This is a genomic window from Cognataquiflexum nitidum (genome assembly GCF_022538055.1).
GTDB classification, from domain to species: Bacteria; Bacteroidota; Bacteroidia; order Cytophagales; family Cyclobacteriaceae; genus Cognataquiflexum; species Cognataquiflexum nitidum.
This window is the reverse complement of the sequence record NZ_JAKZAM010000018.1, coordinates 57,672-103,419: the sequence shown is the minus strand read 5'-3', so window position 1 is coordinate 103,419 and position 45,748 is coordinate 57,672. Positions and strand designations below refer to the sequence as shown.

Annotated in this window: 45 protein-coding genes and 3 tRNA genes (1 of these 48 running past the window's edge); 17 read left to right on the top strand and 31 right to left on the bottom strand. The window is 39.6% G+C overall.

The window, feature by feature from the left end; all coding sequences use genetic code 11:
* Positions 1 to 582: 582 nt before the first annotated feature.
* From MMU07_RS13380 to MMU07_RS13355, 6 genes are all read right to left on the bottom strand, one after another.
* Positions 583 to 1,602 (bottom strand): PorP/SprF family type IX secretion system membrane protein, encoded by a 1,020-nt coding sequence (locus MMU07_RS13380; RefSeq protein WP_255737418.1) that lies wholly within the window; start codon positions 1,600 to 1,602, stop codon positions 583 to 585.
* The gene (locus MMU07_RS13375; RefSeq protein WP_241126376.1) at positions 1,602 to 3,956 is read right to left on the bottom strand and encodes a PKD domain-containing protein; all 2,355 of its coding nucleotides are present in this window, start codon (positions 3,954 to 3,956) and stop codon (positions 1,602 to 1,604) included. Before MMU07_RS13375 ends, MMU07_RS13380 begins: the two co-directional genes overlap by 1 nt.
* Positions 3,957 to 4,058: 102 nt before the next feature.
* A complete protein-coding gene (locus tag MMU07_RS13370; protein ID WP_241126375.1) occupies positions 4,059 to 5,330 on the bottom strand; it encodes an adenylosuccinate synthase in 1,272 nt (423 codons plus the stop codon).
* Positions 5,331 to 5,441: 111 nt separating this feature from the next.
* Positions 5,442 to 5,786 carry an STAS domain-containing protein gene (locus MMU07_RS13365; RefSeq protein WP_241126374.1) on the bottom strand — a complete coding sequence of 115 codons (345 nt, stop codon included), beginning with the start codon at positions 5,784 to 5,786 and terminating at the stop codon, positions 5,442 to 5,444.
* Complete coding sequence (locus MMU07_RS13360; protein ID WP_241126373.1) at positions 5,783 to 6,250, bottom strand: Fur family transcriptional regulator; 468 nt, start codon at positions 6,248 to 6,250, stop codon at positions 5,783 to 5,785. The genes MMU07_RS13365 and MMU07_RS13360 overlap by 4 nt, the downstream gene beginning before the upstream one ends.
* Before the next feature lie 511 nt (positions 6,251 to 6,761).
* Positions 6,762 to 8,339, bottom strand: coding sequence for a high affinity choline transporter 1 (locus MMU07_RS13355; protein ID WP_241126372.1), 1,578 nt, complete (start codon positions 8,337 to 8,339; stop codon positions 6,762 to 6,764).
* A gap of 456 nt (positions 8,340 to 8,795) precedes the next feature.
* On the opposite strand from MMU07_RS13355, the gene MMU07_RS13350 reads away from it, so the two are divergent.
* The gene (locus tag MMU07_RS13350; protein ID WP_241126371.1) at positions 8,796 to 9,509 is read left to right on the top strand and encodes a CDP-alcohol phosphatidyltransferase family protein; all 714 of its coding nucleotides are present in this window, start codon (positions 8,796 to 8,798) and stop codon (positions 9,507 to 9,509) included.
* Positions 9,510 to 9,631: 122 nt separating this feature from the next.
* On the opposite strand, the gene MMU07_RS13345 is transcribed toward MMU07_RS13350, so the two are convergent.
* Complete coding sequence (locus tag MMU07_RS13345; RefSeq protein WP_241126370.1) at positions 9,632 to 11,851, bottom strand: RelA/SpoT family protein; 2,220 nt, start codon at positions 11,849 to 11,851, stop codon at positions 9,632 to 9,634.
* A gap of 129 nt (positions 11,852 to 11,980) precedes the next feature.
* Between MMU07_RS13345 and MMU07_RS13340 the strand changes: the two genes are divergently transcribed.
* The 4 genes from MMU07_RS13340 to clpX all read left to right on the top strand — a co-directional run bounded on the left by MMU07_RS13340 (position 11,981) and on the right by clpX (position 15,475).
* A tRNA-Leu gene (locus MMU07_RS13340) sits at positions 11,981 to 12,062 on the top strand.
* 109 nt (positions 12,063 to 12,171) lie between these two features.
* Positions 12,172 to 13,497: a trigger factor gene (tig, locus tag MMU07_RS13335; protein WP_241126369.1), complete on the top strand. Its 1,326-nt coding sequence runs from the start codon at positions 12,172 to 12,174 to the stop codon at positions 13,495 to 13,497.
* Positions 13,498 to 13,574: 77 nt separating this feature from the next.
* Entirely contained in the window at positions 13,575 to 14,249 is a 675-nt protein-coding gene (locus MMU07_RS13330) for a ClpP family protease (RefSeq protein ID WP_255737416.1), read from the top strand.
* Positions 14,249 to 15,475: an ATP-dependent Clp protease ATP-binding subunit ClpX gene (gene clpX, locus MMU07_RS13325; RefSeq protein WP_241126368.1), complete on the top strand. Its 1,227-nt coding sequence runs from the start codon at positions 14,249 to 14,251 to the stop codon at positions 15,473 to 15,475. Before MMU07_RS13330 ends, clpX begins: the two co-directional genes overlap by 1 nt.
* Positions 15,476 to 15,535: 60 nt before the next feature.
* On the opposite strand, the gene MMU07_RS13320 is transcribed toward clpX, so the two are convergent.
* The 14 genes from MMU07_RS13320 to mutS form a co-directional block, all read right to left on the bottom strand.
* Positions 15,536 to 15,946 (bottom strand): GxxExxY protein, encoded by a 411-nt coding sequence (locus tag MMU07_RS13320; RefSeq protein ID WP_241126367.1) that lies wholly within the window; start codon positions 15,944 to 15,946, stop codon positions 15,536 to 15,538.
* Between the two features lie 593 nt (positions 15,947 to 16,539).
* Positions 16,540 to 17,652, bottom strand: coding sequence for a lipid-A-disaccharide synthase (gene lpxB, locus MMU07_RS13315; RefSeq protein ID WP_241126366.1), 1,113 nt, complete (start codon positions 17,650 to 17,652; stop codon positions 16,540 to 16,542).
* Positions 17,653 to 17,723: 71 nt separating this feature from the next.
* Entirely contained in the window at positions 17,724 to 18,083 is a 360-nt protein-coding gene (locus MMU07_RS13310; RefSeq protein ID WP_336246195.1) for a GxxExxY protein, read from the bottom strand.
* A gap of 78 nt (positions 18,084 to 18,161) precedes the next feature.
* Positions 18,162 to 18,581, bottom strand: coding sequence for a 6-pyruvoyl trahydropterin synthase family protein (locus tag MMU07_RS13305; RefSeq protein WP_241126365.1), 420 nt, complete (start codon positions 18,579 to 18,581; stop codon positions 18,162 to 18,164).
* A gap of 154 nt (positions 18,582 to 18,735) precedes the next feature.
* Positions 18,736 to 20,655, bottom strand: a complete 1,920-nt coding sequence (locus MMU07_RS13300) for an OmpA family protein (protein ID WP_241126364.1) — start codon at positions 20,653 to 20,655, stop codon at positions 18,736 to 18,738.
* A 3-nt stretch (positions 20,656 to 20,658) separates the two neighbouring features.
* The gene (locus MMU07_RS13295) at positions 20,659 to 21,288 is read right to left on the bottom strand and encodes a 7-carboxy-7-deazaguanine synthase QueE (protein WP_241126363.1); all 630 of its coding nucleotides are present in this window, start codon (positions 21,286 to 21,288) and stop codon (positions 20,659 to 20,661) included.
* A 171-nt stretch (positions 21,289 to 21,459) separates the two neighbouring features.
* Entirely contained in the window at positions 21,460 to 21,897 is a 438-nt protein-coding gene (locus MMU07_RS13290; RefSeq protein ID WP_241126362.1) for a GNAT family N-acetyltransferase, read from the bottom strand.
* A complete protein-coding gene (locus MMU07_RS13285; protein WP_255737415.1) occupies positions 21,897 to 22,352 on the bottom strand; it encodes a GNAT family N-acetyltransferase in 456 nt (151 codons plus the stop codon). The genes MMU07_RS13290 and MMU07_RS13285 overlap by 1 nt, the downstream gene beginning before the upstream one ends.
* Positions 22,353 to 22,500: 148 nt before the next feature.
* Positions 22,501 to 22,986 (bottom strand): methylated-DNA--[protein]-cysteine S-methyltransferase, encoded by a 486-nt coding sequence (locus MMU07_RS13280; protein ID WP_241126360.1) that lies wholly within the window; start codon positions 22,984 to 22,986, stop codon positions 22,501 to 22,503.
* Positions 22,987 to 23,183: 197 nt separating this feature from the next.
* Positions 23,184 to 23,879: an XRE family transcriptional regulator gene (locus MMU07_RS13275; protein WP_241126359.1), complete on the bottom strand. Its 696-nt coding sequence runs from the start codon at positions 23,877 to 23,879 to the stop codon at positions 23,184 to 23,186.
* Positions 23,880 to 24,022: 143 nt separating this feature from the next.
* Positions 24,023 to 24,106, bottom strand: a tRNA-Leu gene (locus tag MMU07_RS13270).
* A 68-nt stretch (positions 24,107 to 24,174) separates the two neighbouring features.
* A tRNA-Gly gene (locus tag MMU07_RS13265) sits at positions 24,175 to 24,247 on the bottom strand.
* Between the two features lie 147 nt (positions 24,248 to 24,394).
* On the bottom strand, positions 24,395 to 25,195 hold the full coding sequence (locus MMU07_RS13260) for a helix-turn-helix transcriptional regulator (protein ID WP_241126358.1): 801 nt from the start codon (positions 25,193 to 25,195) through the stop codon (positions 24,395 to 24,397).
* A 64-nt stretch (positions 25,196 to 25,259) separates the two neighbouring features.
* Positions 25,260 to 27,872, bottom strand: a complete 2,613-nt coding sequence (gene mutS / locus MMU07_RS13255) for a DNA mismatch repair protein MutS (RefSeq protein WP_241126357.1) — start codon at positions 27,870 to 27,872, stop codon at positions 25,260 to 25,262.
* Between the two features lie 85 nt (positions 27,873 to 27,957).
* Here mutS and MMU07_RS13250 point away from each other — a divergent pair, with 85 nt between their 5' ends.
* The gene (locus MMU07_RS13250) at positions 27,958 to 28,497 is read left to right on the top strand and encodes an RNA methyltransferase (protein WP_241126356.1); all 540 of its coding nucleotides are present in this window, start codon (positions 27,958 to 27,960) and stop codon (positions 28,495 to 28,497) included.
* A gap of 55 nt (positions 28,498 to 28,552) precedes the next feature.
* On the opposite strand, the gene MMU07_RS13245 is transcribed toward MMU07_RS13250, so the two are convergent.
* On the bottom strand, positions 28,553 to 28,930 hold the full coding sequence (locus MMU07_RS13245) for a hypothetical protein (protein ID WP_241126355.1): 378 nt from the start codon (positions 28,928 to 28,930) through the stop codon (positions 28,553 to 28,555).
* Positions 28,931 to 29,007: 77 nt separating this feature from the next.
* On the opposite strand from MMU07_RS13245, the gene MMU07_RS13240 reads away from it, so the two are divergent.
* Positions 29,008 to 29,343: a tRNA-binding protein gene (locus MMU07_RS13240; protein ID WP_241126354.1), complete on the top strand. Its 336-nt coding sequence runs from the start codon at positions 29,008 to 29,010 to the stop codon at positions 29,341 to 29,343.
* A 9-nt stretch (positions 29,344 to 29,352) separates the two neighbouring features.
* On the opposite strand, the gene MMU07_RS13235 is transcribed toward MMU07_RS13240, so the two are convergent.
* Positions 29,353 to 29,670, bottom strand: a complete 318-nt coding sequence (locus MMU07_RS13235) for a Rieske (2Fe-2S) protein (protein ID WP_241126353.1) — start codon at positions 29,668 to 29,670, stop codon at positions 29,353 to 29,355.
* Between the two features lie 51 nt (positions 29,671 to 29,721).
* On the opposite strand from MMU07_RS13235, the gene MMU07_RS13230 reads away from it, so the two are divergent.
* Positions 29,722 to 30,465 carry a DUF4488 domain-containing protein gene (locus MMU07_RS13230; RefSeq protein ID WP_241126352.1) on the top strand — a complete coding sequence of 248 codons (744 nt, stop codon included), beginning with the start codon at positions 29,722 to 29,724 and terminating at the stop codon, positions 30,463 to 30,465.
* 122 nt (positions 30,466 to 30,587) lie between these two features.
* Here the strand turns inward: MMU07_RS13230 and MMU07_RS13225 are convergent, their stop codons facing one another.
* Genes MMU07_RS13225 through MMU07_RS13215 form a run of 3 tightly spaced genes read right to left on the bottom strand, consistent with a single transcriptional unit; the run spans position 30,588 to position 31,964 of the window.
* Positions 30,588 to 31,184, bottom strand: a complete 597-nt coding sequence (locus tag MMU07_RS13225) for a DNA-3-methyladenine glycosylase I (protein WP_241126351.1) — start codon at positions 31,182 to 31,184, stop codon at positions 30,588 to 30,590.
* Positions 31,185 to 31,190: 6 nt separating this feature from the next.
* Complete coding sequence (locus MMU07_RS13220) at positions 31,191 to 31,655, bottom strand: TspO/MBR family protein (RefSeq protein ID WP_241126350.1); 465 nt, start codon at positions 31,653 to 31,655, stop codon at positions 31,191 to 31,193.
* Between the two features lie 3 nt (positions 31,656 to 31,658).
* On the bottom strand, positions 31,659 to 31,964 hold the full coding sequence (locus MMU07_RS13215; RefSeq protein WP_241126349.1) for a DUF4286 family protein: 306 nt from the start codon (positions 31,962 to 31,964) through the stop codon (positions 31,659 to 31,661).
* Positions 31,965 to 32,053: 89 nt separating this feature from the next.
* Here MMU07_RS13215 and MMU07_RS13210 point away from each other — a divergent pair, with 89 nt between their 5' ends.
* The 9 genes from MMU07_RS13210 to MMU07_RS13170 all read left to right on the top strand — a co-directional run bounded on the left by MMU07_RS13210 (position 32,054) and on the right by MMU07_RS13170 (position 41,375).
* Positions 32,054 to 32,746: a carotenoid biosynthesis protein gene (locus MMU07_RS13210; protein WP_241126348.1), complete on the top strand. Its 693-nt coding sequence runs from the start codon at positions 32,054 to 32,056 to the stop codon at positions 32,744 to 32,746.
* Between the two features lie 40 nt (positions 32,747 to 32,786).
* On the top strand, positions 32,787 to 33,230 hold the full coding sequence (locus tag MMU07_RS13205; protein ID WP_418884515.1) for a sterol desaturase family protein: 444 nt from the start codon (positions 32,787 to 32,789) through the stop codon (positions 33,228 to 33,230).
* A gap of 6 nt (positions 33,231 to 33,236) precedes the next feature.
* Positions 33,237 to 34,133 carry a MerR family transcriptional regulator gene (locus MMU07_RS13200; RefSeq protein WP_241126347.1) on the top strand — a complete coding sequence of 299 codons (897 nt, stop codon included), beginning with the start codon at positions 33,237 to 33,239 and terminating at the stop codon, positions 34,131 to 34,133.
* Between the two features lie 213 nt (positions 34,134 to 34,346).
* Positions 34,347 to 34,859: an RNA polymerase sigma factor gene (locus MMU07_RS13195; RefSeq protein WP_241126346.1), complete on the top strand. Its 513-nt coding sequence runs from the start codon at positions 34,347 to 34,349 to the stop codon at positions 34,857 to 34,859.
* Positions 34,859 to 36,346, top strand: coding sequence for a phytoene desaturase family protein (locus MMU07_RS13190; RefSeq protein ID WP_241126345.1), 1,488 nt, complete (start codon positions 34,859 to 34,861; stop codon positions 36,344 to 36,346). Before MMU07_RS13195 ends, MMU07_RS13190 begins: the two co-directional genes overlap by 1 nt.
* A gap of 21 nt (positions 36,347 to 36,367) precedes the next feature.
* Positions 36,368 to 37,210 carry a phytoene/squalene synthase family protein gene (locus MMU07_RS13185; protein WP_241126344.1) on the top strand — a complete coding sequence of 281 codons (843 nt, stop codon included), beginning with the start codon at positions 36,368 to 36,370 and terminating at the stop codon, positions 37,208 to 37,210.
* Positions 37,211 to 37,304: 94 nt separating this feature from the next.
* Positions 37,305 to 38,150: a 4-hydroxy-3-methylbut-2-enyl diphosphate reductase gene (locus tag MMU07_RS13180; RefSeq protein ID WP_241126343.1), complete on the top strand. Its 846-nt coding sequence runs from the start codon at positions 37,305 to 37,307 to the stop codon at positions 38,148 to 38,150.
* Positions 38,151 to 38,170: 20 nt separating this feature from the next.
* Positions 38,171 to 38,887, top strand: coding sequence for a fatty acid desaturase (locus MMU07_RS13175; protein ID WP_241126380.1), 717 nt, complete (start codon positions 38,171 to 38,173; stop codon positions 38,885 to 38,887).
* Between the two features lie 82 nt (positions 38,888 to 38,969).
* On the top strand, positions 38,970 to 41,375 hold the full coding sequence (locus MMU07_RS13170; protein WP_241126342.1) for a TonB-dependent receptor: 2,406 nt from the start codon (positions 38,970 to 38,972) through the stop codon (positions 41,373 to 41,375).
* A 77-nt stretch (positions 41,376 to 41,452) separates the two neighbouring features.
* On the opposite strand, the gene MMU07_RS13165 is transcribed toward MMU07_RS13170, so the two are convergent.
* From MMU07_RS13165 to panD, 5 genes are all read right to left on the bottom strand, one after another.
* Positions 41,453 to 42,382: a helix-turn-helix domain-containing protein gene (locus MMU07_RS13165; RefSeq protein ID WP_241126341.1), complete on the bottom strand. Its 930-nt coding sequence runs from the start codon at positions 42,380 to 42,382 to the stop codon at positions 41,453 to 41,455.
* 139 nt (positions 42,383 to 42,521) lie between these two features.
* Entirely contained in the window at positions 42,522 to 43,661 is a 1,140-nt protein-coding gene (locus MMU07_RS13160) for an acyl-CoA dehydrogenase (protein ID WP_241126340.1), read from the bottom strand.
* 104 nt (positions 43,662 to 43,765) lie between these two features.
* A complete protein-coding gene (locus MMU07_RS13155) occupies positions 43,766 to 44,452 on the bottom strand; it encodes a zinc metallopeptidase (RefSeq protein WP_241126339.1) in 687 nt (228 codons plus the stop codon).
* A gap of 33 nt (positions 44,453 to 44,485) precedes the next feature.
* Complete coding sequence (locus tag MMU07_RS13150) at positions 44,486 to 45,487, bottom strand: lysylphosphatidylglycerol synthase transmembrane domain-containing protein (RefSeq protein ID WP_241126338.1); 1,002 nt, start codon at positions 45,485 to 45,487, stop codon at positions 44,486 to 44,488.
* Between the two features lie 2 nt (positions 45,488 to 45,489).
* Positions 45,490 to 45,748 carry the 3' portion of an aspartate 1-decarboxylase gene (gene panD, locus MMU07_RS13145; protein ID WP_241126337.1) on the bottom strand. Its footprint extends 89 nt past the window's final position, so 259 of the gene's 348 nt are visible here — the last part of the coding sequence; its start codon lies off the right edge, out of view — the gene reads right to left on this strand; the stop codon is at positions 45,490 to 45,492.

Below are 45,748 nucleotides of genomic sequence, written 5' to 3'. Positions count from 1 at the left end.
CCTATCAATCTTGTCCTCCGGTTAACACCGTCAGACTTTTTAATGTCGTTTCTCCAGTATTTCAATGAACTTTTACCCTATCTCCCTAGGGTATAGTAAGACTCTCGTCTCAAGATTTTTCAAATTACTTCTGATTCCTCCGAATGAGGGATGTAAAAGTAATCCAAAATTTTATTTTTTCAAAACCTGATTGGGGGAAATTTTTAATTAATTGATCCAATATTCCGGTGGAAAATCAGAAGATTTGTAATCTTCTTGAATCAATGTGCCCGCGTTTGGGATTGCAAAGGTGCAAATCTTTTTTTCAAATGCAAAAAGGCTATTTAAAATAATCGGGTATGATGATCAATAGCGCTGATTTTCAGGAAGAAAAAATATTTTAATTAGCCTAACATTTTGGCGAACTCTCCTCATTCTTGGTTTTGGATAAAAAAGTAGTCCAACTTTAGCTGAAATCATGTGGGATGAGTAAACCACTTTTTTCAAAAAAGCAAAAAATGAACATAAACCAAAAATCAACTCAAACTAGATTAATCCCGACAAAAATTGGTAAAGTAAAATAGCCAAGTTTTTTTTACGAACTCAATATCTAAACGTTGGCAGGCGCTTCCTCTTACCTTTACTCCAAAGTTGGTTGACAAATGAATAGCGCAAGGATACCTCATGAGCCCCACCCGAATTGCGCCATCCCAATTGTGACAGAGTAAAATCATAACTGTATCCCAAGTCAATCCCCGTCTGAAGAGAAAATCCAATCAAAGCAACCAAGGCTTCATTATTAGGCAATCCTATTCTCGTTGGGAATCCACGATACCATAATCCCAAGATTATCGGGTCCACAAACAATTCCATGCCAAAATCCAATTGGTCAAAAACCCCCTGCCTTTTATAATTGAAGGCCAAGGACAATGTCCGCTCCTGCCGGGTATTGTTAAAGTAATCATTAATAGCACCAGGCATTAAATCAAACTTGACTCCACCATGTGCAGAATAACGGATCGGCAGTATGTCCTTATCCAATTCCAGGTAAGAAATATTAGGCTGGGTAAGGTGGTGACCGGAAATTCCCAACCAAAACTTATCATTATAATAAAAGAATCCGGTATGCAGATCTGCGAAATTTCTTTGTCTTCCATCAGGAATTGCTCCCCCTGCACCAGGCAATACGACTCCTTTGCTGATGTCCAATTGTGTGCTTAATACCACTTCATCAAAACTTGCTGAACGGGTGGCATAACTTCCCTGGATCCCCATATGTAAGAAACTCGAGTGGCCAAGTCTCAGCCTGTAGGAATACAGCAACCCAACTTCAGTGTTTTGGAGATTGGCAAGACTCTCTCTACTGCCGTTGACAATCAGCCCAATTCCGCTGTTTTTGCTGTCAATAAAGTGGTCAGCATACGCTGAAAAGGCTACAAAAGACTGGTCCAATGCCGGCCATTGGTTTCTGAAGTTAAATCCTACCCGAGTAATTTCGGAACTACCGGCAAAGGCTGGATTGAGGAAAAGAGGAGCCGCGTAAAACTGTGAAAATTGGGTGTCCTGAGCTTTGGCAAATCCAAAAATCATTGCCATTAAAAGAAATAGAATTCGTCTGCCCATCACCTGATCAATAAAAATCTACCACTTTGCTCTACGGATTCCCCGTCGATTGAAACCATTTTGACCCTGTACACATAATTTCCTCCGGGCATCAATTCCCCATTGGCTTTCCCATCCCATCCTTCTGTCTTCAAATCATTTGTTCTAAATAGCATATTGCCCCAAAGATTGAAAATAAGAATTTCCATTTGTGCAATTCCTCTGACTTTGGGCCTAAAAAATCGGTTTTCTGCCAAGGTTGGAGTAAATCCTGTAGGGAACATAACCCTGTAGCTTTTAGTAATTGACAATTCCTTAGTCACCTCTGCACTGCAGCCCAGGTTGTCGGTGACTGTCAATACTATCTGAAAAACTCCTTTTTTACCATAAACATGGACAGGATTTTGCTCTGATGAGCTTGTACCATCACCAAAATCCCATGACCAACTGACCACATCTTCGGATGAAATGTCGGTAAACTGAATGCTATCATCCGGGAAAATCCCACCATCTTCATCACCCCGAACGCCTGTTCCTGCCACCTCAAAATCAAAATTTGTCTGAAGGGCTTCTGAAACAATGATGACTTCAAATGAAACCGCTTCAGACCAACAGGTCAAATCCTTATGTTTTATCCTGATAAGGTAACTGCCCGACTGGGATATTTCATCCATTTCCTCATTTTCCAAAAATTCTCCCAAGGCTGTTTCCAATTGGTAATCATATAGAGTATTGTCAAAACCTGAGATAAAATCCCGGATATCAAGTGACATTCCCGGTACACATCCTACGACAGGGTTGGCAATCGCCAATGCAGGAAAAGGAGGGTTTGCCAGGGTAAAGGTCGCTGATTCTGTGGGGCAGCTTTTGGAATTGAATGCGATGACATGATATGCGCCAGGAAGCACTGCCTGAATTTGCGATACGTCGGAATCAGGAATCAAAATATTATCCCTGTACCATTCAAACTTTACATAGTTTTCCTCCCCGATGGCTTTAAGGGCGACAGGCTCGCCGGGACAAAGCCTTACCTCATCTAAATCCCCCGGCACTCCATCAGCCACAATGCTGACGGGTTCGGGGGATTCCTTGATCAAAAGCTTGATGTAATTCCCTGAGGATGTTTTCCCATAATTATCTGTGATGGTATAATATACCTGGACAGTCTGGTCTGTGAATCCGATATTTGGAAAGAATGTAAATTCGCCTCCTGTGTCAGATGCACGAAAAGTCCCTTGGGGAAGAACTAAAACCCGATTTTCAGGTATGCACCTTGCCTGAGAACAAATGTCACCTTCCTCTGCCTGAATGTCCTCCAATGAACCATAGAACTGCAAACACCTGATACTTGAATTTTCATTTGGGAGTGTAGCTTCAGCGGCTGTTATTTGATAGGTGTTTTCTTGACCTTCGCAAGAGGCTTTGTCATCAATATTGATTCCTTCAGGATTGGACAAGCCATCTTCATTGGATACTTCCACAATGAGATTCCTTATTTCGTGGATATTATTTAGCCCACCTGTGGAAGCTGTGAATCCGATTTTCAGGTCTTTGGGAGCGGGAAAATTGTAAGGTCTGTCAAAAATGGTTACCATCCTTGGATTATTAGTCTCTGTCGAAACAAGCATCCTGACTGTCAAAAAATAACCATCTCCGAAAGGATCCGGCTGTAAATCCAAAAAGACTTTTCTATATCCCGGAAGGTTGGGGTCAGTAATCCTGTTGGTTCCCGGTCCACCCGAACTTATCGGAAATTGGTCGGAAGCCCTGAGCCCATCATTTCCGGGCAACATTGTTTTTCTTCCTACAACAAAGCCATAACCTGAAAGCCCGTTTCCAGGACCTCTGATGACGATGGAATTAGGGACCAAGGATTCTCCAATACCAGCAAATCCACCAATCTTTCCCTCCTGTGTGGTTCCGAAGTTACCATATTCGTCAAATCCAATTCCCAAATATGCCCTTGACAGGCCAATTTGATTCCCCCGTTGGGCATAACCAAGCGATCCTCCAAAACCACCCGTATTGAAAACGGGCGTTGCCGCATCAAAAAGAAAAGCTACAAGACCGTCTGCCCCGGTACCTCCATAACTAAAATACTCGAATTCAGCTTTGATGCCATAGGTGGAAGAGAAAGGAATGTTTATATATATGTATCCATTTTGCTCATTGATTGCATCTGTGAGCCTTAAAGCCCCGTCAACAATTCTGGCATTTCCTCCAAAAACCGTTGCAGATTGAGTGGAATTGTCCGTGAAATTTTCACAGTATGGAAAACCAACCTGTGCCCTACTTTCAAAAATGATTGAAAGAGATACAATACTGAGGACTAAAAAAAATAATAAGCGTGGTTTTGATGGGTTGGGATTTTTCAATTTTATGAGAAATCTAAATTGAGATTCATTTAAGAACCTGTAAAGTACAGAAACTCTCAAAAAATAAAAAGGCTTCCTTATCGGAAGCCTTCTATTGTAAGATCATCTAAGTATTGTCTGCTTTCGATCTGGTCCTACAGACACCATTTTAATCGGAACACCGAGTTCCTTTTCGAGTAAGTCTACGTAGTTTCTCAATTCTTTAGGGAATTTTTCATAATCACTGACTTCTGCCAATGAAGTAAACCATCCAGGAACAGTCATATAAACTGGCTTGACTTCATCATTATTCAATTCGTAAGTCAACCTGTCTACTCTTGTGCCATCCGGAAGTTCGTAATGGGTACATATTTTTATTTCCTCAAATATATTGAGAACATCAGCTTTCATCATGAAAAGCTGGGTTACCCCATTGATCATTATGGAATATTTTAATGCAGGCAAATCAATCCAACCGCATCTTCTTGGGCGTCCTGTGGTAGACCCAAATTCATTGCCTTCTTTGCGCATCGCCTCCCCTGTAGCATCATGGAGTTCGGTCGGAAATGGACCGCTTCCCACTCTTGTACAATAGGCTTTGAATATTCCAAAGACATCACCGATTTTGGAAGGAGATACACCAAGTCCTGTACAGGCCCCTGCGACCATGGTACTGCTTGAGGTGACGAAAGGATAACTTCCAAAGTCTATGTCCAACAAAGAGCCCTGTGCGCCTTCTGCCAATACTTTTTTACCGGAGGAAAGATAATCGTTGACCTCATATTCGCTGTCAACGAGGTTAAGTGTCCTGAAAAATGCCACTGCATCAAAAAAGGTCTTCTCCAATTCTGTCAGTTGGCTGATATCAAAATCATAGAAAGAGAGAATCGTCTTGTGCTTTTCTACAAGTGTGTTGTATTTCTCCTCAAAATCCTCAGCCAATATGTCGCCTACCCGAAGGGCTACTCTTCCTATTTTATCCTGGTAGGTCGGGCCGATTCCTTTTAGCGTAGATCCAATTTTCTTATCACCTTTGGATTTTTCATAAGCAGCATCCAATAGCTTATGGGTAGGTATGATGATGGTTGCCTTTTTGGAAATAAAAAGGTTCTTTTTGAAAGAGATATTGAATTTGTGAAGTCCTTCGATTTCCTTTCTCAAGACGACAGGGTCCAATACCACACCGTTTCCGATAATATTGAGGATATTCTCCCTAAAAATCCCTGAAGGAATCTGGTGCAAGACATGCTTGATGCCATCAAACTCCAAAGTATGACCTGCATTGGGACCACCTTGAAATCTGGCGACAACATCATATTGCGGAGCCAATACATCCACTACCTTACCTTTTCCCTCATCTCCCCATTGCAGGCCTAAAAGAACATCCATTTTCATTTTAATCTTTGTGTCTAATTTTTTAAAATCAATTCAGCCGTGAAGTTTGTCATATCCACAAAAATTACCAAATAACTCAATCCTTTTTCTAAAGATATCACAGAAATCTGACTAGGCTATCTCTTTTTTTGCTTCGGCAATAGTAGGAAAGACAGTAAAAATATTGTTGAGTTTTGTGATAATAAGCAGTTTTTGAACATGCTCTGAGGGTGAGGTAAGGTAAACTTCACCACCTGAATTTCTCATTTTGGTAAGCATTGTGATCAAAAGGCCGATTCCACTTGAACTGATATACCTCACTTCGCTCAGGTCCACAACAAAAAAGCTGATTTTTTCATTTACAGCATCAGAAACCAATTCTACTAACTTTGGACCGACTTCGTCTCCGATCAAATCACCTGTGACAAATAGAAAATGGGCTTTCCCTTCTTTTTCAATCCTATAATTTAGCTTCATATTATTGCTTTGTTTTCGCAGTTTTCTTTTAAACAAGTTCCGTATAGAATCAGGGAATGGTGAAGGACTTTAAAATTTAATATTTCACTGACTGTATTTTGGATGTTTTGTATCCTTGGATCGCAAAACTCGAGTACTTTATTGCATTCGATACAGATCAGATGGTCGTGCTGTTTATAACCGTAAGACTTTTCAAATTGAGCAATGTTTTTCCCAAATTGATGCTTGGTCACTAGGTCGCATTCCTCCAGCAAATCTAAAGTATTGTATACAGTAGCTCTACTCACCCGATAATTTTTGTTTTTCATACTGATGTAGAGTGATTCTACATCAAAGTGACCACCACGCCCATAAATTTCCTCCAAAATGGCGTAACGCTCGGGTGTTTTTCTAAGTTTTTTATTTTCCAGGTAGGCTGTAAATATTTTCTTTACCTCATCGAAAAGGGTTTGATTTAAGGCCATGAATTTTAGGTTTTTGCAAATATAACTTATCTTATTTAGAAAAGATTCGAATAAGCAAGATAGAAATGGTTTTTAATCAAAGCTTGTCTCTTTGAAAATCCCTTCGATTTGGAAAAGTTTTGCTGCTTGAAAGAGTTTTAATTGTTTATGGGTTAATATTTTATATGTATCCGCTTTCTTGTAGGTAACCAAATAATAATTTGATGGAGGAGCCATTAAACATACAGTGGACATTGGACTGTCGTATGTGGACGAGTATCTGCATTCGATACAACCTCTTATAGCCCAAAGTGCAACATTGCGGATACTCATATAATATTTATCGCTGAGATAAAATAGACTGAAAAGATTACCATCCAATGGCACGGTCATTCTTAAAAAAGACCACTTATTTTCTTTGGATCGGATGGCAAATTTACTTGAACAATGAAAATGATACATCCGGCTTCAAAAATCATCAGCAAACAGAAAAGATGACACCTCTAATTTCGTTTGGCTTCCTTTTCCAATCCTAATCTTCTCCTATCACCAATATTTTGGCTGTATCCCATTTTTGAGTCAGCCTGGACACGAAGAATATGGTTAACAAACTGCTGACCATTGCCAATGTACGAAACGGAAACAAGACCGCGCCATCCTCAATCATAGGATAGCCTATTAAAATAGGCAAACCCAATGAGGCTTCACCCCCTCCAAATCTCAAGATCACGCCAATTGCAAAACCTGCCATTGAGCCGATTTTATTGGCCTTTTTGTCAAATAGAGCCGTGACCAACTGCGGAAATAGCAGGCAATACACAAAATCACTGCACAGTACCCAAAGGGAATAAACACTTGTCACATTTAGGGCAACCAAAGTAGCAGCTATGCCAATAATCCAAATCGAAGTTTTGATGATTTTATTTAGATTTTCAGTCGAAATGTCGGGTTTAACCAAGGGTCTGTACACGTTCCAACTAGCCAATGAAGATGCTGATAAAATGGAGGAATCAATCGAGGACATGACCGCAGCCGCAATTGCTCCGAGCCCAATCGTAGCCACCACAGTAGGTGTAAGGTAGCGGATGACATAGGGCAAAATCATGGAATTGTTTTCTAAATTGGCCGCTGCCCCAAAATCCGTCCAATCGGTTACGTTGCTTCCAATAATACCGATCATCACAGCCGGAACTGCGGCTATCAGACAGACTACACCTGCCAAAATGGACAGGCGAACGGCTGTTTGTTCGTCTTTGGATGCCAATACCCGTTGAAAATAAACCTGCCAAGGAATACCCCCAAAGATGAGTAATAGGGCATAATCCCACCAATACCAATAATAACTCCCCAGTGCTTCTTTACTCGGGATGAGGGTAGCTGCTCCACCTTTCATGATTTTGTAATTAGCCCAAGCCGCATCCCATCCCCCCACCTCAGTAAGTGCAAAGGGAACAACTATCGCCAAGCCAATCAATAAAATTGACATTTGAATAATATCTGTCAAAGCAACCGCCAAAAGTCCCCCAATAGCTGTGTAGGCAATGGTAACGACTGCTGAAATAATAATTGAGGTTTGGGTATCAATCCCTAAAACAGTAGAAAATGTCGTGCCGAGTGCCACCAATATGGCTGCTGTCCAAAATATTTCACCCGCCAATGCAGGCAAAAAAAGTACAGCTCCCATTTGTTTGCCAAAGCGTTGGGCCAATGGGTCAAGCATGGTTTTGAAACGGTGACGTCGCATTTTACTGGCAAAAATCAAACCTCCCAACATCAAACTCAATGCATATCCCCAAGGTGCCTGCACCCATACCAAGCCGTCTCCATAGGCGTATTCCGCCGAGCCATTGATATAGCCACCCCCAACCCAGGTGGCACTCATTGTAAAAATTGCAATCCCCAGTGGCAAACCTCTCCCCGTCAACATCATATCGGCTTTTGATTCCTTTTTTTGGGCGACAATGGTGCCATAGTAAAAAATCAAAGCATAAAAAATCATCATGGATGCATAACCATACCAAAAAACCTCGGCTTCTGTAAACCAATACAAATACAATCCAAATAAGATTAAAACGCCTAGCAAGAAAAGTGTAGGGTAGAATTTTTTCATGGTTTTAATAGGCTTATATAATATTGATATACTTGATCCAAAAACTGAGTAAGACTGCTTCCGCCATTTATTTTATGCTCAGGAATAAACACTAAATTGGGGAATAAATATTTTGATGAATTAAGGAAAGCCAATATAATAACTTACAAAGTTCAACTTGTTCTTTTTCACTTTGACTTCTTTACTTTGACTTCAAAAAGAAACAGCCCACAAACTTTTCTTTGCAATATTTCCCCTTTTGAAAAAAAAGAGAATCGTGTAAATAGTTGACTGTTTTAACCTGTTAGCTTTTTGAAACATGTATTTGAGGTGTTGCAAATTAAATGAATTTGGTATTTGGGCACTACTTCATTTTTAAAACCTCAAATTTCAAACCACATCATTTTAAATAAAAAGGATAAATTTGCTCCTGAAGCCAAGTCGCTAAATAATGGCCATCCTTATGATAAAATTGGTGTGAAAAAATTCAGCTTTTTTCAATACGTCTTAGCATGGTCAGTTCATGCCTTTACAGCATCGGGGATGATTTTCGGTTTCTTGGCAATATTAGCAATTCAAAAACAAGATTTTGTTCAGGTTTTCGTATGGCTTACGGTTGCGTTTTTGGTAGATGCAATTGACGGTACACTTGCCCGTGCTGCCAAAGTTTCGGAAGTCTTACCCAATTTTAAAGGCGACTCGATCGACCATGTGATTGATTTTGCAAATTATGCCATTATTCCGGCATATTTTATCCACGAAGCAGGCCTACTCCCTGAAGAATTTAATTTGTTTGGCGCATCGGCCATTCTGTTGGTATCGTGTTTTTATTATGGCAAAACGACCTACGTTACCGAAGATCTTTATTTTGAAGGATTTCCTATTTTATGGAATTTTGTAGCGTTTTACCTCTATTTTGTGTTTGATTTTTCACCTATGGCAAACTTGGTTTTGCTTTTAATCCTATGCATCCTCCCCATTTTGCCGTGGAAATACCCCTACCCAAGTCAAACAAAAGAATATAGGCTGCTGACATTCACAGCGCTCTTTTTTATTGCCATAGGAATCATTGGGACTGTAGTCATTTTCCCGGAGAAAAACTATTGGTTTCAACTGTGTTCCTACATAGGGATAGTCTATATTTTTGGAATGGCAATTTTTAAAACCTTCTTTTCCAAAATAAAAGGCTGAATACCTGAGTCCAAAAAAGTCATTAACGAATCATAGGATATTGATCCAAATGAAAACTTGGTATTCCAAGGCGCCTACATCAATAATGCTCCAACAAAATTCAAATTTTGACGGCTCAGTTCTCAATCAAACCTTGTCACTTTGAGGATTCCTTCGACTTTTGAAAGATTTGACATTAATTTTTCGAGATGCTGGGTGCTGTGGACGTAGAGTTTGATCGAGCCTTCAAATATTCCGCTGTCAGAATCTACGGTGATGGACCGCATGTTGACTTTGAGTTCATTGGAGATTACCCTGGTGACATCATTGATCAGCCCCACCCTGTCGGTACCTACGATTCTCAAGCCCGCCAAAAACGCGATCTGCTGTTGGCTTGTCCAACGGGCTTTGATTACCCTATTGCCGTGGTTAGACAACAATTCCAAGGCATTCGGACAGGATGTTCTATGGATTTTGATGCCTTCATTGATGGTCACAAAGCCGAAAACGTCGTCTCCGGGAATGGGATTGCAGCATTTGGCAAGGATATAATCCACCAGATCCATGTCTTCGCCGATGAGAAGTTGGTCATGGTCAGGACCTTTGAGGTTTTTGATCTCTTTGGTAAAGGAGGATTCGTCCTTCACTTTTTCAAATGAAGCTTTGCCTTTTTGTTTTTTCTGCTCCTTAAATTCCTTAAAGCTTTTGATTGAAGTGGCATCAATAACGCCCTTTCCTACTTTGTAATAAAACTCGTTAGGTGTTTTGGTCTCAAAATATGCCCTTAGCTGCTCTACTACTTCAGAATTGAAATCCATTTTCATTTGACGCAATTTCCTTTGGACGATTTCCTTTCCGTCCATGATAGTGGATTTCTTTTCTTCTCGAAGGGCGTCTTTGATTTTGGCTTTGGCCCGTGATGTTACTACAGAATTGAGCCAGTCTTCAGTTGGTCTTTGTTTGTTGGAGGTCAGGATTTCTACCTGATCGCCGTTTTTGAGTTTGTGATTGATAGAAACCAGTTTTTGGTTGACCTTGGCTCCGATGCATTTGGCTCCTACTTCCGAATGGATCTCAAAGGCAAAGTCCAGGGCTGTGGCACCATTGGGAAGGACCTTCAATTCTCCTTTGGGGGTAAATACAAAAACTTCATCATGGAAAAGGTTCCCTCTGAAATCATCCATAAACTCGATTGCCGAACCATCATTCGATTCTAGCAAGGTCCGTACTTGGGTGATCCATTCGTCTAACCCTGTTCCTTTATTTTGGGGGGTATCTTTTTCTTTGTATTTCCAATGGGCTGCATAGCCTCTTTCGGCGATGTCATCCATCCTTACAGTCCGAATCTGTACTTCCACCCATTGGCCTGTCTGACTCATGACAGTGGTATGAAGGGATTCATAGCCGTTGGCCCTGGGGGTGCTGATCCAATCCCTCAGTCTGTCGGGATTGGGTCTATAAAAGTCCGTTACTACAGAATATACCTGCCAACAGTCTGCTTTTTCATTTTCGAGCTCACTGTCTACGATGATCCTGACAGCAAAAAGATCATAAACCTCTTCAAAAGGGATGTTCTGCGATTTCATTTTGTTGTAAATCGAAAAGACAGACTTTGGCCTTCCCTTGATGGTAAATTTGAAACTCTGGGAAAGGAGTTCCTCTTCAATAGGTCCAATAAAGTTTTTAATGAATTTGTTTCTTGAGAGTCTTGTCTCATTGATTTTGTTGACAATGAAAAGGTAGGTCTCCGAATCGGTGAATTTAAGGTAAAGGTCTTCCAACTCGGATTTGATAGCGTAAAGACCTAAGCGATGGGCCAAAGGTGCATAAAGGTACATTGTCTCGGAGGCAATCTTTAGCTGCTTGTGCCTAGGCATGCTATCAAGGGTCCGCATGTTATTAAGCCTGTCAGCTAATTTGATCAGAATCACCCTCACGTCGTCGGAAAGTGTGAGCAACATTTTTCTGAAGTTCTCTGCCTGCTGGGAAGAACCGTATTCAAACACTCCCGAGATCTTGGTCAATCCATCTATGATTTGGGCGACTTTCGTACCGAATTCCCTTTCGATGTCTTCCAATTCCCAATCAGTATCCTCGACCACATCATGCAGCAGGGCTGCGACGATACTGGTGGTTCCCAGTCCGATTTCTTCGACACATATCAAAGCGACCTCCAAAGGATGGTAGATGTAGGGTTCACCAGATTTCCTGCGCATTTCCCTATGGGCATCATTGGAGACATTAAAAGCCTTTTTGATGATCTTGGCATCTCCGGGTTTGAGGACCGGTTTGGCCATTTTCAAAAGCTTTTTATACCTTTTTAAGATTTCCTTTCTTTCCTCTGCCAGGTCTATTTCTATCATATTATCGAAGCTAAAGCAATTCTTTTATCAAAACAACCCGTTATTAAAGGTATTTTACAAATTTTGGGATGAATTTTATTCCATTTTTTGCAAGTTTAATTTTACTTATTACCTTTGCAACCACAAATCGCGGATGTGGCGAAATTGGTAGACGCACTAGACTTAGGATCTAGCGCCGCGAGGCATGGGGGTTCGAGTCCCTCTATCCGCACGCTTCTTAACCCTCAATCAACTTTCCGGCTTCGAACCTGATACAGGTCTTCGAAATAAGAAATGGGATTGGGGGTTTTTAAATTCAAATCACACCAAAATACAGCAAATTGGAAATCTCATTAGACAAGCACGCAGCAAATCAAGCTTCAGTTAAAATTAAACTAAATGAAGCAGATTATCAACCAAAGGTGGATGCGAAAATTAAGGACTATGCCAAAAAAGCCACAATAAGAGGTTTTAGACCTGGCAAAGCTCCTATCACCATGGTAAAAAAGATGTATGGAACCTCGGTACTCGTGGATGAAATCAACTCGATCCTTACCTCTTCCCTGAATGATTATCTGAAAGCCCAAACTTTTAAAATTTTGGGAGAACCACTTCCAATAATTGAAGAAGCTGCGAACATTGACTGGGATAGCCAAAAGGAATTTGAGTTCAAATATAAAATTGGTTTTGTTGAAGATATCTTCGTCAACATTGAAGGTGTGGACGCTGTGGCCTACAAAATGGATATGGATGACAAGGAAGTGGATGATGCGATTCAAAATTTGCGCAGCCAATATGGAAAGATGACCAATCCTGAGGTCAGCCAAGAGAATGATTTCCTTTATGGTGATTTAAAGTCTGAAGAAGGATCATTTGAAAAAACCTTCTCTATGCCACTTTCTGCAATTGAAGCCAGTTCTTTGAAGAAATTTATCGGATTGAAAAAAGGTGACGTGGTTACCTTTGACCCTTCCGAAGCCATCAAGGAAAACCTTTCTTCCACTATAGGCGTCACTGAGGAAGAAGCTGTTGACCTAAAAGGTAATTTTACATTTACCGTTCAAAATATAAATAGGACTGAATTGGCAGCACTGAACCAGGAGTTTTTTGATAAACTTTTTGGCGAAGGTCAGGTAGACTCTGAGGAAGCGATGAGAACCAAGGTGAAAGAAATTCTTTCTGAAAACTACAACAAAGAGCTGAGGGTTTTTGGAGAAGAGAAAATCAAAGAAAAACTCATTGCCAAAGCCAATATTGAATTGCCTGAGGAATTTTTGAAAGAGTGGTTGTTTAGAGCCAATGAAGGCAAAGTAACTACCGATGAGGTAAATCAAGAATATCCTATCTATGCCAAGCAACTTACTTGGACATTGATCTCTAACAAAATTGCGAAAGACAATGACATACAGGCTGAACATGCAGATGTTATCGAGAAAACCAAAGAAATGATCCGTGAGCAATTTGCTTCTTCTGGCCTTGGCTCGCAGATGGAAGCAAGCATGGATATGTTTGTGGATAATTATCTCAAGGGCAACGAAGGCCAAAATTATATGCAGATGTTGACTTCTGTACAGAATGAAAAAGTACTTGATTTTGTCAGGGAAAAAGGAAATCTGAAAGAAGAAGTCATCAAAATCGATAAATTCAAAGAGTTGTTAGAAAACTAATTTTTGGATAAAAGCGTTATCAAAAAGTCCTTCTTTAAGGGCTTTTTTTATTTTTGTACAAGACTAAAACAGAAATTATGATAAACAGAGAAGAATTCAGAAAATATGCTGTCCACAGCAGGGGCATAAGTGGTAACGCTTTTGACCAATACAACACATTTGTGGAAAACATGACGAGGTCAGTAATCGAAGAAAGACCTACCAATTTCCGTGAAATTGATGTGTTTTCAAGATTGATCATGGACAGAATCATCTTTTTGGGAACCCAAGTAGATGATTTCATTGCCAATATCATCACCGCGCAGTTGTTGTTTTTGGAATCTACGGATCCAAAAAAAGATGTGTTGCTGTATGTCAATAGCCCCGGAGGCTCAGTGACTGCAGGACTCGGCATCTATGACACCATGCAGTATATCAATCCCGACGTGGCCACTATCTGTACGGGAATTGCTGCCTCTATGGGCGCGGTATTACTAGCCGGTGGTGCCAAAGACAAAAGGTCTGCGTTGCAACATTCCAGGGTAATGATCCATCAGCCTTCAGGGGGCATGCAGGGACAGTCCAAGGACATGGAGATTTCACTGAAGCTGATTCTGTCGATGAAGCAGGAATTGTATCAGATCCTTGCGGACCATTCAGGTAAGACTTTTGACGAAATCGAAAGAGATTCTGACAGAGATTATTGGATGAAAGCACCAGAAGCCAAAGAATATGGCTTAATTGATGAAGTATTGATTAAAAAAACTAAATAATGGCACAAATTACCTGTTCATTTTGCGGAAGAAACAAGAAAGACGTGGACCTGATGGTCTCCGGGATTTCGGCGCATATCTGCAATTTTTGTATTGACCAGGCCTACCAGATTCTTGGCGAGGAAGATAAAAACAAAAAACCCGGCAAGAATGTCAAGGTCAAGCTCAAAAAACCAAAGGAGCTTACTGAATTTCTCAACCAATACGTAATCGGTCAATACGAAGCCAAAAAAGTCCTGACAGTAGCAGTGTACAACCACTTCAAAAGGTTGCTTCAAAAGGGTGAGGAAAATGACGATATCAGGATCGAAAAATCCAATATCATCATGGTGGGTGATACAGGAACAGGTAAAACTTATCTAGCAAAAACATTGGCAAAAGTGTTGGAAGTGCCATTTTGTATTGCTGATGCCACTGTGCTTACCGAAGCAGGGTATGTGGGTGAGGATGTAGAAAGTATCCTGACAAGGTTGCTTCAAGCCGCTGATTACAATGTGGAAGCGGCGGAAAAGGGCATTGTTTACATTGATGAAATCGACAAAATCGCCAGAAAATCAGACAATCCTTCCATTACCCGTGATGTAAGCGGCGAAGGCGTGCAGCAGGCCTTGTTGAAATTGTTGGAAGGAACTGTTGTAAATGTCCCGCCACAAGGTGGCAGAAAGCATCCTGACCAGAAAATGATCGCTGTCAATACTGAAAATATCCTTTTCATCTGTGGCGGGGCATTTGATGGTATCGGAAGGCATATTGCCAAGAGACTGAATACCCAACCCTTGGGATTCAATAAATTTGTGGAAGACAGACAGGTAGACAGGGCCAACCTGCTTCAATATGTCACCGCACAAGATTTAAAATCTTTTGGTCTGATCCCTGAGTTGATAGGTAGACTTCCTGTGGTAACCCATTTGGATCCTTTGGATAGGGACACGCTGAAGAGCATCTTGACAGAACCAAAAAACGCCCTGACCAAACAGTACAAAAAGCTGATAGAAATGGAAGGTGTGAAATTGGTTTTTGAAGAAAGCGGTATTGATTATATCGTAGAGAAAGCCGTGGAATACAACCTTGGAGCGAGGGGCTTACGGTCAATCTGCGAAGCGATCATCACCGATGCGATGTATGAACTTCCTTCAGATGATTCGATTAAAGAATTGGTCATTGATGCCAAATACGCACAGGAACAGTTTGACAAGTCGAAGTTTAAGAAATTACAGGTAGCTTAATGAAGTGATCAGTTTTAAAACCGCAGAAGAAACCGAAAGGACTTCTGCGGTTTTTTTCAATTATTCATCCATCAGCATTTCAAAAAATTCATTTACAAAAGTCTTTTGGCCATGATGGAAAATATTGGTCACATTGAAATTTATGATGATACCTTTTGGGGCTTTTAGCAGTTTCATATAGGCCAACGTTTGGGCATGAAACAAAGGAATGACTTCTTGGACAGATTTTATTTCAAGCACCAATGACTCTTCAATGTAGAAATCAAAAGTAAGGTCTAAATCCACAAACTCCCCTTTGTAGTCAAAAGGCATTTTGACTTGTTCCCTGAATTTAATACCTCTTAGGGTTAAATCCTTGGCCAGACATTTTTGATACACTTTTTCAAGTAATCCGGGTCCCAAAATCCTATGAACCTCAATAGCGGCCCCAATTACATTATAGCTTAACTTATCAAGTTGTTTTTTGGTCATTTTGATAGATGCTGGGTTAAATCAAATTTGATCAATTCCTAAATTCCAAAATTCAAAACAAAAAACATAGTGAGGGAAAAAACAATTACCATATAGCTCATATAGAACACATAGTTTCCGGTGAAAACTTTACGGATATTCAAAAATTACATTGACGATATGGCCCCGGATCAATTCCCTCTAAAAACTATGTGTCTATTTGGTAAGGTAAAATAATCTCAAATCCTTCTTCCATTGACCATTCCAGCGTTCTAAGGAGAAATTTAACCACATAGCTCATATAGGACACATAGTATTTAGCCAAACTTTTTTGGAATCAAATTAAATCGGTGCTTTTAATCCTTTTCTAATTTCCTCTAAAAACTATGTGGGATATGTGTCCTACATGGTAAAGTAAATAACCAATTCAAATCCTTCTTCCATTGATCATTCCAACAGTATAAAAGAAAAATTAACCTCATAGCTCATATAGAACACATAGTTCTTGGCCAAACATGCCTTGATATCAAAAATTAAATTGAAGATATGGATCCTTGATTAATTCCTCTCAAAAACTATGTGGACTATGTGTCTATGTGGTAAAGTAAATAACCTCAATGGCTAATCGCTAGGCTGCTACAAATCATCTTAGCAGCAGTTTCTGAAGCTGAACCGGCCCCTAGCTTTTCCTTGATTTCGGTATAGCCATCCAAAATCTCGGCCTTATGCAAAATATTGGACAGGATCAAATTCAGTTCCTGACTGAGTTCCTCGACGTTATAATCACCTTGGATAAGTTCTGCAACAACTTTCCGGTCGGCAATCAAATTAACAAGAGAAATAAACGGAACTTGGATCAATCTTTTGGCTATGGCATAGCTGATACCTGAGGTTTTGTAGACGACTACTTGGGGAACGCGAAAAAGGGCTGTTTCCAAAGTAGCTGTTCCGGATGTAACGATGGCAGCATTGGCATGGTGCAGCAGGTCATAAGTCTGATTGTAGATGACTTTGATACCCGCTTTGATAGCAGGTTCATAAAGGGTTGTGCCAAGATTGTCTACTCCTGCGATTACAAACTGTGCATTGGGAAACTTCTTGACCACCTGCAGCATGACATGCATCATGTTGGTGAGTTCCTGCTTTCGGCTTCCAGGCAGCAAAGCAATGATGGGGCTATAACTCAAACTGTTCTTTTGATGAAAAAAAGGATGCGGTTCAAATTTGGCGATTTCGTCGAGCAAGGGATTACCAACATATTCAATTTTAACTCCATAGCGCTCAAAAAACGCTGGTTCAAAAGGAAGAATCGAATATACCTGATCGGTAAACTCTTTAATTTTGATGGCTCTTTTTTGGTTCCAAGCCCAAACTTTGGGTGGAATATAATAGTGGACAGGAATATTTTGCTTTTTCCCGAATGCTGCCATTTTCATATTGAAACCGCCATAATCCACCAAGATAAGGATATCAGGTTTGGCGTCTAGGATATCCTTTTTGACCAAAGAAAGGTATTTTAGGACTTTTCTGAATCCAAAAAGCACTTCTACAAAACCCATCACAGCCACTTCATCATAATGGGCACAGAGAGAAAGCCCTTCATTTTTGGAATAATCTCCACCCATGCCACGAAAGGTAGCTTTAGGATCCAAGGCTTTGATGGCCCGGATAAGGTTGGAGGCATGGAGGTCTCCGGATCTTTCACCGGATATGAAGTAGTAATTCATTTTTTTTTACCACAGAGAGCACTGAGAGCTCAGAGAAAATGAGAAATGAAAAGAGAGTAATGAGTTAAAGATCATAGAATAACCCTTTTTAATCCATCAACCAACCTTTTTTCCTTGAAGTTAATTAGAAGACCTAGTGGATATTTTCCAAGTTTGAGGTATGTTAACATTTGAGCTAAATGTATCTCTTTCAATTTTTTGATGCTTTTAATTTCGATCACAACAGTCTTTTCAACGACTAGATCTAAACGATAACCACAGTCTAAAAAAATTCCATCAAAGTAAACAGGCAATGCTATTTCTATAGACAATCCCACTGAAATCAATCTGTGACAAAGGCACTTTTGATATGCACTTTCCAATAGTCCCGGCCCAAGTTCTTTATGGACATAGATAGATTCACCGATAATCTTTTGTGTAAGAGAATTTATCTCTATTTGTTCTTCCTTGAATATAAAACCTTAAATCTCACATAACTCCGAGCCCTCGGTGTCCTCTGCGGTGAATAATCACTCCCCAAAGTACTCCACAAAATTTCTCGGAGTTTCGTAGAGCGTGAGTTTGTACAATTTACCCTGAGGGACGATATTATTGACGGCAGGCTCGAGGATTTTCCAGAATTCCATGACGAGGTTTTCGCAACTTGCCATTTTGCCCTGCATAAAATCCACATCTACATTAAGGTTTTTGTGATCGACTTTGTCAATGACCAAGGTTTTGATAAGGGTACTGAGCTGCTTCAAGTCCACTACAAATCCTGTCTCAGGATCGGGAAGACCTTTTACCGTAACGATCAGCTCAAAATTATGCCCATGCCAATTTACATTGGCGCAGGGTCCAAATACCGCAGTATTTTTTTCCTCTGACCAATTGGGATTCCAAAGCTTATGGGCAGCGTTGAAATGCTCTTTTCTACAAACGTGTACCATCCTAGAATTCTAATGAGGTGCAAAAATACATAAAAAGTACAAGGATAGACAAATCAAAAGTAGGTTAGAAAAGAAACCTATACCAACAAGATTAAATGTTCCTAGCTAAAAACTCCAATGTCTTTCTTGAAATTGAAATAAAAAAATTATCAAACTATTTTACTGAAATAGTTACTCTCCTATTCAGAGCTCTGTTTTCTGGAGAATCATTTGGCTTAATAGGTTCACGGTCGCCCTTTCCATCGGTACCTACCCGATATTCAGGAACACCTTTTTCGATCAAAAACCTCTTCACACTCTCTGCTCTCCGGAGGCTTAGACTTTCGTTGTAGACAGGATTGCCTTGGTTATCTGTATGTCCTATGATTGTAATGGCAACTTTTGTGTTTTCTATCAGAAAGTTATAAAGCCTTTTGAGTGAACTTAAAGATTCTGGTTTTAAGTCGTCTTTGTCCAAGTCAAAAAATATATTTTCAAATATAAATTCTTCTCCGGAACCTATTGGTACGAGTGACACCAATAGGTCTTTTTGGTTTTTAAGGTTATCTCTGTCCACATTATAGATTTTGGGTAGATACCCTTCTTTTTCGACATATAGACCTGAAAAGGATTTATCCGGATATAACATCATGAACTCCCCGGTCTTTCCGTCTGACCGGAATTCATAAAGAGTGCTGTCATTGCTCAGACTCACAAGCGAAAGTCGCGCATCTACAGGTTCGCCTGTTTTGCTATTAAATACCTTCCCTTGTGTGACAATCAGGTTTTCTCCTAATGAAATCTCTTCAGGAAATTTGAATTTATATAGATAGGACCGCTCCTCCATATTTTCATTGTAGGTATTTTCTGTGTAATAGGCATAATCACGTTGTGCAGTGATAAAAAGTGAAAACTGATCCAAATGGTCATTGATAGGATAACCTAAATTCTCAGGATTGGTAAAAACACCCTCCTTTACCCTGGACACAAAAATATCTTGACCTCCAAAACCCCTGTGTCCATCGGATGCAAAGAACAAAATCTCATTGTTAAAGTAAATAAATGGAGAAACCTCATCTTTTGGGGTATTGACAAGATTACCGAGATTTTTGGCTTCGGACCATCCTCCATTTGGCATCCTAAGAGAATACCAAAGGTCTCGCCCACCAAATCCTCCCCTTCTGTTAGAAGAAAAGAAAAGAATCCTGCCATCAGCGGAGAGGGAAGGCTGAGAATCCCAAGACCTTGAATTCACGGATTTTCCCATATTTGCCGGCCTTTGCCATGCATCATTGATTTTATAGGCTATGTAGAGGTCGCAATCCCCAAAGGAATCCGGAGTCTCGCAAGATGAAAATATCAAAATTTTACCGTCTGCTGAAATGGTACAGGTTCCTTCATTGTAGTTGGTATTGATGATATTTGATATACTCTCGGGTTGGGACCACAAATTTTCTTCCTCTGAAAAGTAGCTCGTAAACAAATCCTCATGTTCAAAATTTTTGAGCCCGTCTCTTTTTACAAAAATGATCCTTTTACTGTCAGCGGTAAGAACAGGAAAATATTGGAGGGAAAAGCCATTCAAAGGATCGGGTAATTTTTGCTTTTCTATAGAAAGTGATTTTTCAAGCTGCTCCCCAATAAACCTCATCTGACTCTCCGTTTCCCTGTAATCTATCCTTTGCTTGAAGCTTGTGTCAAGTAGCAGACTAGCCTCTTCATATTCTAACAAGGCCTCTAGAAACATACCCATAGCCAAAAAGCAATGTACTTTGAGCCATTTGAATTCCCCTTTGATCTGATTTTTTGATTGTCGGGCCCTTGCCTCACCTTTTTCAGCCACAGCTACTGCTTCCTGAGGTTTTCCTTTAGTGAGGAGAATCCTTCCCCATTTGATATAAGATTCCAAAAAACCCGCCTCCCTTTGGATGGATGCTTTATATTTTTCTATCGCCTCATCATACATCCTCTTCTGCACTAATTCATCACCTTCCTGATGCATTCTAATCGCCTTGTTGTCAATGATAGAATAGCCCTGACCAAATGTGATTGAGATCAAAAAAAACAGGGCTAAACTAAGAAGGCGTGTCTTCATGGGTTAAGGTATATCCATAAATTTATGCGTTTGCAGCGATATTTTCCAACTTGGATTTGATTTTACGTAATCAATCACCTTTTTGGTCATATTTTCTCTTTTACTCCACTCCGGCTGGAGTAGCTTTTGACAGGTTAGCTTTACCTTTGAGGCATGTTGCTCCGCAAAAGTAAAATCCGAATTATGGTAGGCAATGACTTTGAGTTCATCTGCTTTTTCATAAATACTTGGGTGCGGTTTTCTAAATTTTTTGGGAGAAAAACATACCCAATCGAAGGTCCCCGAAAAAGGATAGGCGCCTGAAGTCTCTATATGTATCCTATACCCTTTTTCTTTGAGCGCAGCAGTCAATGGTCCCAAGTTATACATCAATGGCTCTCCGCCGGTAATTACCACAGTCCTTGCCGGAAAGTACATTGCCTCCTCCACGATGGCATCAATGGACATAATCGGCCACTTGCCTGCATCCCAGGATTCTTTGACATCACACCAAACACAACCCACATCACATCCTCCGAGCCTGATAAAGTAAGAAGGGCTACCAGAAAAAGTACCTTCTCCTTGAATGGTGTAAAATGCTTCCATCACAGGAAGTGCTGTTCCTTCCGAAACTTCTTCTTTGGAATTTTCCATAATTTTTGATGAAGCGGGTAATTGAACCGCTAGGTAAATGATTGATTTTAGGACTGCAAAGGTAGGGTAAAAAAAGTAGAATGCTAAAAAATGAGAGAATGGGTAAATAGAAGATTGAAAAATTGCAAAACAGAAGAGTTGAAAGGTTGGAAGCCGCAAGAGACTACTCACTCAAAGATTTTTTTCCATCACAATCCTGTAGTCTCTAACCTCTCCATTTTTGATCAAATCCACAATCATAAATCCCCGATTGAGTCCGAAATGGATCATTTTGGAAAGTCTGTTTCGGGTTTTGAAAACCACTTTAACAAACCCATGGGTTTTTGCCCAAGCCTCTTGCTTGTCGGCTAATTTGGTAGCAATACCTTTCCTCCTGTATTGGTCCATTACCCCACCCATCCATGAGTAAAATACATCATGTCCGTACCTACGGTATCCAACTTTAAACCCAACAGGTTTGTCATCTACAGTTGCAATTAAAATTAAATGGGGAACATCAGAAAGTCTTTCTTCATAGGTTTTTTCAGAATATGGCTGAAAAAATTCTGTTACTTCCCTGCTTAGTGCTACGACTTCGCCAATAGTCCCTTTTCTGATAGAAATGTCCATTACAGCTCGATTTCCATTTTGATGTCACATCTTCCATACTTGCCACATTCAGGAGGTGTCTCTTTGAATCCAAACTTCCGGTACAGATTTAGGGCAGTCTCTAGCTTCGTGTTTGAATAAAGAACGACTTTTTTGGCCCCCATTGACCTGGCTTTTTCCAAAATAGATGAAGCGAGAAGTTGCCCTACTTTTTTACCTTGTGCTCTTGGGATGACTGCCATCTTTATCATTTCAAATGTACCCTCAGCTGATTTTGATAAACCAACTGTTCCAATAATTTCTTCCCCTTCTTTAGCAAATAAAATGGCCCCTCCTTTGTTCAAAATCACTTCTTCAGGATTACGTAGCTGCTCTACATCGAAAGGTTCTAGGGAAAAGTATTTTTCAACCCACTCCTTATTGATTCTTTCAAAATGGGGTTGAAGTTCGGGCAAATAATCAATGATTTGGACCATAAACACTCGCAATAGGCTAATGATGACTAAAATACAAATAATTATGAATAAGGTCTAAAAATAAGAAAAGCCTGAATGCTTTCCCAATCAGGCTCTTTTGATTCGATCTGTTTTTAAAATACGATATACAAAACCCCCAAGAAAAGACCTAGAAATTAAGCTGAACCTGCTTTCCGATTTTATCTTTTTGTTCAAGTTCAAGCAATTTGGATTTTCTCCAAATTCCGCCTGCATATCCTGTCAACTGACCGTATTGTCCGACAATCCGGTGGCAAGGAAGCATTATAAGTATGGGATTTGCACCGACGGCTGTTCCCACTGCCCTGACAGCCTGAGGATTGCCGAGATTATTCGCAATTTTCTGATAGGAGACAGTTTGGCCAAAAGGAATTTTGTTTACTTCCATCCATACTTTGTGTTGGAAGTCAGTACCTCCCAAAGCAACCGGAACATCAAATGTTTTAAGCTTGCCTTGAAAATAAAGTCCAAGCTGTATCCAAACATCCATCAGGATACCATCAATGGAACCATTTGACGATTCGTCTTCAGTAAATTTAAGGCTTACCAAATACCCATCCCAAACTTCTGCCTTTACATTCCCCAGAGGGGTTTCCAATACCGCATATTCTCTCATATTTACTGATCGTTTAAGGTTTGTTAGCCACTAGTCAATAAACATTACCACAATTTTAAACTTACAACGATTTAAAATCCATTTTGTCTTACAAAATCCTCTTTAATTTAAAAACAATTAAAAAATAAAAATCATATACCTTAATCCCACTTAAATACCCCGCCTGAATCCACCTCAAATTAGTACCGAAAAGCACATCAAACAATCATAAGACAGAATTTCCACACCTCCCTTATTGCCCTCAGATCTACTTCAAACGGTTTGAAAATAGGATTTGACGAGCATAGCAAAAGTTTATCATTTTCTTTAACAGTATTATATACAATCTTGAAGGTAATACCTTCGGAATCTGTCAAAACAACATACTTATCTCCATCTTTGATGCGCGTCCAATCATCCACGTATTCGCATACAATCCATGCCCCGTCGGGAATTGGCAACATAGAATCCCCATCAATCTGAAAGACACGGTATTTTTTATCCCGAGGCAAAAAGGGAAGAGAAAATCTTGGCAGGTCACCGATAAAATCAGGATCAGAAAACCCGGCAAGATAACTTGCTTTTACTTTTTGGGAGACCACTTCGATCAATTCTTTCCCTTCGGAATCCACGGTTATAGCTAAAATTCTGAGGTTTTTCCCTTTCAAAAAATGGTCAGTTTCCAACAATTCTCTCAGTTTATATTCAGATAATTCTTCGAGATTCTTTCGCAAAAGTAGGTCAATAGAAACACCAAGGTAATCTGCGATCAAGAGTAAGGTTTCGAGAGGAGGATTGATGTTGAGCTCATAACCTGCAAGCTTAGACCTACTGATGCCTATGGAAGCGGCCATCGTTTCCTGGGTGATTGATTTTCTTTTTCTCAGGATTTTAATATTGGAGCTCAGGTGCATTTTGATGGTGCATATGTTAAAACAATACCATGCGTTTCCTTTCAAAAATAATACTAATGTTAAAATTATTGTCAATTAAATGATGGAAATTTTGACAATTTGAAAAAATCCAAAAAAAAAGCCTCGCTTTTTAGCGAGGCTTGTACCAGGAGCGGGAATCGAACCCGCACGAGATTGCTCTCACAAGATTTTAAGTCTTGCGTGTCTACCTGTTCCACCATCCCGGCATTCTCTAATTTGATTAGAGATTTGAAATTGCCAAAAACAACAAAGCCCTTCTTCAAGGGCCTTTTTGAGCGAGAGACGAGATTCGAACTCGCGACCCCGACCTTGGCAAGGTCGTGCTCTACCAACTGAGCTACTCTCGCAGTTTGTTAATTTTTCTGACAAAAACCTTATGCCTTTGTCTTTTGTGAGTGCAAATGTAAAGCAGTTTTCCAAAATAGCAAAAACACTAGGCTAAAAAATTTCTCTTTGCCTACCGATTCATCTCTCAAAAATTGATAATCAGGCACTTATTTTAGATTTTGGGCAATAAGAATTTTCATTAGATCATTTGAATTCTTTGCACCGAGTTTTTTTAATATTTTTTTTCGGTGGGTAAAGACTGTATTTCTTGAAATAAACATCTTGTTCGCGATCTCTTGGGAGGTAAGTCCTTCCAATAGTAACAGTGCTACCTCTTTTTCCTTTTTGGAAAGCCTCAAGTCGGATTTTGGTGCCTTGTCTTTTTCATGGGTTACTTTGTTACCATTTTCTTTGATATATGAGTAGCTCCAATCATATCCCTTCAGAGGTTCGGAATTGGTAATATGAAGCCCTATGTGAAGGTCAAAAATGAAATTCCCCTTTATATCTATCAGGTAAGGTTTAGCTTTGGTAAAAAACCAGATTTCTTTATGGGTAGTTTTATGTATCCACCGGAGAGTATATGACAATTCAAATGTTTTCTTTTCCGAAATACTTGCATTTTGGAACGCCTCCAAAAATCTATTATTGAAAGCCACGTGTTCCTTAGCATCATCAGGATGCAATGCTGAAATCACTCCTGCAAGGCCATTAGACCTCAAAAAATCGGCAGAATACCCACTGAGCTCTTCAATGTTTTCTGTGAAAAAAGGCAAACTCATATCTCTGTAATCAAAACATCCGATAATAATCCCTTCTTTCATCCCAAGGCTTTCACTGATTTTTTTAAGATCCCTAAGCAACTCTTTCTCATCTGGATGGGGGATAAATTCCCTGTCATTCTTATAGGAAAAAAATTCCGATAATTTATTTTGATTTCTTAACTCCTCCAACAAAGAAATATCCATATACCCAAAATCTACAGCTATGAGTTTAAAATTTTACATTCAATTTATACATTCAGGTCAAGTATCAATTCCCTAATTTATTTTTGATTTCATTCAGTTTGATCAATGCCTCTATGGGTGAAATGGTATTGATATCTATTGCAGCAAGCATTTCCTGTGCTTCTTTGAATTTGGGATCAGCATCAAATAAACTCAGTTGGTAATTGCTCTTTGGCATGTCTTTGACCCTGTCTTTTGGAGCACTCATTTCTTTATCCTTTTCCAAGTGCCCCATAATTTCAGAAGCCCTCAAAACAATAGGATTTGGCATCCCGGCCATCTGTGCCACATGGATACCAAAACTATGCTCACTACCTCCTTCCTTCAATTTCCTCATAAAAATCACCTTGTTTCCTACTTCTTTTACAGAAACATTGTAGTTTTTGATCTTTGGAAAATCATCTGCCAACTGATTCAATTCATGATAATGGGTTGCAAATAGGGTTTTTGCTCTGAATTTTGGGTGGTTATGCAAAAACTCCACTATCGACCAAGCAATAGATATACCGTCATAGGTAGATGTCCCACGGCCTATTTCATCCATCAATACGAGGCTTCTGTCAGAAAGGTTATTCAAAATACTTGCTGTTTCTGTCATTTCTACCATAAAGGTCGATTCCCCTTTAGACAAATTATCAGAAGCCCCTACCCGGGTAAATACTTTGTCAATGATGCCTATTCGGGCATAAGTAGCAGGAACGAAGCTTCCCATCTGGGCCATCAGTACAATCAAGGCTGTCTGCCTTAGCAGGGCGGATTTACCGGCCATATTTGGTCCTGTGATGATAATGATTTGTTGGCTTTCATTGTCCAGGTAAATGTCATTGGGGACATACTCTTCTCCGATAGGCAGCTGTCTTTCAATTACTGGATGCCTTCCATCTTTGATCTCAAGGGAATCTGTATCCGAGATTTTGGGCCTACAATAATTGTTTTTCTTGGCCACGACGGAGAATGAGAGCAAGCAGTCCACGGTAGCAAGAATCCTGGCATTTTGCTGGATCTGAGCTACATATTCCGAAGCATCGAGTACAAGGGCTAGAAAATACCTCTGCTCAATGGCGAGCATCCGGTCCTCTGCATTAAGGATTTTTTCCTCATATTCTTTCAGTTCCGGGGTAATATACCGCTCAGCATTGACCAAAGTCTGTTTTCTGATCCACTCCTGAGGGACCTTGTCTTTGTGGGAATTGGTAACTTCCAAGTAATAGCCAAAAACTTTGTTGAAAGCTACTTTGAGAGAAGAAATTCCGGTTCTCTGTGTTTCCCTTTGCTGCAGTGATACTAGGTAATCCTTTCCGGTATTGGCCAAATCCCTGTATTCATCCAATTCTATATCCACTCCTGACTTGATAATCCCACCCTGATGGATAAGCATGGGAGCATCTTCCAGAAGTTCTTTTTCAATTTTCTCCAAAAGAAATTCGCATGAACTTATCTGATCGGAAAGTTTTTTGAGAGAATCGTTTTTTGAACCTTTGAGAATCCCTTTGATAGGCATGGTATTTTTCAAAGCTCTTTTGAGTTGGTTCATCTCTCGGGGGTTGATCCTTCCTACCGCCACTTTCGAAATCAGCCTTTCCAGATCGCCGATATGCTTCAGATGTCCTAAAATCTCATCGCATAAATCCGGAGTTTCAAAAAAATAATCCACCACTTTGAGTCTTTCCTCTATAGGCTCTTTTTCTTTGAGGGGAAGGACCATCCATTTTTTCATCATCCGGGAACCCATTGGGGTTATGGTCTGATCGAGAATATTGATCAGTGGGACGCCTCCGTCTTGCGGGGAATAGACAAGCTCAAGGTTTCGTATGGTAAATTTATCCAACCAAACATACTTTTCTTCTGCTATTCTGGAAATCGAGGAGATGTGTTTCACCTCTTTGTGTTCGGTCTCTTCAAGGTAATACAATACCGCTCCAGCAGCGATAATACCATGCTCAAGATTATCTATCCCGAAGCCCTTCAGGTTGGCTGTAGCAAAATGTTCAGTAAGTTTTCCATAGGTATAATCCAACTGAAACACCCAGTCCTCACAATGAAAAGTGGTAAATTGATCTTTTAGTATCTCTTGGGCTTTTGCTCTAGCAGCTTTGGAATAAATCACCTCTGAAGGGCTAAAACTCTGAAGGAGCTTTTCTATGTACGATTGGGAGCCTTCTGAGCACATAAATTCCCCGGTAGAAAGGTCCAAAAAAGAAATCCCCATGGTCTCCTTTCCAAAATATATTGATGCGAGGTAATTGTTTTTCCTTTTGTCTAGGACATTGTCATTGAATGAAAGCCCTGGGGTCACAAGTTCGGTGACTCCTCTCTTGACTATTCCTTTGACGTCTTTGGGGTCTTCAAGTTGATCGCAGATAGCAACCCTATTTCCGGCCCTGACCAGTTTTGGCAAATAGGAATCCAAAGAGTGATGTGGAAATCCGGCCAATTCAATATGAGAAGCCGCTCCATTTGCTCTTTTGGTCAGGACTATATCCAAAACCTTGCTGGCTTTGATGGCATCTTCCCCAAAAGTCTCGTAAAAATCCCCCACCCTGAAAAGTAGCAATGCTCCGGGATGTTTGGCTTTGATGGCATTATATTGTTTCATCAAAGGGGTTTCTTTCACTTCATTTTCCCTCTCCTTGGCCATATGGTCCCTGATTTGATTCTTTGTGTTACTTTTGAATATTATTAAAAGCTGAAATTAAAAGATATCAAAAGGGAAACAAAACCGCATGAGAAAATTAAACATGGAAGAACTTAACCGGCTGACGGTAGAGGAATTTAAAGAAGCTGAAAAATCCCCTGTGGTTATTGTATTGGACAATGTTAGGAGTCTCAACAATGTAGGATCGGCTTTCAGAACATCGGATGCTTTTCTTATCCAAAAAATATACCTCTGCGGCATCACCGGAACACCACCGCATAGGGATATCCAGAAAACAGCTCTAGGAGCTACAGAATCAGTAAAATGGGAATACTTTGACTCCAGTGTTGAAGCTGTCCAAATATTAAAGAAGGAAGGATATCGGGTGTGTACTTTCGAACAGGTAGACAACAGCACCAAACTCCATGAATTTCACCCAAACCCAAGTTCAAAGTATGCCCTGATATTTGGTAATGAGGTTTTTGGGGTGGAAGATGAAGTGGTCAAAGCATCTGATCATGTCATTGAAATACCTCAACTTGGAACCAAGCATTCACTCAATATCTCAGTTACAATGGGAATAGCCCTGTGGGATTTTATAGTTAAAATGGAAGTTTTAAAAAAATGAGAAAAAAAAAGAGACTTAACAGGTCTCTTTTCTAGCAAATGCATTGGTATTTGTATTAATCTTCTTTAAATCTGTCTACGATGTAAAGAAATAAGTTGAAGGATAAAGTAGATATTTCTTCTTTTTTAACGTCTTTCTCCCCACCTTGTTTGTATAAAAAGTTCTCCTTTTTTGAAGCTGTTGGAGTATTGATTTTATTATCTTTCGCCGGACTTAAGGTGGTTTTTTGCACGCTCTCTTGCCTTGATTCATTCAAAGATGATTCCGGACTCTCAAATTGAGCGCCAGACTCATTGTTATTTTTTGGTAAATCAGGAAAATTCCTATCTCTTTCAGACTGTGCAAAAGAAAAAACACTCAAAAATAACCCTAGAAATAAGGTGAGTTGAAGCTTTTTCATTCCTGACGAAGAAATTGTAGATACTTGCAACATTAATGATGGAGGTTTGATTAGATTTATAACTCCCTTCTGTGGAAGAAAGTTTCCAAATATAGAAAAAATCTTAATCAATGCAAAGGATTGACTTCACCGAATTTCAAAGAATTGACCTTCGAGTCGGCACAATTGTACGGGCCGAAAAATTTGCCAAAACGAAGAAGCCCGCTTATAAAATTTGGGTAGATTTAGGAGCACTTGGAATCAAAAAATCCTCTGCCCAAATTACTTTTCATTACCAACCTGAAGACCTACTTGGTAGGCAAGTACTTTGTGTCTGCAACTTCGCTCCAAAACAGATTGCGGATTTCATGTCGGAGGTTTTGGTGACGGGATTTGATGATGGAAACGGTCAGATTGTATTGGCTTCTGTAGATAAAACCGTTCCCAATGGATCAAAATTGCATTGAAGAAATAAATCAAATCCATATTGCAAGACCCCGATCGGATAATTCCACTTTATAAACTTTCAGGTCAGGGCATTGGCCAGAAACTACAGCCCCTGTCTGCATATCAAACCTATATTGATGCAGCGGACAGACAATTTCATTCCTGACGATAGTTCCTTGAATTAAGGATGCCATCCGATGGGGACAAAATGGTTCAAATGCAAAAAACGCATCCCCATTTCTAGATATACAAATTTTTTCGCCTCCCAATTGGACCAATTTGATCCGTTTTTCAGGAATCATTTGAAATACCTGCTCTTTACTTTGACCGAGTATAAATGTTTTCATAAGCAAGTTTTAAATGGTAATTTAGGAGTCTAAACCTAATACAATCAGATCATGAAAAAAACAATCTTGCTGCCCCTCTTTTTTTTGACAGGGGTAATTTTCGCTCAAAATCTGGAAGGGGCATGGAAAATGACCCATCAAAACGGCAAGGCCATGGTGGATACTGAATATATCAAAATTTACCAGGATGGCTATTTTTCTTTTGGAGCAAAGGAAACTGCTACAAATAAATTTGTAAGTGCAGGTGGGGGACAATACCGTCTCAAAGATAATCTTTACCAAGAAATGTTGGACTTTTATACATTGGAACCAGAATTGGTCGGCCAAAAGACGGATTTCAGCTTGGACATGGTGGATGAAAAAATGGTTATTTCTACTGAAATGGAAGGGAAGGCTTTGGTGGAAATATGGGAAAAGGTAAATGATTCAAAAGATGACCTTACCAATAATTGGGTCATCACGGGAAGAAAAAGGGACAATGAAATATCAAGAAGCACTCCGGGAGCAAGAAGAACAATAAAAATCCTGAGCGGTGGAAGATTCCAATGGGTTGCCTTCAATTCTGAAACAAAGGAATTTATGGGAACCGGAGGGGGAACCTATACAGCAGAAAATGGAACCTACACCGAAAAAATAGAATTTTTTTCTAGAGATGATAGCCGGGTCGGCGCAACTTTGGAATTCAAATATGAGGTAATCGATGGGGAATGGCATCATAGCGGCCTCAGCTCTACAGGAAATCCTATCTTTGAAATCTGGTCCTCTTACAGCAAGGCATACATTCCAATCAAATAACCTAAGGGAGTTGAGGAGAATTTTTTTTCCCAATTTTAAAGGAGAATTTATTTCAAATGAACCCAACCTTCGAAAAAATAAAAAAACCGGGCAAAAGGGAAATCCCAACTGCTTGGTTTTTTTTACTTGCCTAAGTCCCTTACTTGTTCGTGCCTGAAGCAATCCACCAAATGGTCATTGACTAGTCCGGTCGCCTGCATGTGGGCATATAATATTGTACTTCCCAAAAATTTGAAACCTTTGGATTTCATATCCTTAGCAAGTTTGTCTGATATCAGACTTGTGGCCGGCACATCGGACATAGATTTAAATTGGTTTTGCACAGGCTTACTATCCACAAAATTCCAGATGTAGTTTTTAAAACTTCCATGCGATGTCTGAATCTCCATAAACCTTTTGGCATTATTAATTGCCGCACGGATTTTCATCTCGTTTCTGATAATTCCCGAATCTATCAATAGCTCTTGGACATATCCATCCGGCAAATCAGCAACAATACTGTAATCAAAATCTGCAAAGGCTTTTTGGTATCCGCCTCTTTTTTTCAAGATGGTAGACCAGCTCAATCCAGCCTGTGCACTTTCCAATACCAAAAATTCAAACTGCTTTTGGTCATCAAAAACGGGAACTCCCCATTCTTCATCATGGTATTCCATATATTGTTCAAATCCAAGACACCATGGGCATCGAAATTTTCCGGGTTCCTGGTCCATTGCCATAGCTTTTTAATTCAAATACCAGATACTTGTGTTGAGTGCTGTCGCAAAACTCACCCACAATAAATAGGGGACCATCAGGTAAGACGCCGTTTTACTGATCTTAAAAAACACCTTGATGCAGACTGCTATCATGATCCATAAAGGAACAATTACGACCAATCCCAAAATCGGTGATTCAAGTCCAAAAAAAGCCGGAGACCAGATTCCGTTGAGGAGAAGTTGAATTCCAAAAAGCCAAAGGGCAGTTTTCTTCAGAGAATGGTCAGATTTCCAGATTAAAAACAAAGCTAGACCCATCAATAAATAAAGCGTCGTCCAAGCGGGCCCAAACACCCATGAAGGTGGTGTGAAGGAAGGTTTGTTGATCGTCTGATACCAACTCCCCACCGATGATATGGTGACCAAAGCGCCCAATCCTCCTGTGACCTGAGGCAAAACAATGGATATGACCAGTTTAATTGTGTTGTTCATGGTTTATTCTACAGTTTCAAGCAAGGTTCTGAATACCACAAACCGGTCTTGGAATTTTTGATTTACATCTTCCTGAAGCTTGGCTGCAAAACTTTGTTGGTATTCCATAATCTTATCCATACTGTCAGTAAAATACTGTACAGAATAATTGGTTGATCCATCTTCATTGTCATGGAGGATTTTATAAAATCTGTTTTCCAAAAACATCCCTGTAGCCAAAACATCCGGAATATGTGTTTCTTTCATCCAAGCCACCCATTCTGCTTCAGAATCTTTCTCTATATTGACCGTTACATTATATAAAATCATTTTTCTTTAATTTTGTGACATTCATTTACCAACAAATATAAGTTCATGTTGTTAATCACCCGTGAATATTTCAAAATCATTTCGGTAATATGTCCACAAGCCAGCTTAATAAAACTGAATTCCAAACCGTGATTGAGGCCATCGAGAAGATCAAAAAGAACAGGATCAAACTTTTCAAAGGAATAATTTCTGCATTTTATGTCTCAGGAATTATCGGGCTATCCATTCCAATAGTAAGGCCCTATTTTCAAATGATGACTCCTTTCACTTTGATTTTGAGCCTGGGCATCCTTTTGTTATTTCATTCCGGTTGGAATAAATCTTTTGGGGTTTTTGCTGTTTTGGCAATAATCTTGGGTTTTGGATCTGAAGTAATGGGAATCCATACCGGTTTTCCTTTTGGAGATTATGAATATGGAGAAACCCTGGGCTTCAAACTTTTTGAAGTCCCTTTGGTCATTGGAGTAAATTGGCTTCTCTTGGTCTATTTGACAGGCAATTTATTTTCATCCAAAATAAAGCATGATGGATTGGCTGCAGGACTTGCGGCCTTGCTGATGGTTGCTGTGGATTTTTTAATTGAACCTGTGGCGGTCAATCTGGATTTCTGGTCTTGGGCAGGAGATATTATTCCTTTGTCCAATTATTTCGGTTGGCTGGGAGTTTCATTTATCATACAGATACTCTACAGAAAATTTAATTTTTTGAAAGAAAACATGATTTCCTCCTATTTATTAATCAACTTAGTGACATTCTTTGCCATTTTGAATTTTATTAGCTAAATAAAAAAACTCCTTTAAACATTCTAATTCACTTTGAGTTATGACACTGATGTATGCTGTCTTATTTATATCTATTGGATTCGCTGTCATGGAATTTTCCGGTTGGTTCATCCATAAATATATCATGCATGGGCCACTTTGGAATATCCATAAAACCCATCATGAGCCTTCAAAGTCCTTCTTTGAGCTCAACGACCTGTTTTCATTGCTTTTCGGGAGTATCGCTATTGTACTGATATTCTTAGGTGTGGCCAAATTGGACTACAGGTTTTGGATTGGAATAGGAATCAGTTTTTATGGAATTCTTTATTTCATCATACATGACGTTTTGGTTCACAGGAGAGTAAAGTGGTTTGAGAGACCAAAAAACAGTTTTCTACTGGGAATATTCAGGGCACATCAGGCGCACCACGCCACAAACAAAAAAAATGATGCCGTTTCTTTCGGCTTATTCATAGTACCCAAGAAATACTTTAAACGCTAAATTATCGTGAGTACTTATTCAATCAAAGATTTGGAACAGCTGTCGGGCATTAAGGCCCACACATTACGTATTTGGGAACAGCGATATAATTTATTACACCCCATGCGTACAGATACCAACATCAGATTTTATGATGATGCAAGTCTTAAATTGATTCTGAATGTTGCCTTATTGAATGACAACGGCTATAAAATCAGCAAAATTGCCAACATGTCTGAGGCCGAAATGAGGGAAGAGGTGGTTAAACTCACCGAAAAAACACTCACGCATGACGATCAAATCCATGCCCTGACCATTTGCATGATCGAAATGGACGAAGACAGATTTGAAAAAGTACTTTCCACCAATATTCTAAAAATTGGATTTGAGCAGACAATGCTCAACATCATCTATCCCTTCATGTCAAAAATAGGGGTTTTGTGGCAAACAGGTGCTATCAATCCGGCGCAGGAGCACTTCATGAGCAATCTTATCCGTCAAAAATTAATTGTTGCTATTGATGGTCAAATTTACAAAGGGGGAGGAAAAAAGTTTTTGTTATATCTTCCTGAGGGAGAATTACATGAAATCTCCATACTTTTTGCCGCCTACCTGATTAAATTGAAAGGTCATAAACTGATCTATTTGGGACAAAACACCCCTGATGAAGACCTTCAAATCGTATACAGACTTCATCAACCTGAGTTTTTAATGACAATCATTACTACCTCCCCTAACAGTGATGAAATCCAAGATTATATTTATAGCATTTCAGAACGATTTCAAAAATCAGAAATCATTCTATCAGGATACCAAATAGTAGGTCAGGATCTTGATTTTCCAAAAAATGTCAAGGCAATGCACTATATCAAGCAATTGAAGGAATATATAGAGGAAATGGATTTAGTCCTTCAAGAAAAATAGTTTGACATATTTTCCAAAAAATTAAACAAGGTGAGAATCAAAATTTTCACCTTTTTTTTGCCTTCACATTCCAAAAATAGCGATTATGATCAATAAAGAGATTTTTTAAAATCTTGACTTCACTTTTGTTTAAACTTATTTATTTTTTATTAGACAAAAAATTTGCTATTTGTTTAAGTTTGGTTACCTTTGATTAAACAAAATCAAAAAGCCATGACGACTCTAGAATTCAGTTATTCACTACAAAAGCTATCAAGTTCTTTGAAGCCTTTTGCACTAAAGTTGACCAGGGACACAGATGATGCCAATGATCTTCTGCAGGACACTATGGTCAAAGCTTTTACTAACAGGGATAAATTCACTGAGGGAACCAACTTAAAAGCATGGCTTTACACAATAATGAAGAATACCTTCATCACAAATTACCAAAGAATGGTAAGAAGAGGTACTTTTGTTGACACAACTGATAATTTGCATTATCTTAATTCAGGGGATGTCCTTGTCGAAAACGGTGCATTCGGAGATTTTGCAATGAAAGATATCCAAGTGGCTATAGAAAATCTTGAAGAGGTCTACAAAACTCCGTTTATGATGCATTTCAGAGGATTCAAATACCATGAAATAGCAGATAAATTAGAGATCCCCATCGGAACAGTAAAAAACAGAATACATATAGCAAGGAAGTTACTAAAAGATGACCTGCATATGTACAAACATAGGAATTAATGTCAACAAGCAAGAAAAAAGTGGTAGTGATTGGTTCGGGATTTGCCGGTCTATCAGCAGCCACACACCTGGCAAACGCCGGATATCAAGTAACAATCCTAGAAAAAAATGATACCCCCGGAGGAAGAGCGAGAAAGTTCGATTCCGAGGGTTTTGTTTTTGACATGGGTCCCAGCTGGTATTGGATGCCGGATGTGTTTGAATCCTACTTTGGCCATTTTGGAAAAAAAGTTTCTGATTATTACGACCTGAAGCGTCTTAGCCCTTCTTACACAGTAGTGTTTGGTCAAGATGAATTCATGGAAATACCTTCAAACTTGAAGGAATTTAAAGAATTATTGGAGTCATTAGAACCTGGTGTAGGACCGAAGCTGGATGAATTCCTCAGACAAGCAGCTTACAAGTATAAAGTAGGGATTGAAGACTTGGTCTATAAGCCAAGCAGGTCTCTATTGGAATTCACAAGCCCCAAATTACTTATCGACGTAGTGCGGATGGATGTTTTTCAATCTATGTCCAAACATGTCAGGAAGTTTTTCAAACATGAAAAAATCATCAGATTGATGGAGTTCCCTGTTCTTTTTTTGGGAGGAACTGCAGAAAATATCCCTGCCCTTTACAGTTTGATGAATTATGCTGATATTTCTTTGGGTACCTGGTATCCCATGGGAGGCATGTACAAAATCGTCGAAGGCATGGTCAAGCTTGCTGAAGAAAAAGGAGTAAAAATCATGTTAGGATGTGAAGTTTCCCATATCAATGTGAGCAATCGACAAGCGCGACAAGTTGTCTTGAAAAACGGAGAGAAAATCGATTCGGACATTGTGGTGGCAGGTGCAGACTACCATCATGTGGACAGCACATTGCTTGCCCCGGAATATAGAAACTACGACGCTGCTTATTGGGATAAACGTGTCATGGCGCCATCAAGCTTACTTTTTTACTTAGGGATTGACAAAAAAATCGATAACATTACCCATCACTGTTTATTCTTTGATGAACAAATGGGGCCTCATGCAGATGCCATCTACGAAAATCCAAGATGGCCGGAGAAACCATTGTTTTATCTTTCCGCTGCTTCCAAAACCGATCCGAGTGTAGCACCTGAAGGAAAGGAAAACCTAGTGATACTGATTCCGCTTGCACCTGACCTTGAAGACGGAGAGGAAGTGAGGGAAAAATATTACCATATGGTCATGGACAGACTTGAAAAGCTTGTAGGACAGGAGATAAGGAGCCATGTCATTTACAAACGTTCTTATGCACACAGTGACTTTAAAGCAGACTATCATGCTTTTAAAGGAAATGCTTATGGACTGGCAAATACCCTATTCCAAACAGCCATATTGAAACCCTCACTAAAGAACAAAAAAGTCAAAAACATGTACTACACAGGACAGCTGACTGTCCCCGGACCGGGGGTTCCACCAAGTTTAATTTCAGGGCATGTAGTCGCAAAAGAAGTTATCAAAGAAAACAATCAGTAAAATAATTGGTATATTGAAGCAATGAATGCGAGGAGCCTATTTGACAAAACAACTTTCGAATGCAGTAAGCTAATCACCCAACGATACAGCACTAGCTTTACATTAGGAATCAAAACATTGGATAAGAAACTTCATTTGCCTATCTATGCCATATATGGTTTTGTCAGGTATGCAGATGAAATAGTGGATACTTTCCATGACAAAGATAAAAAGGTTCTTCTCGACAGGTTTAGAAATGATGCCTTTGAAGCGATTGAGGAAAAAATAAGCCTGAATCCTGTTCTGCATGCATTTCAATTGATCGTAAATGAATACAATATTGATAAAGACCTGATTGAGGCGTTTCTAAAAAGTATGGAAATGGACCTTGACTTCAAAACCTACAATGATTCAAGGTACCACGAATATATTTACGGTTCAGCGGAGGTGGTAGGCTTGATGTGTCTCAAAGTATTTTGCGAAGGAAATAAAGAAGAGTACGAAAGTCTGAAATCCCCCGCTTGTAAGCTTGGGGCAGCCTTTCAAAAAGTGAACTTCCTCCGTGATATCAAAAGTGATTTTGAAGAAAGGGGGAGGGTTTATTTTCCCGGAGTGGATTTCAAATCCTTTGATAAATCCACCAAACAACTCATCGAAGAAGATATTCAGAAGGATTTTGATGAGGCCTTGGACGGAATTAGGAGACTCCCTTCAGGAGCCAAAATGGGTGTAAAAGTGGCTTATCTATATTATCAAAAACTGTTTGATAAAATAAAAAGCCTACCTCCCGAAACCATAACCCATCAAAGAATCCGTATCCCAAACAGCAGGAAATTATCTTTGCTCTTAAGTACATATTTTGGGACAAAGCTTGGCTTCAATTGATGAAAATTAATTCCTAAAATAAAATGTCTAATTCTATAAAATCAAGACAATAAAAAGCTTACAAACAATTTGTCAAGTCCAAAGTTACTTACCTATGATGAATTTGAAAGTACAAATCGACCAACATTCCGGTTTTTGTTTTGGAGTCGTCTATGCCATCGAAATGGCAGAGGAGGTTCTCGAAGACCAAGGCTATCTGTATTGTTTGGGAGATATTGTGCACAATGATGAAGAAGTGAACAGGCTCACTAACAAAGGACTGAAAATCATCGATCATGATAAATTGAAAGAATTGTTCAACGAGAAAATATTGATCAGAGCCCATGGTGAGCCCCCATCCACTTATGAACTCGCTATCAAAAATAACCTTACCTTGATAGATGCAAGCTGTCCGGTGGTGCTAAAGCTTCAAAATCGCATCAAAAATTCATTTGACAAAGACGAAACAATCTATATCTACGGAAAACATGGACATGCGGAGGTAATCGGACTTCTTGGTCAGACAAACAACAAGGCTGTTGTGTTTCAAGATATCAATGAACTCGACCTACCGTCTCTTCCAAAAAATCTGACCTTATACAGTCAAACTACAAAAAGTACCGATAACTTCTACAAAATAAATGAAGCTTTCAAAGAAAGTGGCATTGAAGTAAATACAAATGATACCATATGTAGACAGGTATCTAACAGAGATAAGGAATTAAGGGTTTTCGCAGAAAAATTTGACAGCATTATTTTCGTGAGCGGCACAAAATCCTCCAATGGAAAAGTCCTTTATAATGTATGTAAGGAGAAAAATCCAAATACTCATTTTGTTTCAAATCCCGATCAGGTAGAAAGGAATTGGTTTGCACAAAATGAAACTGTCGGGATATGCGGAGCCACTTCCACTCCTATGTGGCTGATGGAACAAGTAAAAGAAAGAATCGAAACTTTTTAAGCTTTCTTTCCTAAATTTATCTGGTGAACAACATAAAGAAGACTTCATATTCGATTGGAAATACAGGCGTAATCATTGCATTGAGTATTATTCTCTTTTGGTTTGCGTCATTATATTTTCTTATCAGTCTGGACATTTTATGGTCAAACCCTTTAGTTTATTTAGGGATCTTGATCCAAACCCATCTTTATACAGGTCTATTCATTACAGCGCATGATGCAATGCATGGGATTGTATCAGAGAATAAAAAGCTTAACCATACCATTGGATGGTTTTCAGCCCTTCTTTTTTCTTACAATTTTTATTGGAAACTATTTCCCAAACACCATGAGCATCATCGATTTGTGGCTACTGACAAAGATCCTGACTACCACCCTTCGGGCAAATTCTTTATTTGGTATTTAAGTTTTATTAGGCAATATGTTTCTGTCTGGCAGATCCTATTGATGGCGGTCACATTCAATATCCTTAAACTTTTTTTACCCACAGAAAATTTAGTCGTTTTTTGGATGCTACCTGCAGTACTCTCTACGCTACAACTTTTTTATTTTGGGACTTACCTGCCACACATGGGAGAATCCGACAACAAACACCATTCAAATAGCCAGTCAAAAAACCATTTTTGGGCATTCATTTCCTGCTACTTTTTTGGTTATCATTATGAGCACCATGATTCTCCGGGGACACCATGGTGGAGACTTTGGAAGATAAAAGAAGATCTCGAACAAGACATTTGAATTAACATTTGTCAATTTTTTACAATTGTTTGAACAATCCGTACTGTAAACAGATTAGTACTTGATAAACTAATACCAGCATATGAGAATATTCTTTACACTAATCCTAATTTCATTTACAATTTCCGAATTAATAGCGCAAAGCGGAGAGGTTAGAGGTAGGGTTTTTAATCCTGTCAATAATGAAGGAATACCCTTTGCCAACGTTGTCGTATTAGGAACAGAATTTGGGACGGTAACCGATGAAAATGGGAATTATGTATTAACAGAGCTCCCTGCGGGACTTTACAACATCCGGGCAAGTTTTATTGGATTTCGTGCCAAGACTTCCTTTGAAATTCAGGTAACCTTAGCCAGGGCAGTAAGATTAGACTTTGACCTCAGGGAAGAGGCCTCTGAATTGACCGAAGTAACTGTAGATGCGGATTTTACACGTTCTGATGAAACCCCAATCTCAGTCCGTAGACTTAACACCAATGAAATAGAAAGATATCCCGGCGGAAACAGAGATATCAGCCGTGTCATCCAATCTCTCCCGGGCGTTGCAAGCACAGCAAGTTTTAGAAATGATATCATCATCAGAGGCGGCGCACCAAATGAGAATAAGTTCTTTGTAGATGAAATCGAGGTCCCTGTCATCAACCACTTTTCGACTCAGGGTTCTTCAGGCGGTCCTGTAGGTATTCTAAATGTAAACCTGATCAAAAATGTAGATGTTGTCACTGGTGGCTTCCCTGCAGATAGGATGAATTCGCTCAGTTCTTTCTTTGAATTTCAATTGAAAGAGGGGCGAAAAGATAAAATGTTTACACAGCTTACTTTGGGAGCAAGTGAACTGACACTATCCAATGAAGGTCCGATCGGTGAAAAAACTACTTATATCCTTTCCGCTAGAAGATCATACCTACAGTTTCTTTTCAGACAGCTTCAGCTTCCATTTCTGCCTACATTCAATGATTTTCAGCTTAAGACTACCACAAAACTCAATGCTAAAACTGAACTGACATTCATCGGTGTAGGTGCTATCGATAATTTTGCTTTGAATTTTGATGTACCAGAAGACGAAACCGAGGAAGAAAGGGAGCAAAGACTTTATACCTTAGAAAATCTCCCAGTCTCAACACAATGGAACTACGCCACGGGTTTGAAACTGAAAAGATTTAGAGAAAATGGTTTTTGGACGTTCATTTTAAGCAGAAATATGCTTAACAACAGGTCAATTAAATACGCCCAAAATGATGACAGCAATCCCGAAAACCTATTATTTGATTACAATTCGCAAGAAAGTGAAAACAAGTTCCGAGCAGAAAATTCTATTTTCAGCAATGGGTTTAATTTAAAATATGGCGTTAATTATGAATACTCTAGATATTTTATAAGCAACTTTGACCGAAGCACTTTGGCAACAGAGGGAGGAGTCATAAATGTAGAAGCAAAAGCGTTTTTTAACAGCTACGGAGCATTTGTATCCGGAAGTAAATATTTCAACAATGAACGATTACTTGTAACCGCCGGTTTGAGAATGGATGGCAGTGACTTTGGTAAAACTGCCCAAAACCCTCTCAACCAGCTTAGCCCCCGGGTATCAGTTTCCTACCAAATCAAACCGCAGCTTTTTTGGACAGCCAATATCGGCATCTATTATCAGAAGCCTCCTTATACTGCCTTAGGCTACAGAAACAGTGAAGGAGAACTTGAAAACCAGATAAACGATATCAAATTTATCAGGTCTACGCATTTTATAACCGGAATTGAAAAAGTAATTCCTGAGAAAAGCAGACGGTTCAGTGTAGAAGGATTCTATAAATTATACGCTAATTATCCATCTTCCGTCAGAAATGGCATCTCACTTGCCAATCTTGGAGCAGACTTTGGCGTAATTGGTAACGAACCGGTCATTTCCAATTCAGATGGTAGGGCGTATGGTCTTGAGTTCTTGGCCCAACAACGTTTTTTCAATAATTTCTATGGAATTGCCGCAGTCACTTTGGTCAGAAGTGAATTCACCAATCCAAAGACCGAAGGATTTGTGCCTTCTGCATGGGACAATAGGGTAATCGTAAGCTTGACAGCAGGCAGGAGATTCAGGAAAAACTGGGAAATCGGTGCCAGATGGAGGTATTTGGGCGGATTACCATATACACCCGTTGATGTTGAAACATCTTCACTGAGAGATGTTTGGGACCTTACAGGACGAGCAATCTTGGACTTTAACCAAATCAATTCACAAAGGTTGGCTGCATTCAACCAACTTGATTTTAGAATTGACAAGAGATATTTCTTCAACAGGTGGAACCTGAATTGGTATTTTGATGTGCAGAATGCCTTCAACTTCCAAGCCCAACAGCCTCCGGTTTTGGTTCCAGTTAGGAATAATGACGGCAGCATCAAAATAGACCCAAATGATCCAAGCAGGTATCAGATGAGATTTATTGACAATCCCGTAGGCACCATTCTACCGACCATTGGGATTATTGTTGAATTCTAACAATCTCCTTTGGAATTACATGAAAAAACCGTCCCCCAACTTAACAGGGGACGGTTTTTTAGTCAAATTGATTGGGTTTATTGTACGTTTATCAATGATTCACGTCTTCTCATTTTTCCTGCCGGCAGACCATACATCATTTTAAATCTTCTACAGAAGTAGGCTGTGTCTTTGTAGCCCACAACTTTGCCGATATCACGGATACTTTTCTTGGATGTTCTGAGTAACTCCACAGCTGCCTCCATTCTTTGGTATTCGATATAATCCTGTGGATTGATTCCGGTCAGCATTTTGAAATATTGACCCACATAATCCTCGGATACATTGGCAACTTTGGCCAAAACCTTATTTGATAAGTCTCCACCAATATTTTTCTTGATATAATTGAACAAATCAATCAATCTCGGATCCTTAAAGTAGGTGCTGTTGGTGGAAAGCTCTTCCACAAACAACCTATTTTTGAGCACATGGCGAACGATCTCTATGACCAAGAGTTCGGTATACAGTTTGATTACCCTTTCTTTACCCGGGGTATTTTGTTCTGATTCCTTGATGATGTCTTCGACGATAGTCGCTACCCTGTCATTAAACCTGATGACAAAAGGTGGAATTCCTAACGAGTGAAAGAAATTGACAACGTCAAAAACCTTGGCTTCAAAATTCAGGATGGTGACACAATCCTCCTCCACGCTCTTGATTTCCCTAAAAGAAATTGTCTGAAGGTATTTCCTTTTATTATCTAAAAAGCCCTCATTGTTGGTTTCGGTTTTTTTCCCTTGCTGACCAAAAGAAATGTTCGTTCTTCTTCCCGCAGGGATAAAAAGGATTTCGCCTTCGTTTACCAATTCCATTTCATCAGAGAACTTGAGAGACCCTTGGTGAAGCAACAAAACAGTATTCTCAGTGTCACTGTAATCCAAAACTGTAACGGGCTTTTCAATTTTGAAATTGTTGCCCTTCAGAAACCTAACCCCGACAGATTCGATTACCTTATTGTAATATTCCATGAAAGCAGTTATTATAGGTTATGGCGTAAAACTATCACAATTTTCTAAAAGCAAGGTGATTATTTAATATTTTTTTGATAAAAAAAGAAAAAAGGTATAAAAAATAGATTTTATACCCTTTTTATTGATTAATATTTGATTATCTTATTATACTTCTTGATATGACTATTTTTTGAATTTCGCTTGTCCCCTCATAGATTTGTGTAATTTTTGCATCCCGCATCAATCGTTCTACATGGTACTCTTTGACATAGCCATAGCCACCGTGAACCTGAACCGCTTCGATGCTGACATTCATCGCAACCTCTGAGGCATAGAGTTTGGCCATAGCGCTAGCCAAGGCATAATCTTTTCCTTCGTCCTTCAGCCAGGCGGCTTTAAGCACAAGAAGCCTCGCTGCTTCGATCTGGGTAGCCATATCTGCCAATTTGAATTGGATGGCTTGGTGCTGATTGATAGGCTTTCCAAAAGCTTTTCGCTCTTTGGAATAAGTAAGTGCCAATTCATAAGCTCCTGATGCTATTCCCAATGCTTGGGCTGCAATTCCGATCCTTCCGCCGTTAAGTGTTTCCATGGCGAAAGTAAATCCAAATCCCTCCTCTCCAATCCTATTGGCAACGGGAACCTTTACATCAGAAAACATCAAGGAATGGGTGTCAGAGCCTCGAATGCCCAATTTATCTTCTTTTTTTCCAATTACAAATCCTTCCTGACCTTTTTCTACGATAAATACAGAAATTCCTTTATGACCTTTGGAAGCATCTGTCTGGGCGATGACAAGGTAGACAGAGGCAGAACTTCCGTTGGTAATCCAGTTTTTGGTACCATTGAGGATATAGTGATCACCTGCCAATTCAGCAGAAGTCTTTTGGGAAGTAGCATCCGAACCGGCTTCAGGTTCAGACAAACAAAAAGCACCGATGATTTCCCCGGCCGCCAATCTCTTCAAATACTTCTCTTTTTGGGCTTCAGAACCATATTTTTCCAATCCCCAACAAACTAGGGAATTGTTTACCGACATACAGACGGAGGCTGAAGCATCGATTTTTGAAATCTCTTCCATTGCCAACACATAAGAGACTGTATCCATTCCCCCACCGTTGTATTTAGGATCTACCATCATGCCCATAAATCCAAGTTCACCCATTTTTTTGACCTGCTCCTTGGGAAACCTCCCTTCCGTATCTCTGTCTATTACACCCGCTAAAAGTTCGGATTGGGCAAACTCCCTTGCGGCATCCCTGACTGCTACATGTTCTTCTGTGTATTCGAAATTCATAAGAATATTTGGGTTAATTATTTCAGTTGGAATATATAAGAAAAAAAAATAAGGGACAATTTCTTGCCCCTTAAAGTAAACTCATTTGCTCGATTTAAGTTTCCTTAATCTCTGTTACCAAAGAAAATGAAGATATAATAGGCCAAGGTGGCCAATGCTGCAAGTGCTGCCACCACGTAAGTCATGGCTGCCCATTTCAAAGCATCTTTGGACATTTCGAATTCGGAAGGTGTGACAATATTCCTTTCTTTAACCCAAGCCAAAGCCCTGTTGCTGGCATCAAATTCCACAGGTAGTGTGACCAATGTGAACAGTGTCATCACTCCATAAGATCCCACTACTATGTACCCGATGATTTCATAAGGAAGTCCCATAAAAGCCCCTCCCAATAAGGATGCGATCAAGACAATATTCAATATTTTCCCACTGATGTTTTGGACAGGCACCATCGCAGACCTGAGATTGAGCCAAGCGTAAGAACGCGCATGCTGTATAGCGTGGCCACATTCGTGGGCAGATACAGCGGCTGCAGCGGCATTCCTACCATAGTATACATCCGGACTGAGGTTGACAGTTCTGTTCATAGGATTATAGTGGTCAGTAAGCTGACCTTCCACAGACACTACCTTGACATCGTGGATATTGTTATCTGCCAACATCAATTCGGCAATTTCCTTTCCCGATAGATTTGCCATCAACGGCGTCTGTGAATACTTTTTGAACTTGCTTTTCAGCTTTGAGCTGACTACAAATCCAAGCACTGCGAAGACAACGACAATTAGAATAATCATAGTTTTATATTTTTTGCTAAAGTGTTTACGAAATTAAGAAGATTTGGATACTTTTTTGCCAGTTATTTTAAAGACAATTCCCAAAGAAACAAGACCAAGGACGACAATTGTCAAAACCTGACTGCTATGAACGATCACAGCGAATATTTTTCCATCTGATTCACTCAGTCCATATGCTATCAAAATGAAGGCCACCAATGCATGAAAGGTACCTATACCCCCCTGAACCGGTGCAACCATGCCAATACTTCCCATTACCATTACCATCAGCAGCGAGCTAAGTGACAAGTTGGCAGTGGAAGGTATGGCCCAAGCTACCAAAACCAAGGTGACATAATAAATCATCCAGATAGCAAATGAGCTTCCCCAAAACCCCGATTGGTTTCGGACTTGCCTGATGCTGATGATACCTTTGACCAAATCCCTGGTAAAGTGCCTTAGTTTTCTAAAAATATTTCTTTCTCTGTATTTCAGAAAAGCAAAATAAAAGAAAATGGCCATGACCAATAAGCCTCCGATTAGAAGAGGAAGGTATTGGGTTACTTTTTTTACCAAAGTTTCTAGGGAAACCAGTTCCGAAAAAAGCTCCAGAAACAGGTTTCTTTCAATGACAAATGCCAGGAAGATGGTGAAAACGAGAAAAAGAAGGTCAACGGTTCTTTCCAGAATTACCGTCCCAAATAATTTACCCATTTGTAAGCCATCGGTTTTTGCCAAAACCCCACAGCGGGCAAATTCTCCGGCTCTCGGTACAAGCATATTGGTCAAGTAACCAATCATGAGTGCCCAAAAAGTCCTTGAAGTGGGAGTTTTATAGGATTGATCAGCATCTATAAGCAGTGCCCACCGCCAGGACCTAAGCCAAAACCCAAGAAGGGAAACCAAAACAGAAATCCCTATCAAAAGGAAAGAGGTTTCTGAAACAGCCTTCAAGAGACTATCAAGACTGATGTCTTTGTATAAAAACCAAAAAATCCAGACAGCAACTATGAGCGATATTGCCACCTGAATCCATTGTTTGAGGCTTAACTTCACATTTATATCAATTTATTATGGTCATCAGGGAATACGATGACCGGTTTGTGTTTTTTTGCTTCCTCAAAATCCATAGAAGCATAGGAAATGATGATGACGATATCGCCTACCTGCGCTTTTCTGGCAGCAGGACCATTGAGGCATACCATCCCGCTTCCCCGTTCTCCTTTGATGATATAGGTTTCCAGCCGCTCCCCGTTATTGATGTTTACGATAGCGACTTTTTCATTTTCAATCATATTGGCAGCGTCCAAGATATCC

Coding starts and splice junctions, on each gene's coding strand:
- MMU07_RS13180 (WP_241126343.1), top strand. CDS start 37,305: ATGATGAATTTGAAAGTACAAATCGACCAACATTCCGGTTTTTGTTTT.
- MMU07_RS13185 (WP_241126344.1), top strand. CDS start 36,368: ATGAATGCGAGGAGCCTATTTGACAAAACAACTTTCGAATGCAGTAAG.
- MMU07_RS13355 (WP_241126372.1), bottom strand. CDS start 8,339: ATGAAAAAATTCTACCCTACACTTTTCTTGCTAGGCGTTTTAATCTTA.
- MMU07_RS13295 (WP_241126363.1), bottom strand. CDS start 21,288: ATGGAAAATTCCAAAGAAGAAGTTTCGGAAGGAACAGCACTTCCTGTG.
- MMU07_RS13230 (WP_241126352.1), top strand. CDS start 29,722: ATGAAAAAAACAATCTTGCTGCCCCTCTTTTTTTTGACAGGGGTAATT.
- MMU07_RS13160 (WP_241126340.1), bottom strand. CDS start 43,661: ATGAATTTCGAATACACAGAAGAACATGTAGCAGTCAGGGATGCCGCA.
- MMU07_RS13365 (WP_241126374.1), bottom strand. CDS start 5,786: ATGAAGCTAAATTATAGGATTGAAAAAGAAGGGAAAGCCCATTTTCTA.
- MMU07_RS13225 (WP_241126351.1), bottom strand. CDS start 31,184: ATGGCAATGGACCAGGAACCCGGAAAATTTCGATGCCCATGGTGTCTT.
- MMU07_RS13250 (WP_241126356.1), top strand. CDS start 27,958: ATGAGAAAATTAAACATGGAAGAACTTAACCGGCTGACGGTAGAGGAA.
- MMU07_RS13220 (WP_241126350.1), bottom strand. CDS start 31,655: ATGAACAACACAATTAAACTGGTCATATCCATTGTTTTGCCTCAGGTC.
- MMU07_RS13330 (WP_255737416.1), top strand. CDS start 13,575: ATGATAAACAGAGAAGAATTCAGAAAATATGCTGTCCACAGCAGGGGC.
- MMU07_RS13195 (WP_241126346.1), top strand. CDS start 34,347: ATGACGACTCTAGAATTCAGTTATTCACTACAAAAGCTATCAAGTTCT.
- MMU07_RS13260 (WP_241126358.1), bottom strand. CDS start 25,195: ATGGATATTTCTTTGTTGGAGGAGTTAAGAAATCAAAATAAATTATCG.
- MMU07_RS13290 (WP_241126362.1), bottom strand. CDS start 21,897: ATGGACATTTCTATCAGAAAAGGGACTATTGGCGAAGTCGTAGCACTA.
- MMU07_RS13165 (WP_241126341.1), bottom strand. CDS start 42,382: ATGGAATATTACAATAAGGTAATCGAATCTGTCGGGGTTAGGTTTCTG.
- MMU07_RS13240 (WP_241126354.1), top strand. CDS start 29,008: ATGCAAAGGATTGACTTCACCGAATTTCAAAGAATTGACCTTCGAGTC.
- MMU07_RS13190 (WP_241126345.1), top strand. CDS start 34,859: ATGTCAACAAGCAAGAAAAAAGTGGTAGTGATTGGTTCGGGATTTGCC.
- MMU07_RS13275 (WP_241126359.1), bottom strand. CDS start 23,879: ATGCACCTGAGCTCCAATATTAAAATCCTGAGAAAAAGAAAATCAATC.
- MMU07_RS13305 (WP_241126365.1), bottom strand. CDS start 18,581: ATGGTACACGTTTGTAGAAAAGAGCATTTCAACGCTGCCCATAAGCTT.
- MMU07_RS13245 (WP_241126355.1), bottom strand. CDS start 28,930: ATGTTGCAAGTATCTACAATTTCTTCGTCAGGAATGAAAAAGCTTCAA.
- mutS (WP_241126357.1), bottom strand. CDS start 27,872: ATGGCCAAGGAGAGGGAAAATGAAGTGAAAGAAACCCCTTTGATGAAA.
- MMU07_RS13215 (WP_241126349.1), bottom strand. CDS start 31,964: ATGATTTTATATAATGTAACGGTCAATATAGAGAAAGATTCTGAAGCA.
- MMU07_RS13380 (WP_255737418.1), bottom strand. CDS start 1,602: ATGGGCAGACGAATTCTATTTCTTTTAATGGCAATGATTTTTGGATTT.
- MMU07_RS13170 (WP_241126342.1), top strand. CDS start 38,970: ATGAGAATATTCTTTACACTAATCCTAATTTCATTTACAATTTCCGAA.
- MMU07_RS13210 (WP_241126348.1), top strand. CDS start 32,054: ATGTCCACAAGCCAGCTTAATAAAACTGAATTCCAAACCGTGATTGAG.
- MMU07_RS13280 (WP_241126360.1), bottom strand. CDS start 22,986: ATGAGAGAATATGCGGTATTGGAAACCCCTCTGGGGAATGTAAAGGCA.
- MMU07_RS13155 (WP_241126339.1), bottom strand. CDS start 44,452: ATGATTATTCTAATTGTCGTTGTCTTCGCAGTGCTTGGATTTGTAGTC.
- MMU07_RS13370 (WP_241126375.1), bottom strand. CDS start 5,330: ATGAAAATGGATGTTCTTTTAGGCCTGCAATGGGGAGATGAGGGAAAA.
- MMU07_RS13235 (WP_241126353.1), bottom strand. CDS start 29,670: ATGAAAACATTTATACTCGGTCAAAGTAAAGAGCAGGTATTTCAAATG.
- MMU07_RS13320 (WP_241126367.1), bottom strand. CDS start 15,946: ATGACCAAAAAACAACTTGATAAGTTAAGCTATAATGTAATTGGGGCC.
- lpxB (WP_241126366.1), bottom strand. CDS start 17,652: ATGAATTACTACTTCATATCCGGTGAAAGATCCGGAGACCTCCATGCC.
- MMU07_RS13360 (WP_241126373.1), bottom strand. CDS start 6,250: ATGGCCTTAAATCAAACCCTTTTCGATGAGGTAAAGAAAATATTTACA.
- MMU07_RS13205 (WP_418884515.1), top strand. CDS start 32,787: ATGACACTGATGTATGCTGTCTTATTTATATCTATTGGATTCGCTGTC.
- clpX (WP_241126368.1), top strand. CDS start 14,249: ATGGCACAAATTACCTGTTCATTTTGCGGAAGAAACAAGAAAGACGTG.
- MMU07_RS13345 (WP_241126370.1), bottom strand. CDS start 11,851: ATGATAGAAATAGACCTGGCAGAGGAAAGAAAGGAAATCTTAAAAAGG.
- MMU07_RS13300 (WP_241126364.1), bottom strand. CDS start 20,655: ATGAAGACACGCCTTCTTAGTTTAGCCCTGTTTTTTTTGATCTCAATC.
- MMU07_RS13285 (WP_255737415.1), bottom strand. CDS start 22,352: ATGGTCCAAATCATTGATTATTTGCCCGAACTTCAACCCCATTTTGAA.